The sequence below is a fragment of the Pseudomonas gingeri genome (genome assembly GCF_013386115.1).
Classification (GTDB): domain Bacteria; phylum Pseudomonadota; class Gammaproteobacteria; order Pseudomonadales; family Pseudomonadaceae; genus Aquipseudomonas; species Aquipseudomonas gingeri.
This window is the reverse complement of sequence record NZ_JACAOR010000015.1, coordinates 41,651-99,321: the sequence shown is the minus strand read 5'-3', so window position 1 is coordinate 99,321 and position 57,671 is coordinate 41,651. Positions and strand designations below refer to the sequence as shown.

Sequence of the window (57,671 nt, the reverse complement as noted above, 5' to 3'; positions counted from 1 at the left end):
GGCCATGCTCAACCCGTCCGACTCGATCGTCGACTGGGTCCTCAAGACCGTGCCGACCATGGGTGCCGGCTGGTGCCCACCGGGCATGCTCGGCATCGGCATCGGCGGCACCGCGGAGAAAGCCGCGGTGATGGCCAAGGAAGTGTTGATGGAATCCATCGACATCCACGAGTTGAAGAAACGTGGACCGTCCAGCCGCATCGAAGAAATGCGCCTGGAGCTGTTCGAGAAGGTCAACCAGCTGGGCATCGGTGCCCAGGGCCTGGGCGGCCTGACCACCGTGCTCGACGTGAAGATCATGGACTACCCGACCCACGCCGCTTCCCTGCCGGTGTGCATGATCCCCAACTGCGCTGCCACCCGTCACGCGCACTTCGTGCTCGATGGTTCCGGCCCGGCCTCGCTGGAAGCGCCACCGCTGGACGCCTACCCGGAAATCGTCTGGGAAGCCGGTCCGTCGGCCCGTCGCGTCAACCTCGACACCCTGACCCCGGAAGACGTGCAGAGCTGGAAGCCGGGCGAAACCGTCCTGCTCAACGGCAAGATGCTCACCGGTCGCGATGCTGCGCACAAGCGCATGGTGGAAATGCTGAACAAGGGTGAAACCTTGCCGGTGGACCTCAAGGGTCGCTTCATCTACTACGTCGGCCCGGTTGACCCGGTGCGCGAGGAAGTCGTCGGCCCAGCCGGTCCGACCACCGCCACGCGCATGGACAAGTTCACCCGGCAGATCCTCGACCAGACCGGCCTGCTGGGCATGATCGGCAAGTCCGAGCGCGGCCCGACCGCCATCGAAGCGATCAAGGACCACAAAGCCGTGTACCTGATGGCCGTGGGTGGCGCTGCCTACCTGGTGGCCCAGGCGATCAAGAAATCCAAGGTCGTCGCCTTTGCCGAACTGGGCATGGAAGCGATCTACGAGTTCGAGGTCAAGGACATGCCGGTCACGGTCGCCGTCGATGCCAAGGGCGAATCGGTGCACATCACCGGCCCCGCGATCTGGCAGAAGAAAATCAGCGACAGCCTGGCGGTAGAAGTGCAGTAACGGCTTCTGTTGCAGGAAAAGAGGCGGCCCGGTTGATCCGGGCCGCCTTTTTTATGCCCGGAAAACAGCACCGTGGCGAAATACCAGTTCCTACAAGGGCCGTGCCGGACACAGAACCGGCGTGTGACACCTCACCCTGTGGGAGCCGGCTTGCCGGCGATGGCAAACGATCAAGCGCCGCAAGACTCGCGACCCCGTCACCGGCAATCCAGCGCACCCACAGCCACTACCGCCCGCAGGCGTTCGCGCAGCCAGCCCAGCGCCTGATCGCCATCACGACGCTGGTGCCAGACAAAAATGAAATCGAACGGCGCAATCTCGAAGGGCGGCGGCACTACCACCAGCCGCTCCTGATCGATATGGCGCAAGTTGCGCGAGGCGACGGTCAGGATCAGGTCCGTGCCCGCAATCAACTGCGGCGCCACGCTCCAGTGCGGCAGGCTGAGCGCCACGCGCCGACGCTGGTGCATCGCGCTCAGGGCCCGCTCGATTTCCGCCGTGCCGCTGCCACGCATTTCCAGCAGTACATGGGGCCGCGCCAGATAATCGGACAGATCGAGCCCGCCCCCGGCCGACAGACTGTCCCGATCCACCAGGCAGGCATAGTGCTCGCTGAACAGATGGGCACTGCGCAACTCCGGCGAAAAGTCCGGGAACACCCCGGTGGCCGCATCGATATCGCCATTGAGCAACAGTTCCAGCATCCCCTCGCGACTGGCCTGGGTGATCTGCAGGTCAATGCCCGGCGCCTCCCGCCGCAACACCCGCACCAGCCCCGGCAACAACAGGGCGGCGCCATAGTCGGACATCGCCAGCCGGAACGTGCGTCGGGCCGACGCCGGATCAAAGCCTTGCGGGGCCAGCAGGTCCTGCACCCGACCCAGGGCATCGCGCAACGGCAACGCCAGTTCCAGCGCCCGGGCGGTCGGCACCAGGCCGCCGCCGACACGCACCAGCAAGGGATCACCGAGCAAATCGCGCAAACGGCCCAGGGCATGGCTGACCGCCGGCTGGCTCAGGTGCAGGCGCTCGGCGGCACGGGTCACGTGTTGTTCGGCGAGCAGGGCGTCGAGGATCACCAGCAGGTTGAGATCGATACGACGAAGATCATTCATTCGCTGCATACTCTTGATATTTTCTTCGAATTTAAATTTGCCCGGCGAATACCTTAGAGTCCAGCAAAACCTGTTGGAGAACGATCATGAACACCTTGAATTGGCTCGGGCTGCTGGCCCTGGCGGCGCTAGCCGGCGCGGTGGTGCCGTTCCAGAGCGCGGTCAACGCGAACCTGGGCCGGGGCCTCGGACATCCGCTGTGGGCAACGCTGGTCTCGCTGCTGGTGAGCATGGCCGTACTGCTGCCGACGATGCTCGCCCTGCGCCTGCCCTTCCCCGACCTGGAATTTGCCGCCCGGGCTCCCGCCTGGATCTGGCTCGGCGGCCTGTTCGGTGTGTGTTTCGTCGCCCTGGCGGTACTGCTGGTGCCCAGGCTGGGAACGGGCGGCTTTATCGCCCTGGCCCTCGCCGGGCAAGTGGCGGCCTCGCTGCTGCTGGATCACTTCGGCCTGTTCGGCCTGCAGGCACGCCCTCTCGACACGCCGCGGCTGATCGGCGCGGCCCTGCTGATCGCCGGGGTGGTGACGATCCAGCTCGGCAGCGCTCCCGGCCGGCCCGTCGCCCAACTGCCCACGTCAGCGGCGGGCAATGCTCAGTCGGCCTGATGCCGGTCGAGGCTGCGCAGTTTCTGTGGCAGCCCCCACAACAGCAATCCGGCGGCGATCAGGCTGGTGACGCCGATGACGTAGAGCGCCGGCGTCGTGCTGCCGCTGAGGTCCTTGATCCGTCCGACCATGACCGGGCTGATGATGCCGCCGAACTGCCCCAGGGTATTGATCACCGCGATACCGCCCGCCGCACCGGCACCCGCGCCGGCCAGCAGCTTCGGCGGCAAGGTCCAGAAGGTCGGGATCGACGCGATGATCCCGGCTCCCAGCAGGCTCAGGGCAACGATCAGGAACACCGTGTGATCGGCGAAGATTCCCGCACAGAAGAAGCCGATCGCCCCCAGCACCACCAGCCCGCAGACAAACTTGCGACGCTCGCCACTGGCGTCGGACAGGCGTCCCACCACCACCATGCTGATCGCCCCGCAGATATAGGGGATGGCCGTGAGCAAGCCGATCATCACCGGGCTCTGGGTGCCCGCGCTGCGAATCAGTTGCGGTGCCCAGAAGTTCAGGCCATAGGAAGCGACCTGGATCAGGAAGTAGATCAGCCCCAAGGTCAGGAAACCGGGAATGCGTAGCGCCGCCAGCAGCGAACTGCCTCCCTGGTGCGGCTCATGCTGGGCAATACGGCTCGACAGCAGGGTCTTCTCCGCCGGTGTCAGCCAGTGGGCATCGTCGATACGGTCCTTGAGCAGGGTCAGCACCAACAGGCCGAGACCGATGCAAGGCAGGCCGCCGAGCAGGAACAACCAGTGCCAGCCGCGCATCTGCAACACACCGTCGAGGTGTTCCAGCACCAGCCCGGAGAACGGCGCGCCCACCAGGCCGGCGAACGCCGAGGCGAGAAACAGCATCGAGGTGATACGTCCGCGATAGTGCTGGGGGAACCACAAGGTCAGGTAATACAGCACACCCGGGGCGAAACCGGCCTCCATCGCGCCGATGACAAAACGCAGGGCATAGAACTGCCATTCGCTGTTGACGAAGACCATCGCTGCCGTCGCCAGTCCCCAGGACATCATGATCCGGGCGATCCAGCGGCGCGCGCCGACCTTGTAGAGCATCATGTTGCTCGGCACTTCGAACAGCACATAGCCGACCACGAACAGCCCCGCGCCCAATCCGTAGGCGGTGTCGCTGAGGCTCAGGTCGGCCTGCAACTGGAACTTGGCGAAGCTGATATTGATCCGGTCGAAGAAAGCGAACAGGTAGCAGACCATGATCAGCGGCATCAGTCGCCAGGCGACCTTGCTGACCAGGGCTTTTTCGGCAGTGTGCATAACGGCGGGGCTCGCGCCCGCCTCCAGGACATTGAGGCTCATGGTATTTCTCCAGGCGGACTGCCCGTGGGTGTCCGATTGTTTTTGTTGTCTGGTGATGATTGTCTGAAGCAGGTGCCGCTATGACCCGGCGCCGAAGTCCGGGAGCGGATGCAGGTCGCAATTGCGTCCGGCCTTGGCCACCTGGCCGGGCAGTTCGTGTCCGAGCAACGCCGGCAGGCGACGGGAGATCGCCAGCAGCGCCGGCAGGTCGATCCCGGTGTCGATGCCCATCTCGTCGCACAGGTTGACCAGATCCTCGGTACAGATATTGCCCGAGGCCCCGGGGGCGAAAGGGCAGCCGCCGAGCCCGCCGACCGCGGCGTCGAAACGCCGGGCCCCGGCCTCATACGCGGCCAGCACGTTGCACAGGCCCAGGCCACGGGTATTGTGGAAATGCAGGGTCAGGGCCTTGGCCGGCAGACGGCCGAGCACACGCTTGACCAGCCGCTCGACCTGACGCGGATTGGCCATGCCGGTGGTGTCGGCCAGGGTGATGCCCTGCATGCCCATTTCCAGGTAGGTATCGACGATCCGCACCACGCGGTCTTCGTCGATGGCACCTTCGAACGGACAGCCGAAGCTGGTGGCGATGCTCGCGTTCAGCAGCACCGTCTCGCCGCGAACCCGTTCGATGACCGTCGCGAAGGCCGCCAGCGAGGCCTCGCAACTCATGCGCATATTGGCCCGGTTGTGGCTCTGGCTGGCGGACATCACCAGGTTCAGTTCATCGGCGCCGGCCGCCAGGGCCCGCTCGGCCCCTTTCAGGTTCGGCACCAGCGCCACGTAGATCACGCCCGCCTGGCGACGAATGCCGCGAAAGACGGCTTCGCCATCGCGCAGCGCCGGGATCGCCCTGGGCGAGACAAAGGAACCGCCTTCGATCCGCGAGAAGCCGGCCAGCGACAGTTCGTCGATCAAGGCGATCTTGTCGACGGTTTCGACCCAGCTCGGTTCGATCTGCAAACCGTCGCGGGGCGAGACTTCCTGGACCACCAGGCGTTCGGAAAAATCGCGGATCATTGCACCACCCCTTCGGCTTTCAGGCGTTCGATATCGGCCTCGATCAGGCCCAGGCCCTGGAGAATGTCATGGGTATGCTGGCCCAGGCTCGGCCCCTGCCAATTCACCACGCCCGGTGTCTCGGACAGTTTCGGCACGATGCCTGGCATTTTCACCCGGGTACCGCCAGGCAATTGCGCATCCAGCAGCATGTCGCGGGCCTGGTAATGGGGATCGGCGACGATATCGGCCACGGAATAGATCCGTCCGGCCGGCACCTCGGCGTCCTGCAGGGCCAGCAGCACATCGTCGATCGGCAGGCTGCTGGTCCAGTGGGTGATCGCCGCGTCCAGCAACCCGCTCTGTGCCGCCCGGCCATCGTTGTGGGCGAACTGCGGCGCCTCGGCCAGGTCGGGGCGGCCGATCACGTTCATCAGGCGCTTGTAGATCGGGTCGCTGTTGCCGGCGATCACTACATAGGCGCCATCAGCGGTCAGGTAGGTATTGGACGGAGCGATGCCGGGCAAGGCTCCCCCCGTACGCTCACGGACATGGCCGAGCAGGTCGTATTCCGGCACCAGGCTTTCCATGACATTGAACACGCTTTCGGCCAGGGAGACATCGACCACCTGCCCTTCACCCTGGCCGGTCTTGACCCGCAACAGCGACATCAGCGCGCCGATGACACCGTGCAACGAGGCCAGGGAATCGCCGAGACTGACCCCGACCCGCGCCGGTGGCGAACCGGGCGTGCCGGTGGTGTAGCGGATCCCGCCCATGGCTTCGCCGATGGCGCCGAATCCGGGACGGTCGCGATAGGGGCCGGTCTGGCCATAGCCGGAAATGCGCACCAGGGTCAGCCCGGGATTGAGGGCGTGGAGCACGTCCCAACCGAGACCGAGTTTCTCCAGGGCGCCGGGACGCAGGTTTTCGATCAGCACGTCGGCATCGGTCGCCAGTTGCTTGACCAGTTCGATGCCTTGCGCCGACTTGAGATTCAGCGCCAGGGATTTCTTGTTCCGCGATTGCAGGTACCACCAGAGCGAGGTGCCTTCGTGGAGCTTTCGCCACTTGCGAAGCGGATCGCCCTGGCCGATGGATTCGATCTTGATCACCTCGGCGCCGAACTCGCCGAGCATGCGCGCCGCGAAGGGCGCCGCAATCAGCGTGCCGATCTCGATCACCTTGATTCCGCTCAGGGGAGCAGTCATCACCGGTACCTCACTTTCTTGGAATTTGCAGCCAAGGCTAGTGGAGCACGGGGTGTTGAATCCAACCTTCACTCGGCAAGCTTCGTTCGCGAAACGCGAAAGCTCGGGAGCAGGAACGTTCAGTCCGGCGCCTTCAGGTGCTCGAACAACAAACGGCTCACCGGCGACAACGCCGTCTCATCCCGGGCCACCAGGATCAGGCTGCGCGTGGACCATTCGTCGTTGAGCGGCACGGCGTGCAAGCCCAGGGCCCGACCGAACAGCTCATAGGCCTTCAGCGGCAGGATGCCGATGCCCATGTTCGCCTGGACCATCCGGCACATGGCATCGAAGCCCGGCACATGGATCCGCAGGCGCAGCACCTTGCCCGCCGCGCGGGCCGCCGCATGGGTGCGCATATTGATCGAACTGGCCGAATGCAGGCCGACGTGATCGCTGTCCAGCGTCTCGGCGAACGCCAGTTCCTCGCGGTCCGCCAGCGGATGATCGGGCAGCATCAGCACCACCAGCCGGTCGTGCCGGTAGAGCACGCTGGGCAGGCTGCGCACATCGGTGTCGCAGGAACAGACGCCGAGATCGGCCACGCCGTCGAGCACGCCTTGCACCACGCCATTGCTGGGACGCTCTTCGAGATCGACCTTCACCTGCGGATGGCGCGCGGAGAAGTCCCGCAGGTCTTCCGGCAGGAACTGGATGATCGCCGAAAGATTGGCCAGCATGCGCACATAACCGCGCACACCCTGGGTGTGCTCACCCAGTTCCAGGCCCATTTTCTCGACGTTGAACAACATCTGCCGGGCGTGATGCAGCAAGGTTTCCCCGGCCGGCGTCAGCGCCATGCCCTTGGCCTGGCGCACGAACAGACCGACACCCAGCGCCTCTTCCAGCTCCATCAGGCGCTTGCTCGCCGCCGACACGGCGATGGCCTCGCGGGCCGCCGCGCGGGTCAGGGTGCCTTCTTCGTGCACGGCGACGAACAGTTGCAGGGTGATCAGGTCCAGGCGGCGGATCAGGCTTTTTTGCAGCATGGCAGGCTCGGCGGCGGCTCAATCGAAGTGCCGAGGATATCGCCCTTTCAGCCCCGTGCTGAGAGTTGATTGATCGCCCGGGGATCGAGGATCGCCTGCGGCGCGCCCTGGCGGGCCACCGCCAGCATCGCCCGGCCAACGGTTTCGGTGGTCTGGATGATGTCCGGCCACAAGCGCCGCAGCAGGCTGATCAACGGTCCGGCGACACTGTAGACCGTCTGGTACAGCGGGGTCTTGGAGCGCACGCCGTGCAGCGGCTGGATCGCCCCGGGACGCATCAGGTACACCGCCTTGAACGGCAGGCGCTGCAAGGCGTTCTCGGTGCGCCCCTTGACCCGCGCCCACATGCTGCGGCCCTTTTCACTGCTGTCGGTGCCCGCGCCGGTGACATAGACAAACGTCATGTCCGGGTTGAGCCGCGACAAGGTCGTCGCGGCCGCCATCGTCAGGTCGTAGGTCACCCGGGTGTACTGCGCCTCGTCCAGGCCCAGCGCGGAAACACCGAGGCAGAAGAAGCAGGCATCGAAGCCCTGCAACTCGGCCTCGATGCCGTGGTAGTCGAACAGGTCGGCGTGTACCACCTGGCTGAGCTTGCCATCGACCTGGCTCACCGGCGTACGACCGATGACCCGGACCTGCCGCACATCATCGGCCAGCAGGCATTCACGCAGGACACCCTGGCCGACCATGCCGGTCGCACCGAACAACAGAATCTTCATGGACGACCTCTCAATGGGTTGGAAATGCCGGCAGTTCCACAGGTGCACTGTAGTCGGCGGCGCGACTGACCTCCAGCCAGCGCTCACCCGCCTCGGCGCGCGCGGTCTCGGCCTGCGCGCAGTACTGCAGCGCATCGTTGCCGATCAACAGGTGCAACGGCAGTTGCTCGTGATAGGCCAGCTTGAGCAGGATCTGCGCGATACGATCGGGATCGCTCGGCTCATTGCCGGCATAGGCACCGAGCAACTCCTTGATCGCACCGACGCTCTCGGCGTAGTCGTCGATGATCGACGGCGTACCCTGGCCGGCGCGTACCGCCCAGTTGGTGCGCATGCCACCCGGTTCGATAGCACAGATCCTGATGCCCAGCGGCGCCACTTCCTGCGCAACCACTTCGGTGAAACCGCCCACCGCCCACTTCGCCGCCTGATAGGCGCTGAGGCCGGGCATGCCCAGGCGACCGCCCACGGAGGAGATCTGCAGGATGTGCCCGCTGCGTTGTGCGCGCATCACCGGCAAGGCCGCCCGGGTCATGTTGACCACGCCGAAGAAATTGGTCTCGACCTCGGCGCGGAACGCTTCGGCTTCGGTCTGCTCGAAGGGCGCGAGATGACCGTAGCCGGCATTGTTGACCAGCACATCGAGGCGCCCGAACGTATCGACCGCGACCTGCACCGCGGCCTGCGCCGCTGCCGCGTCCGTGACATCCAGGGCCACCAGCCGCACCTGGTCGCCATAGCGCGCCACCAGGTCGTCCAGGCGCTGTGGATCACGCGCCGTCGCCACCAGGCGTTCCCCTGCCGCCAGCACTGCCTCGGCAATATTGCGACCCAGGCCGCTGGCACTTCCGGTAATCAACCAGACTTTGGACATTATCGTACTCCTGCTTTGCGTTGAGATAATTTATGAGTGAGCACTCACTCATTTTAAATATAAGAAAAAGCCTCGCCTATTCCTTGGCAGTGGCACTCCAGAACGCCTGGAAACCGGTTTCGGCATAACGTTCGGCCTGGTCGGGTTCGCGGCGGATGAAATCGATGGTGGTGTCGGCCAGGGCGCCCATGATCGCCGCGACAAAGGCCGCCGGCTGATCGCGGAACAGACCGCTGGCGATGCTCTCCTGCATCATCGCGTTGACCTCGCAGAAGTCCTGCATGCCGAGCAGCTTGCTCTGCTCGGTGACCTGCGCGGACATCCCGAGCAAGGCCACCACCTTGCGCTTGTGCGGCTCGGCCACGCCCCAGTCGACATAGCTCTGCCAGGCATGGCGGGCACGCTTCTTCACCGTTTCCGTGCGCGGATAGCCGGGCATCATCACGTCACGCAACTCGGCCTTGAGATGCAGGTAGAGTTCGTTGAGCAACACGTCCTTGGAACTGAAGTAGTTGAACAGCGTGCCCTCGGCGACACCGGCGAGCCTGGCGATCTTCAGCGTCGGACAACCCAGGCCCTGCTCGGCGAACACCTCGATGGCGGCGCTGAGGATGGCGTTGCGTTTGTCGGTGCTTTTCGGACGGGCCATGGATCGGGGAGTGCTCGGGCAATAAATGAGTAATTACTCAATTAAACCCGCAAAGGTTTTTATTTGCAAGTGCCAACGAGATGAACGGTGTTTGTACCACGTCACGTGCGCTGGTGAATGCGCTGACGCCTTCGTGGGCAAGCCCACTCCCACAGGGGAACGCGATCAACTGTGGGAGCGGGCTTGCCCGCGAAAGATCCTGAAGGCTGGAACGATCTGCAACTAGAACGCGCTGCGGAAGATCTCTTCGATCTGCCGCTGATCGGCCGCCCGCGGGTTGGTCAGGCCACAGGCGTCCTTCAGGGCATTGGCCGCCAGCACCGGGATATCCTGCAATTTGGCCCCCAGCTCACGCAGGCCGGCCGGAATCTCGACGTCCCCGGACAGGCTGCGGATCGCCACGATGGCCGCCTGGGCGCCCTCTTCCGCGCTCAACCCGGCAACCTCCGCACCCAGCGCTCGCGCCACATCGCTCAGCCGTTGCGGGCATACCGCCGCATTGAAAATCTGCACATGGGGCAACAGCACCGCATTGCACACGCCGTGGGGCAAGTCATAGAAACCGCCCAATTGGTGCGCCATGGCATGGACGAATCCCAGGGAGGCATTGTTGAAGGCCATGCCCGCCAGGAACTGCGCATAGGCCATGTTCTCCCGGGCCTTCAGGTCGCTGCCGTCGCGCACCGCCAGGCGCAAGTTGGCGCTGATCAACTCGATGGCCTTGATCGCGCAGGCATCGGTGATCGGTGTCGCCGCCGTCGAGACATAGGCCTCCACCGCATGGGTCAGGGCATCCATGCCGGTGGCCGCCGTCAGCCCCTTGGGCATGGCGACCATCAGCGCCGGGTCGTTGACCGACAGCAGCGGCGTGACATTGCGGTCGACGATGGCCATTTTCACGTGCCGCGACTCATCGGTGATGATGCAGAAGCGGGTCATTTCGCTGGCGGTACCGGCGGTGGTATTGATCGCGATCAGCGGCAGTTGTGGCCTGGCCGAACGGTCGACACCTTCGTAGTCGCGGATATGCCCGCCGTTGGTGGCGCACAGGGCGATGCCCTTGGCGCAGTCGTGGGGCGAACCGCCGCCCAGGGACACCACGCAATCGCAGCCGGCATCCTTCAGCACGGCCAGTCCTTTCTCGACGTTGTCGATGCTCGGATTGGGCCTGGCGCCGTCGAAGATCAGCGAATCGATGTCCTGCATCGCCAGCAACTCGGCGATCCGCGTCGCCACGCCCGCCCTCGCCAGCCCGGCATCGGTCACGATCAGCGCCTTGCGAAAACCGTAGTTGCGGATGGCATTCATCGCTTCGTCCAGACAGTCGATGCCCATGATATTCACGGCGGGAATGAAAAATGTGCTGCTCATGGCGAGTCCTCTTGGCGTTGACGGGGCTTGCCTGCCCCACGAGGCTCAGAGCATCGACCGGTTATCCGTGGGCGTTGTTGATCTGGCTCAACGCCGGGTCGTGATAAAGTCGCCGCCTGTCCACCTTTTGCCTTGAGACGACGAATAGCGATTATGGAATTCCAGGAATTTGACGCCGAACTTGAAGACTGGAACGCCCTGCGCGCCGAGATCCCCTTCAAGGGGCTGCTGATCGGCAACGGGGCGAGCCTGGCGGTGTGGCCGAAGTTCTCCTACGACTCGTTGTTCGAGAAGGCCCAGAGCACCCGTAACCGCCCGCTGGGGTTGAGTGAGCTGGCGGTGTTCAAGGCCCTGGACACCAGCAACTTCGAACAGGTGCTCAGTGCGCTGAAGAGCACCATCAAGGTCAATGCCGCCCTGACCATCAACTCGTCGTCACCGCGCAATCGCTACTTCGCGATCAAGGAAGCGCTGATCCATGCGGTGCGCTCGGTGCACATCCCGTGGAAGTTCGTCGAACCCGGCAGCCTGGCGCGGATCAACGCCGAACTGGGCAACTACCAGACGCTCTATTCCACCAACTATGACCTGCTCAACTATTGGGCGATCATGCAGGCGCCGCAGTCGTTCAAGGACCTGTTCTGGAACGCCGACGCGACCTTCGACCTGGGCAATACCGCAACCCAGGGCACGCGCATCCTCTACCTGCACGGCGGCCTGCACCTGGTGAAGAATCTCGATGGCAGCACGCGCAAGTTGCTGTCCTCGGAAAGCACCCTGCTCGGCAGCTTCGCCATCAACACCCTCGGCGATGTGCCGCTGTTCGTCAGCGAAGGCAGTGCCGAAGACAAGCTCAAGGCGATCCGCAACTCGGACTACCTGGCGTACTGCTACGGCCAACTGAGCGAGCACCAGGGCGCCCTGTGCGTCTTCGGCCACGACCTCGGCGAACAGGACCAGCACATCGTCCAGGCCCTGCACGACGCCCGCATCCAGACCCTGGCGATCTCGATCCATCCGCGCAGCAAGGCGTTCATCCAGCACCAGAAACGGCGCTTCGCGAAACTGTTCGTCGGCCGCGACGTGACCTTGCGCTTCTTCGATGCCAAGAGCCACCCGCTGGGCAGCCCGCAGCTGCTGGTCACCCCCGAGGACTGAGACTTCCCCGGTCACTCCTCGCGGCTGTGCACCACCACCAGCAACTCGGCCTGCTCTTCGCCCACCGAGCGCAGGCGATGGGGTTTCTGGGCGTTGAAATGCAAGGCATCGCCGCGCTCGAGAATCACCCGTTCGGTCATGAAGTCCACTTCGACGCGGCCTTCATGGACGAACAGGAACTCTTCGCCGAGGTGCTCCTTGAAGCGCTTGTCGGTGAATTCCCTGGGCGGATAGATGATGAACGGCAGCAACGTGCGCTCGCTGACCTGGTGGGCCAGCACCGCATAACCCGGCGCCTGCGCATCAGTGCCCAGGGACTGGCGCTGCCCACGGCGCACCAGGCTGTAGCTGTCGAGGCTGACACTGTCTTCGCTGAACAACTCCTCGACCTTGACGTTCAACGCCTTGGCCAGTTTCAACGCGGCCGCAATCGACGGCGTGTTCAAGCCGCGCTCGACCTTCGACAGGTAACTCTTGGTCATGCCGGATTTCTCGGCCAATGCCTCAAGGGTTACGCCAAGTTTTTTTCTCAATAATTTCAAACGGATAGACATGCGCAGCGATTAATCCAGCAGAAAGCCAGCGAATTCGTCTTGCCAATGACACTTTGTGTCATATAGCCTCTTTAGTGTCATCCGCTTTCCCACCCACGACCTTGCGAGCAACGGAGGGTTGGCAGATCCGACGTCCCTCGACATGACACAGGACCCCGATATGGCCAAGACATTAGCACTGCCCAAGGACCAGTTGGTCAAGCAGGCCCTGAACCAGATGCAGAACACCCTGGCGGATAATACGTGGACTGACCGGCAAAAGCTGGCCCTGACCTGCCGCATCCTCTTCGAGAACGGCCACGACTCGGGCCTGGCCGGGCAGATCACCGCGCGCGGACCGCAGCCCGGCACCTACTACACCCAGCAACTGGGCCTGGGCTTCGATGAGATCAGCGCCAGCAACCTGCTGCTGGTCAACGAAGACCTGGAAGTCCTCGAAGGCCAGGGCATGCCCAACCCGGCCAACCGTTTCCACAGTTGGGTCTACCGCGCCCGGCCGGATGTGAACTGCATCATCCACACCCATCCGACCCACGTCGCCGCGCTGTCGATGCTTGAAGTGCCGCTGGCGGTCTCGCATATGGACCTCTGCCCGCTCTACGAGGACTGCGCGTTTCTCGAAGCCTGGCCCGGCGTGCCGGTGGGCAACGAGGAAGGCGAAATCATCAGCGCCGCCCTCGGTGACAAACGGGCGATCCTGCTCTCCCACCACGGCCAGCTCTCCACCGGCGCGAGTATCGAGGAGGCCTGCGTCATCGCCCAACTGATCGAGCGTGCGGCCAGGTTGCAACTGCTGGCCATGGCTGCCGGCACGATCAAGCCGATCCTGCCGGAACTGGGTCGTGAAGCCCATGACTGGATCTCCCGGCCCAAGCGCCATGCCACGGCCTTCAACTACTACGTTCGGCAGAACCTGCGCCAGCACGCCGATTGCCTGAACTGAGCGTCCCTGCCCGATAACCTGCTCTCAATCCCGGAGACCCACATGACTACCCCTGCTATCCACGGCATCATCGGCTACCCCGTCACGCCCTTCAGCGCCGACGGCGAACACCTCGACCTCGACGCACTGGGACGTGGCATCGACCGCCTGATCGAAGGCGGCGTACACGCCATCGCGCCCCTCGGTAGCGCCGGTGAAGGCGCCTACCTGAGCGATGCCGAATGGGACACCGTGGCCGAATTCAGCCTGGCCCATATCGCCCGGCGCGTACCCACCGTGGTCAGCGTGTCCGACCTGACCACCACCAAGGCCGTGCGCCGCGCCCGCTTCGCCGAGGCCAGGGGCGCCGATGCGGTGATGGTGCTGCCGACGGCCTACTGGAAGCTCGGCGAAGGGGACATCCTCGCCCACTACCAGGCCATCGGCGCCAGCATCGGCGTGCCGATCATGCTCTACAACAACCCGGCCACCAGCGGCACCGACATGTCGGTGGAACTGATCCTGAGGATCGTCCGCGCCGTGGAGAACGTGACCATGGTCAAGGAGAGCACCGGCGATATCCAGCGCATGCACAAGCTGCACCTGCTCGGCGAAGGCCAGGTGCCGTTCTACAACGGTTGCAATCCGCTGGCACTGGAAGCCTTCTGCGCCGGCGCGGTGGGCTGGTGCACGGCGGCGGCGAACCTGATCCCGCAGCTCAACGGCGCGCTGTACCAGGCGGTGCAGGACAACGACCTGCAACGGGCCCGGGCCCTGTTCTACCGGCAACTGCCGCTGCTGGAGTTCATCCTCAAGGGCGGCTTGCCCGCCACGGTCAAGGCCGGACTGCGCCTGACCGGCCTGGAAGCGGGCGAGCCACGCCGGCCGGTGTCGCCACTGAACGAGGCCGGCCGGAAATCATTGCAAGGGATGCTCGACAGCCTGCGCGAAGACTGAGCCGACAGCCGTGCCGGCGGGGCTGCCCGCTCAGGTCCGCCGGGACGCGGCAAAATGGCGATTCTCGACCCGCCGCAGTCCGAGGTTTTCCCTCAGGCTGCGGCCTTCGTATTGCCGCCGGAACAATCCCCGGCGCTGCAACTCCGGCACCACCAGCCCGACAAAATCGTCGATGGCCCCCGGCAGATGGGTAAACAGCACATTGAAGCCATCCGCCGCATCCTCCTCGTACCAGGTGGCCAGTTCGTCGACGATCTGCGCGGGCGTGCCCACCAGTACCTTGTGTCCGCTGGCCGACAGGCTGCGCAGCAATTGCGCCACGGTCGGCCGCTCGCGTCGAATCAGCTCGATCACCAGTTGCTGGCGACTTTTATGCCGCTCGGTCGACGGCACTTCGTCCGGCAACGGCACCCGTGCCTGCAGAGGCAATGACGACAGGTCGAGCCCCAGGTCCAGCAGGTAGGACAGGCCCTTGAGCTGCGCCTGGGGATCGACCAGGCTTTGCAGGTAGTCGTGTTTTTCCTCGGCCTCGCTCAAGGTCCGCCCCACGGTCGGCGAGATCCCCGGGAAGATCTTCAACGCCTCGGCGGTCCGCCCATACCGCGCCAGGCGGCCTTTCAGGTCGGCATGGAATCCCTGCGCTTCCCGCAGGGTCTTCTGCGCGGTAAACACTAACTCCGCGGTACGCGCCGCCAGTTCCCGACCGGCTTCGGAAGAGCCGGCCTGGGCGATCACCGGCCAGCCTTGCAGCGGCCGTGGCGCATTCAGCGGACCACGGACCTGGAAGTGCCGGCCCTGGTGCTCCAGCACATGCATCCGGGTCACATCGAGCCAGGTCCCCGAAGCCTTGTCCCGGACGAAGGCATCGTCCGCCCAGCTGTCCCAGAGCCCGCTGACCACATCGAAAAATTCCTCTGCCCGCTGGTAGCGGTCGGCATGGGCCAGGTGTTCGTCACGATTGAAGTTCTCGCCACCGATCAGCGCCGTCACCAGGTTCCAACCGGCGCGCCCGCCGGACAGATGATCCAGCGAGGCGAAGGTCCGGGCGACGTTGTACGGTGCGTTGTAGCTGGTGTTGGCGGTGGCGACCAGGCCGATATGCCGGGTCGTCATCGCCAATGCCGGCAGCAGCGTCAGCGGGTCCCAGCGCAGGCTGTGGGAGCTGCGCGCCAGCACCTGCGGATCGAGGCTGCCCACGGCAACGTTGTCATTGAGGAACAGGGCATCGAAGCAGCCGCGCTCCAGGGTCTGGGCATAAGCAACGTAGCGCCGCACATCCAGCGAGGCGTCGGCGTCCGCCTGCGGATGCCGCCAGCTGGCGCCATGGGCACCGGAGCCCGACAGAAAGGCGCCGAGGCGAATCTGCCCGGCTCGCCTAGCCACGACCGGAGCCCTCCACCGCCGGCTGCGCCGCCGGCACCCGCAACAGGCCGCTGACCAGCGCCCAGCCGGCCAGCACCACCAGGGCGAGGAACAGCATCACCGCGCGGTAACCGTGGATAAAGGCACCTTGCACGTCGTCCAGCGGTTGCCCGGAAAAGCCGTGGTAGATGCCCACGCCGACCGCCAGGCCGAGGCCGCCGCCGACATTGTGCAGGGTCATCAGCGATCCCATCGCCACCGACGACACGCCTTGCGGTACCGAGGAGATGCCCAGCACCGTGGACGGACCGAGGATACTAGCCCAGCCCAGCCCCATGATGACGAAGGCCGCCAGCAGGTAGGGCAGCGAAGTCTGGCGATCGAAACCGGCCTGCAACAGCGCCGACAGCAGGAACAACAACAGGCCGGACTTGATCAACAGGGCCGGGCCCTTGCGGTCCACCAGCCGCCCCACCAGCGGCGACAGCAACGCCACCCCGAGGGTGGTCGGCAGCAACAGCAGGCCGCTGGCCTGCACGCTTTCACCGCGTACCAGCGCCAGGTACAGCGGCATCACGAAGAACGCCACGCAATAGAACACCGCCAGGGTGAAACTGGCGACCACGCCGGCGACAAAGCGCCGATTGGCGAACAGCTGCAGATCGATGATCGGTGCCGCGACACGTTTCTCCACCCGGACAAAGGCCGTCAGCGCCACAACCGCCAGCCCGATCAGGCCCAGGCTCAACGGCGAGCTCCAGCCCCAGGCGGCCCCCTGGACAATCACCAGTACCAGGCTCGGCAAGCCGACCAGCAGCAGCGCCGCCCCCAGCCAGTCGAGCCGGGTACCCGCCTGCGGCGAGCGCGATTCATTCACGCTGAACGCGCAGATCCCCAGGCTCAGCAGGACAAACGGTACGTTGATCAGGAAGATCCATTGCCAGCCGAAGGCGCTGGTGATCAGCCCGCCCAGCACCGGCCCCACCGCCAGCCCGACGCCGTTGACGCCGAACAGCACGCCAAAGGCCTTGCCCTGTTCGGCACTGTCGAAGGTATTGGCGACAATCGCCCCCGAGGCGGTGTAGAGCACCGCACAGGCCAGCCCCTGGGCGATGCGCGCGGCGATCAGGCCATCGATACCGACCGCTAGCCCGGCGCCGAGGGAGGCCAGGCCGAACACGCTCAGGCCGATAAACAGCACGCGCTTGCGCCCGTGCAGGTCGGCCAGGCGACCGACCAGCACCATGAAGCTCGACAATGCCAGGATAAAACCGTTGATCACCCATTGCAGGCTGTCGACCGACGCCCCGAGGTCGGCCTGCAAGGCCGGCAGCGCGGTGTTGACGATGGTGAAATCGACACAGCCGAGAAAACTGGCAATGCTCACGCCGAGCAATGCCCACCATTTGCGTTGCTGTTGCGCAAAAACGCCCATGGGGAAACTCCTTTTTTTCAATTGAAAATCACTCGTAAGGATCGTTCCCACGCTCCAGCGTGGGTACGCCTCGCTGGACGCTCCGCGTCCGTTTTTGTGCCGCGGAGCGTGGGCACGATCACCCATATCGGGGTGGCCGCACTCGCCTCTTCGCGGGCAAGCCCGCCCCCACAAATTGGCGGTCGTGTGTGGGAGCGGGCTTGCCCGCGAAAGCGATGCGACAGGCAGCACAAAACCTCAGATGGCAATCGCCCCACTGGACCAGTTCGGATGCACGATGCCCGGCAAGGTGAACGGGATCGGGATCCCGCGCTTCTTGAACTTGAGCGGCAACCAGCGCACCCGGTCCGGGCTGTGGGGGGCGATCAGCAGGTCGCGACTGGTGGCCATCGCCGCCGTCATCTGCTGCGGATACAGCACATAGTGATAACCCTCGTCCGCCCACAGCGGCAGGATGATCGGAATCTCTTCCAGGATGTATTCCCGGCACTGGGCCGCGGCCTTTTCGATATCGGCGTGTTCGTCACGCAATCGCAGGCGGTCGGTGAACACCGCGATGGTTTCCTCGATGGCCAGGCGCAGTTCCTCGCGGCTCTGGTAGACCTCGTTCAATTGCTGGCGCAGCTCGGCATAGCGGTCGCTGGCCAGTTCCTGGTTCCAGCGCGTCACGTGGTACGGCACCCGCAAGCCGTCGAGGATGCCCTGGTTGCGCGCCAGCCAGGCATCACCATCGCGGATCGACGCCGACAGCGCTTCTCCCGGCGACTTGCCGTGCTTGTTGTGGCGTTGCAGGGTGTCGGCCACCACCACCTTCACGTGGCTGAAGCCCGACTGGTTGATCAGGTGGATGGTCGAGCGCAGCTTCTGGTCCTCGTGATACTCCTGGCCGACGCTGACCGCCAGTACCACACGCTTGCCATCGAACTCGTGGTCTTCACCACCCTTGTTGAAATACGCCTTGAGGTTGATCTCTTGCACAGTACTCATGGGATTAGCTCCAGTAGGCCAAAGGCTGGTGTTCGCCGTAGTAACCGATAAAAACGCCGAGGGTGACGCGGGTGCTGGTGGGCGAAGGGCGCACCGCGTGGATCAGCCGCGGGTTGAGCAGGATCAGGTCGCCGGGCTCGGGCTTGATCACGAAGTCCGGTGGCGGCAGCAGGTGGCGCTCGATGCCGTAGGCCCGTTCGCCGCGCAGGCGCCGGTACTCGTCTTCGTCGGGCTCGATGCCCCAGATCTCCAGCTCGCCGCCGTCGTCGGGGATCTGCAGGTAGATGTTGGTCGAGAGCTGGCTCAGCAACTGCCGGCCATGACCGGGCGGGGTGTTGCGTTCCAGGTCGTCGGTGTGGGGCGTGAGGTCGACGCCACTGCCCTGGAAACGGGCGATGCCGACAAAGCATTTCTGCCCCTGCACCTGCAACAGATGCGCACCGCTCGGCCAGACCTCGTCCAGCAGCAGGCGCAGTTCGTCGATGGGCGAGGCCAGCGGCCGGAACAGGTTGCGGATCCGGCGGATGTTCGGCAACGCCAGCGCGTGGTACTCGGCGCGGCTCTGCTCGTCCTGGATCTCGATGTAGGCCTTGCCCACTCGGACGAATTCGCGCTGCTCGCTGAAGGCGCTCCGCAGGTCGTGCTGGTAAAGCTTGTCGCGGGCCAGTTGCAAGGTGTCCGGCGGGCAGAAACCCTTGAGCTGGACCCCGTAGGAACGTTTCTCCACGACATCGAGGATATGTCGTGCTTCAAGCTGATCGGCAGTGGTCACGGTAAACATGAAAACTCCTTCAATTCCCTGAAAGTGATGGACTGTGCACAGCAGTGTTGAAGCGTTGATCGAAATGCTCGTCGGCCTTGAATGCGGCCTGGATGACGCCCTCCTCCCGATACAGATCGGCGGTGTGTTGCACGTCGTCGATCACCGTCGGCCCGACATCGATACGATGGGCCTGGGCAAAGCGATTGGAACGTTCGTGGATGGCCAGCGGCAGGCCGCTGTAGCCGGCCTGGATCGCGGAAAAGGCTGGCTGGTGGGCATTGGCCCAGTCATAGGCACGGGCCAGGCGCTGCAGGAAGTCGCCGATCTGCGCCGGCTTGTCGCGGATCGCCGCGTCGTTGGCCACCAGCAACATATGCCCGGCGAACAACCCGGCACCGCTGACCAGCACCCGTGTACCGCCCTCCAGCTGGACCATGCTGGTGTAGGGGTCCCAGGTCGACCAGGCATCGGCCTCGCCGTTGGCGAGCAGGGTTCGCGACTCGCCCGGGGCGAGGAAGACGAACTGCGCGTCGCCCCCGTGCAGCCCCACCGAGCGCAGCGCCGCCAGCGCCAGGAAATGACCGATGGAGCCGCGCGTGGTCGTGATGCGCCGGCCCTTGAGATCGGCGGCTTCCTTGAGCGGCGAGTCGTCCTTGACCACGATGGCCACGGCGGTCGGCGTGACATTGACCTTGATCACCCCGACGGTTTTCAGCGGCGCACCGGCGGCCGCGGCAAACACGAAGGGCGCTTCGCCCAGGCTGCCGATATCCACCGCGCCGGCCGCGAGGGCTTCGGCGGTGGGCGCGGCGGCGGCGAACGAGGCGAACTCGATCGGATACGGCAGGTTGTCCAGTTCACCGGCGGCCTGCAGGAGGATCTTCAGCGACTGCTTCTGGCTGGAGACCCGCAACGGCTCGGCGGCCTCGACGCTCAGGCACAGTAGCAACGCAAGCAAAACACCACACCTGTGCAGGAGCCGGCTTGCCGGCGATGGCGACCGCCCAGACGATACAAGACTCACCGGCCTCATCGCCGGCAAGCCGGCTACCACAGGGACGGGGGTGGCATCGATGCGCGGGCTCATCACTCAAAACGCCAGGCTGATGCGGCTGTAGTAGTACCCGCCACCCAGTCCGTACGGCGAGAACATGCCGTACTCGTAGGTGCCGGCCCAGGCCTTGAGGCCGATCTTGTCCGGGTAGACGTCGAACAGGTTGTTCGCCCCCACCGCCACCGTCAGGTTCTGGGTGACGTCATAGGCCACGTCCAGGTCGGTGATCCACTTGGCACTGTAGGTGCGATCGTCGGCGGGACTGTTCGCGCCCTCGGTGTATTCGCCGAAACGGGTGAACTGCAGGTTGGTGGTCCAGTCGCCGACCTTGTAGTTGCCGGACAGGATCCATTTGTCCTTGGGCGTGGCCTTGGTCAGGTCAAGCTGCTGCTGGCGGTCGAACAGCACGTACTGCGAGCCGAGACTGGCCAGCGCCGCCGGGGTGTCGGCCAGGCTGCGGATGGTGGTCTTGTTGCGGTTGTAGGCCACGCTCCATTTCGCCGAACCGTATTCGCCGAACGACTGGCTGTAGTCCGCCACCAGGTCGACGCCCTTGGTCCGGGTGTCCGCGGCGTTGGCGTAGTACTGCCCGGCCAGGTTCGGCGACAGGCCGTTGTCGACCAGGATCTGCGACACCGCCGGGCCCTTGAGGATGCCGGTCTGGAGGATTCGCTTGTCGATATCGATCAGGTAGAAATCCGCCGTCAGCCGCAGCCGTTGCGCCGGCTCGGCGGTCAAGCCGATGCTGTAGTTGCGCGAGGTCTCCGGTTCCAGGTCCTTGGCGCCCAGGGCGCGGCCTTCAGGGGAGTCCGGGCGCATCTGCTTGGTCCGCACGTTGGTGGTCGTACCGCTGGAAAACTGGGTGACGGTACTGGTGGTGGAGAACACGCTCTGGGCCAGGGATGGCGCGCGGAAACCGTTGCTGACCGCCGCCCGCACCGCATAGCCGGGAAGAAATTCATAGCGGGTGGTGAGCTTGCCGCTGGCGGTCTCGCCCACGCCCAGGTTGTACTTCTCATAACGCGCCGCCGCGCCCACGTACCACTTGGGCGTGACGTTCAGGCCCAGGTCGACATAGGCCGCGTCACTGTGGCGCTGCAACGAATAGGCATCTTCCGGGGTGGTGCCGTTGACCGAGAACAGTCCCGGATCCGGCACCCTGCCGGCAAACGGTCCGGTGCTGGGCACATAACTACCGAAGTTGTAGGAGTTCGGTTCGCCGGCTTCCAGGGCGTATTTCTCCCAGCGGTGCTCGACGCCGAACGAGGTTTCCAGCGGGCTGCTCCAGCCGATATCCAGGGCACGGCTGAAGTCCAGGTTGGTGGTCCACTGGTCGAAGATCAGGTTGCCCAGGTGGAAGTCATGCTGGCCGTAGGGACCGTTGGAAATATTCAGGTTGTTGGCCGTGTCGAGGACCGCGCGATCCTTGCCATAGGTGCTGCTCAGGTCCCAGTCCCAGTTGCCGACCAGGCCCTTGGCGCCACCGGCGAACTGGAAGTCCACCTCGTGGATTTCGCGCCGGGCCTGGCCGCCATTGGGGTACGGCGCGTCCGGCACACCGGCGAGGCTGGTGATGTCGGTGGGCTTGCGATGGCCCAGGTCCTTGTTGCTGTTGCGGTAGCTGAGGGTGGAAAACGAATACAGCTTGAGGTCGTCCTGCAGCGGCAGTTCCAGGTTGTAGGCCAGGCTGCTGGTGCGGTCGCGACCCAGGCCGTATTCGCCGCCCCAGCCATGCCGGTTGCTTTCGCGGGGATCGGGCGAGCCGTCGGGCTGGTTGAAATACAACTGGCCGCTGGCCGCGGCCGCCCGCTCGTAGGGCTCCTGGACCTTGCCGTCGAAGGACAGGTTGAAGAAGCCGCCGCTCTCTCCCAGCTTCGAACCCCAGTTGGCCGCTTCGTGCCCGGTGGTGCCGTCGCCGTCATAGTATTGGCCCAGGCTGGTATCGGAGGTCAGGCCCTCGGCGTTGCGCTTGAGGATGATATTGATCACCCCGGCAATCGCGTCCGAGCCGTACTGCGCCGCCGCGCCATCGCGCAGCACCTCGATGCGCTCGATGGAAGCGGTAGGAATCAGATCGAGGTCCACCGGTACCGAGGCGTTGCCGACCCGCGCACCGTTGTTGATCAGCGCCGAGTTGTGACGGCGCTTGCCGTTGACCAGGATCAGCACCTGGTCGCCGCCCAGGCCGCGCATGCTGACGCCCCGGACCAGGAACGCGGTGCCGCCGCCGTTGATGGTGGGCACGTTGAACGACGGCAGCAGGCGGCCCAGCATTTCCTTCAGGCCGTTCTGGCCGATGGTGCGCAACTGCTCGCTGTTGATCACATCGATCGGGGCCGGGCTGTCGGTGACCGTGCGTTGCTGGCTGCCGCGCACGCCGGTGACCACCACGGTATCGAGGGTTTCGTCGGCGGCGAACAGCGCCTGGGAAGTGGCGAGGCTGAGCAGCGCGGCACTGAACGGGGCCGCGAAGCGGGTATTGCCAAAAGTAGAAGCCATGACTCGGATATCCTTCCTGTGGACCGGCTCAACGCGCCTTGGCGGCAACGGTTTCGACTTCGATCAGGGCGCCGGGCAATACCAGTCCGGCCACCTGCACCGTGGTGCGGGCCGGTTTCAGCGGTTGCTTGTCGGTCCCGAAGAACTCCCGGAAAGCACTCTGCAGACCGTCGAAATCCAGCTTGCCGCCCAGTGCCGGATCGCCCACCAGGTAGATGCGCAGTTGCACCACGTCACCGAGGCCGAGCCCCTGGCTGGCGAGGATGGTCTCGACCTTGCGCAGCACCGCCCGGGCCTGGGTCTCGGTGTTGCCGACGGCATGCACCTGGTCCTTGGCGGCCTTGGGGTCGACGGGATCGGGCAGCAGCCCGGAGAGGTAGGTGACCTCGGCATTGGCCGGCAGGGTCACCGACTGCAGGATCGGCGAATTGGGATAGGTCGACGGCACCCGTTGGATCGAGCCGGCCTGGGCGCTGCCCGCGGCGAAAAGGATCCCCAGACCCAACAAGGTTTTCTTGAAAAACATACGGACACTCCAAGGTTTTTTTAACGCCGGCCTCGGAGGTCCGCTACCCGGCAAATCGATGCTGCTGTTTTAGTGAGAGCGCGGCTTTTTCAGGCCGTTTGCTTGATGGGCGAGCGCTGGGCCCGCTCGAAGAGATGGCGGACCACCCGTCGTGCCGCGCCGGCGGCGGCTTCCTGCCAGATACCGACTCCGCTGTGGGCCAGGCCGTCGCTGGTCAGGTAGACCCGACCCTGGGCCTGGTTGAGCAGGCTGTAGTCCGGGTCAGCCACTTCATGATTGATCCACGGGCCGAGGTTGTAGGGAATCCTGGCCCAGGCGATCGCCAGCGGCTTGCGCAGTTCATGACCGTGGCCGGGATGCAGCAACTCCACCGCCTGGCGTGACAGGGCGATCTGTTCGTCCAGGCTTTTCTCGCCGAAACGGCGGGCGATTTCACCGTTGTTGTAGGCCGCCACCAGCACGCCTTCGGCCTGGTTGAAACCACCGCTGGGATACCACAGGCCCGAGGCTTCCTGGTTGATGAAGGACAGCCCGCCGTAGATCTGGTAATCGCTTTCCCAGAAGCGCCGGGACTGCCAGGCGACCTTGTTGGCATAGCCGAACTGCACGGCGGCAATCGCCTGCCGCACCGGCTGGGTGAGGTTGTTCTCGACCTTGGCCAGCAACGGCAGCGGCAACGCGCTGATCACATAGTCGGCCCGCAGCGAGTGGCTGCGACCGCTGCGTCGGTCGAGGTAGCCGACCTCGACGAAATCCGCCTGGTTGTCAATCGAACGGACCTCGACACCCAGGCGCAGCTCCGCTTTCAGGTGGCGCTCGAACGCCTTGGGAATCCGGTCCATGCCCCCCACCGGCTGGAACATGGTCGGGGAGAATTCCGGGTACTCGTCGATCATCAGCGCCGTGGTCAGCGCCGGATTGAGCAGGGTCTGCAACGGCAACGGATCGCGTTTCTGCGCCAGTTGATCGCCCGCTCCCGGCCAGACCTTGTAGCCGGAGCGCGCCGAACCGAGGTATTCGAGCTTGTCCGAGAGGTCGCCCCAGGTCTTCAGGAAACTCAGCAGGTTGCTGCGGTCCGCCGGGCTCAACTCCTGGTCGAGGGCGTTGCGATTGACCGCCTTGGCCAGCAGCTCGGAAAAATGCCCGCGGCTGTCGTTGACCGCCTGGCGGATCTGGAGGGGCGGTGCGTTAAGGTCGGGGCGAACCAGGGCATTGCGGCTGGTATTGACCAGCACTTCCAGTTCGACCCCCAGCTCGCGGCAGTAACCGAGCATCAGTTGGTGATGGCTGGGCAGGCGACCGGGTCCGGCGTTGAGGTAGAAGCCCTTGTCGAAGTCGGCGACCTGCACGCTGCCATCGGTGTACTCGACACGATCGCCGTGACGTACGGTCCAGTTGCGCCCGCCGACCCGCTCCCGGGCTTCGAGCAGCGTCACCTTGAAACCGGCCTTCTTCAGCTCGAAGGCGCTGACCAGGCCACCGATGCCGGCACCGATCACGATCACGCTGGCACCCTTGCCGACTGCGGCGATGGGCAAGGACGCATAGTTCTCTTCGCCGGCCGTTGCCTGCTGGTCCACCCCGAGCAGGCCCATCACCGCCGTTGCTGCCTGCAGGCCGCCGACGGCAGCCACACGGGCAATCAGTTGTCTTCTGGTCAACGGCATGCAAGCGCTCCCTGCCTGGTGTAGTGGATAGTTCATTCCGTTATAGCCCGATGAAACATTCAGTTACTTCGGTCTATGGACGCCATCCTAGAGAGCGGAACTTAATAAGAGAAATACATTTTAGGCATATGCAAATATTACTTTGTTTCATATTTTATGACGGTGATATTGCGCAAAATGCATAACCTCAAGGGCGCCGGGCACGCTACTGACGCTTTCGCGGGCAAGCCCGCTCCCACACAGGGCGGCTCAAGGTTCAGAGCGGGCCTGGGCCGCGGCCAGCACCCGCAACAGATTGCCACCCCAGATATTCGCCAGGTCCCGTTCGCCGTAACCCGCCGCCAGCAGGCGCTCGGTGATCTTCGGCAGCTGCGAGACGTCCGCCAGCCCCTCGACCCCGCCGCCGCCATCCCAGTCGGCGCCGATGCCGACATGCTCCGGGCCGACCACCGCGAGGATATGCAGCAGGTGCTTCATGTAGTCGTCGAGAGTAGCCCTGGGCTCGGGGAAGCGCGCCTCCACCTCGCGAATCCGCGCTGCCAGGTCCGCCACCTGCTCCGGCGCCATACTCGCGGCCAGACGAAACTCCTTGTATAGCGGCCCGAGGGCCTTGCTGCGTTCCGGGTTGGCTCGCTGCTCGATGAGGTCGCTGGGGAAGCTGTTCACCTGGATCACCCCACCCTTGGCCGCCAGCGCCCGCAGGCGGCGATCGTCGAGATTGCGCGGGTGCGCGGTGATCGCCCGGCTGCCGGAATGGGAAGCGATGATCGGTGCCGTGGACAAGGCCAGCACCTGATCGAAGACCTGGTCGGAGGCATGGGAGACATCCAGCAGGATGCCCAGGCGATTGGCCTCGATCACCAGCTCCCGCCCCCTGGGACTCAGGCCATGCCACTGCGGCAGCGCCGTGGCCGAGTCGGCGAAGTCATTGTTCGCCGCATGCACCAGGCCGAGCATGCGCAGGCCGAGACGCCGGTAGGTCAGCAGGCGGCCGGGGTCGGCCGCCAACGGCTCGGCGTTCTCCATGCTGATGAACACCACCCGCTGGTGCCGCGCGACGATCTTCGGGACATCCTCGGCGCTCAGGGCCAGGGCGAACTGTCGCGGGTGGGCGGCAATCATGTCGCGAATCCGCGTGATCACCGCCAGGCCATGCTCGCTGGCGAGGGTCCGGCCTTCATCGGTCAATGCTCCCTGGGGCGTGAATATCGCCCAGAAACCACCGTCCAGGCCGCCCTCCTCCATGCGCGGCAGATCGACCTGGGACAGGTCGTCCTCATAGCGATGGCGTTGCGTGATATCCCAGCCCGGGCGGGCCAGATGCATGGGTGTGTCGAGATGGCTGTCGAGCACGGTGAGACGTTGGTGCAGCGTGTCCGCGGCCTCGGCCGGTGAGGCGATCAGCAAGGCCAGCGCGAGGGGTTTCCAAAGCATTGAGTCCTCCCTGGGACTTGATCGTTGCGGCACCTAGCCCCAGTTGAAACTGCGATCCCACAACCCCGTGACATCCAGCTTCTGCGGCAGCACCCCGGCCTCGAAGAACAGGTCGGCGACGTCCTGCTGCGAGCGCACCGCCGCATCGTCCACCGGTTGCAGGATGCGTGGTCCGCTCTGGGCCTTGTACTGCGCCAGGAACACTTCGCGTGGCATGCCGAGGATCTGCGCGCTCTTGCTCGCCCACTCCTGCGGATGCGTGGCGATCCACTGCCACGCGCGGTACTCGCGCAGGATGTAGTCGGTGATCGCCGCGTGCTTGAGCGGGTCGGCAATGCTGTTCTGGTTGGCCGCGATCACGTAGTTGCCGGACAGGTAGCCCTGCCCGGTCTTCAGCACCCGCGCGCCGGCCCGCAGTTCCGCCAGCTGGATGAAGTAGCCGAAGCTGACCCAGGCATCCACCGCGCCGTTCTGGAACGCGGCAAAGCCGTCCTGGGGCGTCAACGCCATGGGCACGATGTCGTTGAAGCCCAGTCCCTGCTCCTTCAGGGCCTTGAGCAGAAAGTAGTGGGAACTGGTGGAGCGGATATAGGCGATGCGCTTGCCCTTGAGTTCGGCCACCGACTGCACCGTCGAGCCCCTGGGCACGATAAAGGCCTGGTTGTTGACGTCACCGGTAAGCACCGCGATGAGCTTCACCGGGGCATGGTTCTTGATGCCGAAGATCGGCGGGATTTCGCTCATCGGCGAGATATCCAGGGTGCCGCTGACCAACGCCTCGAAACTCAGGTTGCCGCCGGTGAACTCGGCGTACCTGACCTGATACGGCGCCGGGCCGATACCCGCCTCGGGGAAGAATGTCGGGGCCGCGCCCTTGTAGGTGGCGACATTCAGGGTCACCCCGCTCAGGTCCCGGGCCGCACTCAAGCCGGGCAGGGAAATCCCGAGCCCGGTCAGGGCGCAGAGTTGCAGAAAACCACGACGGTCCATCACGCTGACTCCTGTCACAGAAAGGCATCCGGTTCGCTACGCAGCACCCGGTCCCAATAAGGTTGAAAACTGAACCAGCCACCAAACTCGGTGCCCACCTGGCGCGCGGTGTGGCGCGCCACCTCCGGCGGAATCGGCCGTGGCGTGCCGGCGGCTTCGGCCAGCAGTTGGGCATGGGCGGCGTTGTCCATGGCGATAAAACGCCAGACCGCCGCCTCGACCGTCTCGCCCACCGTCAGCAGGCCATGGTTCTGCAGGATCAGCGCCTTGTGCTGGCCCAGGGTCCGGGCGATCCGCTCGCCTTCGCTGCTCTCCAGCACCACGCCGGAAAAGTTGTCGAACAGCGCATGCTTCTCGTAGAAGGCGCAGGCATCCTGAGTCAGCGGATCGAGCAGGCGGCCCAGGCTCGACCAGGCCTTGCCGTGCAGCGAATGGGCATGGGCCGCCGCCACCACATCCGGCCGGGCTTCGTGCAGGGCCGCGTGAATGGCGAAGGCCGCCAGGTTCAAGGCACCCTCGCCTTCGACGATAGTGCCGTGGGGATCGACCCGCAGCAGGTCGGACACCCGCAAATGGCCGAAATACACGCCCACCGGATTGACCCAGAAATGATCGCGGTGCTCGGGATCGCGCACGGTGATATGCCCGGCGCCGCCCATGTCGAAACCGAGCCAGGCAAACACCCGGAACGCCGCGGCCAGGCTCTTCTTGCGTTGCAGTCGTTCCAGTTCAAGCGTCGGTTGCTGCGGCGGATGTTCCCAGCGGAACACCGTCTGCCCGTCGCGGGGCAAGCCGTAGGCACTCGGTGCAGGTCTCGGCGATTCAATAGCCACGTTCGGCCTCCACGCGGTTTTCCAAGGGCAGGCCGAGGGCATCGCGCTCCAGGTTGCGCAACAGCAACCGGGCGAGTTCCAGGTAGACCTGCGGTGAGTTGGCGCTGGTATGCGGCGACAGGCGGATACGCGGATGCCGATAGAAACCATGGCCCTCGGGCAACGGCTCCGGGTCGCTGACATCGAGACTGGCGAGGCTCAGTTGCCCGCGCTCCAGCGCCTCCAGCAAGGCCTCCTGGTCGAGCAGGGCGCCGCGGGCGATATTGATCAGGTGCAAGCCGGGCCTGGCCGAGCCGAGGACATCGCGGTCGATGATGCGGCGGGTCTGCGCGGTCAGTGGCACCGCCAGCAGCAGATGATCGGCTCGTCCGAACAGCTCATGCAGATCGGCCACCGCCTGCACTCCGGGGACCTCGAAAGGTGTCGCCGAACGGCGCAGGGCCAGGACTTCCATCCCCAGGGCCAGCGCCTTCGGCGCCAGGGCCCGGGCGATACTGCCGAAACCGAACAGCCCCAGGGTACTGCCCGCGACCGAGGCCAGAGGTCGTTGCTGCCAGTGCGCGGCGTCCCCGATCCAGACATCCGGCAACCGCTTGGCCGCGGCAAAGATCGCCGCCAGGGCAAACTCGGCAATGCTCTGGGCAGTGACCCCGCGGGCACTGGCCACCGGCAGGCTGTCGAACAGCCAGCGGGGAAAATAGTCGAGCCCGGACGTCACCAGTTGCACGAACCGCAGACCGAACGGCCAGCCCGGAGGCGCTTGTGGCGCGTCGCGGAACCCGGCATGGGGGGCGGCCAGCAGCACCCGGATATCCGCCGGCAGTTCAGCGGGCAGGCCGCGCGGCAGCTCCAGCACTTGCAGGCCCTGGGCGCGCAGGCGGGCATTGAAATCGGCGTCCAGCTGGCTGGCGATGCGTACGCCGCTCACGCCTGGCCCCCACGGGCCGGCAAGGCAAACGCCGCCCGCCCGACCGCGGCGAGAATCGCATCGTTCTGCGGTGTATGAATCCGGCTGCACAACACATCGCGGTAATGTCGTTCGAGCGGATTGCCCCGCGCCAGGCCGGGATTGCCGATGGCCTCGATGCCCAGCTCCACGGCACTGATGGCGTTGCCGGTGACCAGGTACTTGACCTGGGTCGCTTCGCTCGCGGCGATCCGCCCTTCGGCGGCGGCATCGAGCAGCACGCGGTTGGTCAGCAACAGTGAATCGATCCGGCCGATCAATTCATGGAAACGCGGCAGGCTCGACAGCGGCGCGCCGAGGTTGGCCGGGGTGCGTTCGGCCAGCCAGGTCACCAGCCAGTCCCGCGCCGAGCGCGCCACGCCGTCATAGATCGCCGACAGCAACACCGCCAGCCAGAGCACGCCGCTGCTGTCCAGCTCGGAGGGGCGCGGCACGCTGGCGGGCTGGATATCCACGGCGAACTCGCTGGCGACAAAGACATCCTCGAACACCACGTCATGGCTGCCGGTAGCGCGCATGCCCAGGTGATCCCAGGTCTCCTCGACACGGATTCCCGGGGTATCTCGGTGCACCAGCCAGGTACCGACCCGCGGTTCGGCTTCGTCACTGCGAGCCCAGACCGACAGCCAGGTCAGGCCCGGAATACCGGTGGAATAGATCTTGCGCCCGTCGAGTCGCCAACCGCCCTCGACCCGCCGCGCCACGGTGCCGGGCAAGCCGCCCCGGGCCGGGGTGCCGAGATCCGGCTCGACCCGCAGGGCATTGATCAGCGCCCCCTGCTCCACCGCTTCGCGAGCCACCTGCAGCCGCAGATGCCGGGGCCAGGCCTGGTTGCCTTGCAGACGCGTGTGCTGCAAGTACTGCATCACCAGCACCAGCGCGGTCGAGGGCTCGCCCCGGGCCACCGCGCCGATCACCCGCCGCGCCTGGGCCAGGGTCGCTTCGCTGCCGCCGAGATGGCGCGGCACTGTCAGCGCCAGCAGGCCATGCTCGTGCAGGCGGTGCAGGTTGGCGTGGGGGAACTCGCCGTGCCTGTCGTAATAGGCCGCGGTGCCGGCGAACTCTTCGCTGAGCTGCTCCAGCAGATCGGCGAATGCCGGGGAATCAAGGTCCGGACGCTGCCCGGCGGTAGTGGAAGGCGATTGCACGGTGGTCAGGCTCATCGATGGGCGATCCTGCTGAGAAAATGAAGGCGACCGTCCTCGACGGCCGGAGGTTGTTCAACCCCGAGCAATTCCAGCAAGCGCGCACGCAGCTTCTGGAATGCCGGGCTGGCCACCTGGCGCGGACGCGGCAGGCGGATCGCAATCTGTTCGGCGATACGTCCGTTGGCCAGGACCACCACCCGGTCGGCCAGCAATACCGCCTCGTCGACATCGTGGGTCACCAGCAGCACCGCCGGTTCGTGCACCCGCCACAGGTCGATGATCAACTGATGCATGCGAATCCGCGTCAGCGCATCGAGGGCGGCGAACGGCTCGTCGAGCAACAGCAGTTGCGGCTCGCGGACCAGCGCCCGGGCCAGGGCCACGCGCTGGGCTTCGCCACCGGACAGGGTGTGCGGCCAGGCATCGACCCGATGGGCGAGCCCCACTTCGGCGAGCGCCGCCAGTGCCCGTGACCTGGGTTCGTCACCGCGCAGGCCGAGGGCGACATTGCGCCAGGCGCGTTTCCACGGCATCAGCCGCGGCTCCTGGAACACCGCCGCCAGCGGCTCGGGCACCGTCAGCCGGCCTTCATCGATCCGGTCCAGGCCGGCCAGGGCACGCAGCAACGTGGTCTTGCCCGAGCCACTGCTGCCAAGCAAGGCGACGAATTCACCGGGAGCGATGTCCAGGTCGAGGGCGTCGAGGACCGCCTGGCCGCCGAAACGGCGACTGACCTGGCGGCACTCGACGGCCGGGCGCGGGGAACGGGAAAGCGGCAGAGTCATGGTCAGTTCCTGATAAAGGACGGGCGCCAGGCCAGGGTGAAGCGCTCCAGCAAGCGCACCAGGCTGTCGATGCCCAGGCCCAGCACGCTGTAGATCAGCAGGCAGATCACGATCACATCGGTGCGCATGAAATCCCGGGCGTCATTGACCAGGTAGCCGATACCGGCGCTGGCGTTGATCTGCTCGACCACCACCAGGCCCAGCCAGCTGAGGCCGAAGGCATAGCGCAGGCCGACGAAAAACGACGGCAAGGCTCCGGGCAGGATCACGTGCCAGATCCGCTCCCGCCGGGACAGGCCGAGCAAGGTCGCCGCCTCCAGCAACTTGGGATCGAGGCTGCGGATACCGGAGAACAGCGTGAGGTAGACCGGAAACGTGGTGCCGAGGGCAATCAGGGCGATCTTGGGTGTCTCGCCGACCCCGAACCAGAGGATGAACAGCGGCACGATGGCGAGGAAGGGCAAGGTGCGCAGCATCTGCACGGGCGAGTCGATCACCAGCTCGCCGCGTCGGGACAGCCCGGAAAGCAGGGCCAGCACGGTGCCGATACTGATGCCGATGGCCAGTCCGCCGAGCGCCCGCTGCAAAGACACCCAGAGGTGACGCCCGAGTTCGCCGCTGCCGAGCATCTGCCACAAGGTGCCGCCGATGGTGCTCGGCGCGGCGATGATCCGGGTGGGCAGGAGCCCCGTGCGCGAGGCCAGCTCCCAGAGCAGCAACAGCACCAGCGGGCTGATCAGGCGGACCGCCAGTTCACGCCAGCCATGCCAGCGGGCAACGGCCCGCAGGCCGGATCGTGGGGAGACAAGGTCTTGCGCGGGCATGCTGACGTCCTGTTCTGTAGCGCGTGGAGGACCATGCTAACTACATAAAAAACGTCCGTGAAATTCGCTTTGGTTCTAATCTAATATACAAAAAATGCATTTATCAAAATTATGATTATGCAAAATACAAAAACTGACGAGGTTCTGGCCGCCCCCTTCCACTATTGTCCCGGAACCTTGCCCACCCGCTGCGCCACCATCTCGCCAAAGACACTGACCGGTTCCTGCAGGTTGCCCAGGAAACGCGGATGGATCAGCCACAGATCGATCACCGGCTTGAAGTCCGTCACCGGCACGATCTCCAGCTTGTCCCGATGGCTGCTGTTCTCCAGCAGCGGCGACGGCACCAGGCCGTAACCCAGGCCATTGGCGATCAGCCCCAGTTGCAGCTCGGTGCCAAAGGTCTCCAGGTTGATCTGCAGCGACAGCCCCTGGGCACTCAGGGCCCGTTGCAGGCCGGCGCGGAAACCGCAGCCATCGGGGTTGAGCACCCAGCCGCGTTGATAGAGGTCGGCCAGCTTGTAGGCGCGCCGGGTGACCTCGCCCTTCGCCGCGACCACCACCAGGTTCATGCTGCCCAGCGAACGCCCGACCACCCCTTCGGGAAACACCTTGCCCGCCGGAAACAACGCCGCCACCACATCCAGCTCGCCGTTCTCGACCTTGCCCAGCAAATGGCTGCCCCAGCCGGTGGCGACCGAGGTCTGCAGTTGCGGGTAGCGGTTTTTCAGGTGGCTGAGGGCATCGAGCAGCACCACGTCGCCGATGGTCTGCGGCACGCCGATCCGCAGGGCGCCGCTCGGCGCACCATCGTTGGCCACCAGCTCGCTCAAGGCGTCGATGGTACGCAGCACTTCCAGGCACTGGCCGTACACCCGCAGGCCCATGCTGGTGGGTTTCAACGGCTTGGTGTTGCGATCCAGCAACTCCACCCCCAGCGCTTCCTCGAAGTTCTGCACGCGCCGGGTGATGGCCGGCTGGGTCAGTTGCAGCGAATCGGCGGCCTGGCTGATGGTCTGGCAACGGATTACCGCCACGAATGCGTTGATATCATCTATCTTCATTCTTTATTCGCATAATAAATAACTGGAAAAATGTCTGGAAAGAATAATACCTTTTAGCTCACTCGTGTAGTTCACATCGTGACTGACTGTCCACGGAGGGAGTTCATGCCCCAGCAAGCCCACAGCATCGCTTCAACGCAGCCGACACCGAACCTGGGGCGATTGCGCCGGTTCATCCAGCAACTGGCCGACCTGCTGGCCGATCAACCCGACGAGCCGCACCTGCTCGAACACGGCAGCCGGCTCTTGCAGCAACTGGTCGAGCATGACGACTGGTTGCCCGAGGACTTCGCCCGCCCGGACCCGCAGCGCTACCAGCAGTTCCTGCTGCACGCCGATTCGCGCCAGCAGTTTTCCATCGTCAGCTTTGTCTGGGGACCGGGGCAGCAAACGCCGATCCACGATCATCGGGTCTGGGGCCTGATCGGCATGCTGCGCGGGGCCGAATATTCCCAGGGGTTCGCCCGCGGCATCGATGGCGGCCTGCAGGAAGCGGGCGCGGCGATCCGCCTCGAACCGGGCCAGGTCGAGGCGGTATCGCCACGGATCGGCGATATCCATCGGGTGTCCAACGCGTTCGATGACCGGGTGTCTATCAGTATCCATGTCTACGGCGGCAATATCGGTGCGGTGAAACGCGCGGTGTACAGCCTCGACGGCAGTGAAAAAGCCTTTATCTCCGGCTACTCCAACAGCCTGCTACCTAACCTCTGGGACCTGTCGAAGGAGCCCCCGCAATGACCGAAACCCGCACCCGCCGTTACCAGGATATTCGCCGAGCCTTGCTTGCCCGCGAGGAACTGGCCTTGCTCGATGTCCGTGAAGAGGCGCCGTTTGCCGAGTCCCACCCGCTGTTCGCGGCCAATATCGCCCTGTCGAAACTGGAACTGGAGGCCTACGCGCGGATCCCCCGTCGCGACACGCCGGTGACCCTCTATGACAACGGCGAAGGCCTGGCGTCGCGGGCCGCCGAGGTGCTGCGCGATCTCGGCTACAGCGATGTCGCCCTGCTCGACGGCGGACTGGCCGGCTGGCAGGAGGACGGTGGCGAGCTGTTCAAGGACGTCAATGTGCCGAGCAAGTCGTTCGGCGAACTGGTGGAGTCCGAGCGCCATACACCATCGCTGGCCGCCGAAGAAGTCCAGGCCCTGCTGGATGCCGAGGTCGACCTGGTGGTGCTCGACGCCCGACGCTTCGATGAATACCAGACCATGAGCATTCCCGGCGGCATCAGCGTGCCCGGCGCCGAACTGGTGCTGCGGGTCCGCGAACTGGCACCCGATCCGGGCACGCGGGTCATCGTCAATTGCGCCGGACGCACCCGTAGCATCATCGGCACCCAGTCGCTGGTGAATGCGGGAATTCCCAATCCGGTCGCCGCCCTGCGCAACGGCACCATCGGCTGGACCCTCGCCGGCCAGACACTGGAGCACGGACAGGCGCGGCGCTTTGCCGAGGTCGGCGCGGACAACCACCAGGCCGCCCGGCAATCGGCGCGTGCCGTGGCCGATCGTGCCGATGTCGGCCGGGCCGGCCTGGCCGAGCTGCGCCAATGGCAAGCCGAACGCGGACGCACCACCTACCTGTTCGACGTGCGCACCCCGGAAGAATTCGAGGCGGGCCACCTGCCTGGCGCCCGCTCCACCCCCGGCGGGCAACTGGTACAGGAGACCGATCACTTCGCCAGTGTCCGCGGGGCCCGGCTGGTGCTGGTGGACGACGATGGCGTGCGGGCCAACATGAGCGCCTCGTGGCTGGCACAGATGGGTTGGCAGGTGAAAGTACTGGACGGCCTGGTGCCAACCGACTTCAGTGAGCAAGGCCCCTGGCAGGCACCGTTGCCGCCGGCCCCCGAAGCACAGCCCGTGGATGCCGCCACCCTGGCCGGCTGGTTGCAGGAGCCCGGCACCCAGGTGCTGGACTTCACCGCCAGCGCCAACCATGTACAACGGCATATCCCCGGCGCCTGGTGGGTGTTGCGCAGCCAGCTGGCCGAGGCCCTGGCGCGGATTCCCGCGGCGCAACGCTATGTGCTGACCTGCGGCAGCAGCCTGCTGGCCGGCTACGCCGTCGCCCAGGTCCAGGCGCTGACCGCCCGGCCGGTGTTCCTGCTGACAGGCGGCACGGCGGCCTGGGTCGCGGCCGGATTGCCGGTGGAAGCCGGCGAACAACGACTGGCCTCGCCGCGCATCGACCGCTACCGTCGCCCTTATGAAGGCACCGACAACCCGCGCGAAGCCATGCAGGGTTACCTGGACTGGGAATATGGCCTGGTGGCGCAACTGGGGCGGGACGGGACCCACGGTTTCTTCGTGATCTGACCACCACCACCACCACCACCACCACCACCACCACCACTGATCGTTCCCACGCTCTGCGTGGGAATGCCTCACCGGACGCTCCGCGTCCGCTGCAAGGTGACGCAGAGCGTCACGGGCTGCATGCCCACGCAGGGCGTGGGAACGATCGACAGTGGCTTTATTTCAAACGAGACAAATAGCAATAATTCTCGATATCATTCACAACTTCTCCCGTTACCACCCGAAGTCGTGAAGGATCCCCATGCCTCGTCCCAAGCCCGACCCCCTGTCGGCTGATACCTTTCGCGGGTTCTATGCGGACATCCTGCATTTCCTGCGCAAACGCACGGACAACGCCAGCGACGCGGCGGACATGACCCAGGACGTCTTCACCCAGTGGCTGGACTACGACGACCAGGCCAAGGTCGAGCAGCCACGGGCCTTTCTGTTCCAGATGGCACGCAACCTGCTGCGCGATCACTGGCGCAAGCAGAAGGTCCGGCAGGCGGTGCACAGCGAGCAAAGCGACCCGGAGCAGGAACCCGTGGCCGACGATCGCAATGACCCGCTCGCGGCCGCCCAACGCCTGCAACGACTCGAACAGTTGAAACAGGTACTCGGCGAACTCTCGCCTCGGCGTCGAGAAGCCCTTATGCTTGCCCGTTTCGAGGGCCTGAGCCAGGCCAGGATCGCCGAACGCATGGGAATTTCCGTCAGCATGGTGGAAAAACATATCGCCTTTGCCTTGCTGCACTGCAAGCAGCGTCTGGATCAGGACCATGGCAAGGAGCAGCCAGAATGACCCGCGTCACCGATATCGAGTTCGCCGAGGACAGCATCGACGCCCAGGCCGCCAGCTGGTTTGCGCGTAATCGCAACGCGCAGGACCAGGCCGCCGACAAGGCCTTCGAGGCATGGCGGGCGACGCCTGCCCATGCCCGTGCCTATGCCGAGTTCGAGGCGCTGTGGGCCGATCTCGCCGAACTCCAGCAGTTGAACCGAGCGGTGCCGCTGGCACCGCGCCGCCCCAGCCCCTGGCGCCCGGCCCTGGCCGTGGCGGCCGCGCTGGTCTGTGCCGTATTGACCACCAGCCTGGGCGCGCCGAACACCCCGTACCGGCATCAGGTCGCGGCCCATGCCGAAGGGACCCGCACCCTGAAGTTGCCGGACGGCAGCACCCTGTACGTGAATGCCAACACCCGCCTGCGTATCAACTTCCGGGCCTTGCAGCGGGATATCTACCTGGACCAGGGCCAACTGTACCTGGAGGTCGCCGCCAACAAGGAGCGGCCGCTCTGGGTGCATGCCGGCAACGCCCGGGTACGGGTGGTCGGCACCGCATTCGACGTGCGCCGCGGCCAGAAGCAACTGGTGGTCAGCGTCGCCCATGGCCAGGTCGCCTTCGAGCCTGAAGGCGATCCGAACAACACGACCCTGCTCGAAGCCCGCCAGCGCGGGATCTACGACTATGCCAAGGGCACCGTCCAGCAGCAGGCGCTGAGCGCCGAGGAAATCGCCGATTGGCGCAGCGGCCACCTGACCTTTCGCAACCGCGAACTGGCCAGCCTGATCGACGAACTGAATCTATACCGCGGCAAGCCCGTGCAGCTGGCCGACGGTCCGCTGGCGCACTACAAGGTTTCCGGCAGCCTCGATGCCAAGGACCCCGATGCCCTGCTCGAGGCCCTGCCCGCCCTGATCCCGGTGAAAACCGTGGGCCTGGACGACGGCGAAGTCAGGATCGAAAGCCGCAAATAACCTCATTTGCGAATATTTTTCATTCGCATATGAGGTTTTATTTCACTGCCGCGTCTTCCTCCCCGATTGCGTTCTGAACGAACGCCTTTTTGGCCTTTGGCCACATCGGGGGATTCAATGTTTCGCGCTGCTCATGAGCTGTTCCACACCTGTTCCCGTCCCACACTGATCGCCGCCTGCCTGACCGTCAGCCTCCAGGCCATGGCCGCCGACCCGGTGATGCTGAACCTGCCGGCCCAGTCCCTGGCGACGTCCCTCAGCCAGGTCGCGCAGAAGGCCCGCATCCAGTTGCTGTTCGACGAAGAACAGTTGCGCAGCACCCAGGCCCGTGCGCTGGAGGGCCGGTTCACCGCCCAGGAAGCGATTATCCTGTTGCTCAAGAACGGCGGATTCAAACTGATCCAGGTCGGCAACACCTTCGTCGTGCGCAAGATCGAGCCCGAGCCCGCCCCCAGCAACAGCGCCATCCAGCTGGGCGCGGTGAGCATCCTCGGCGACGGCAAGGAAGTGAACGCCAGCAGCGTCGGCCGCTCGACCCTGACCCAGGACGATATTGAGCGCAACCAGCCCAGCAACATTCCCGCCCTGCTCGGGACCCTGCCCGGCATCAGCATGGGCGGCTCGATGAAACCCGGTGGCCAGACCATCAATATCTGGGGCCTGGGCGATGCCGAAGATGTGCCGCTGACCGTCGATGGCGCCACCAAGAGCAGCTTCGAACGCTATCAGCAAGGCACCATCTTCATCGAACCGGAGCTGATCAAGAGCATCGAGGTGGAGAAAGGCCCGCACTCGCCGGAAACCGGCAACGGCGGCTTCGGCGGTACCGTGCACATGGAAACCAAGGATGCCCCCGACCTGCTGGAAAAGGGTCGCAACAGTGGCGCCATGGTCAAGTACGGTTACGCCAGCAACAACCATGAGCAGACCTACAGCGGCGCCGCCTATGGCCGCACCGATGATGGCAAGGCCGATGCCCTGGTGTTCCTCACCCAGCGCGACGGCGGCGACATGAAACTGGCCGCCACCCCGCCCGATCCCAACAACCAGTATCCGATCAATCCCAAGCGCCTGCCCAACAGCGCCCAGGACCTGGACGCGATGCTGCTCAAGCTGAACCTGAACGTCACCGACGAACAGACCCTCAAGCTTTCCTACTCGCGCTCCCACAGCGAGCGCTGGGCACCGTTTTCCTCACAGAGCTACCCGACGCCGCCCACCGCCTCGAACATCAGGCAATACGGTTACGAAGGTGCCCTCAGGCGCTTCCTCGCCGATCGCGATACCGTCGATACCACCTGGTCGGGCAAGTACGAATACAAGCCTTCGGACAACCCCTGGGTCGACCTGCAGGTGAAATACTCCGAATCCGATACCGACCAGACCGACGAGCGCGACGCCACCGCGTTCTTCCAGCTGGCCACCGGCGGCCGCAGGATGGACACCGAGTACAAGGACCGCGAACTGGAGATCAAGAACACCAGCCTGTTCGACACCGGTGTCCTGCAGCACGCGCTGACCGCCGGCGTGCAGATCCGCAAGCACGCCCGGGAAACCGAGATGTGGATGCCCGGCAACACCTACAACACGCCGAAGTACAACTACGGGCATTTCCAGCCGGCCTTCATGCCCCACGGCAAGGTCGACGCGAACGCCTTCTTTATCGAGGATGCGGTGACCCTCGGGGACTTCACGCTGACGCCTTCCCTGCGTTACGACCACGTGCGCAACCGCGGCGAAGCCAACGATGCGCCCTACTACTCCAACCCCGATCCGGCCATCGGCCACGACTACAGCGACCGCACCTACACCGGCTGGTCGCCACGCCTGGCGGCCTTCTGGCGAGTGACGCCGACCCAGGGCCTGTTCGCCAACTACAGCAAGACCTGGCGCGCCCCGGTGATCGACGAACAATACGAAGTCCAGGGACTGGGCAGCCGCACCGCCACCAGCGTCGACCTCGACCCCGAGCGCATCACCGCGTTGCGCTTCGGCACCATCAGCAACTTCTCCAGGCTGCTTTCGGACAATGACGACCTGATGGTCCGCACCACCTTCCTGCACAACCGGATCGAGGATGAAATCTTCAAGGCCACGGGTGTCGGTTGCGAGAACCAGGCGATCAACGGCGGCACCATCAGCACTGCCTGCCCGTCGGGTGCGATGTCCAACTACCGGAATATCGGAGGCATGACCATCAAGGGCTTCGAGGTCGAAAGCTACTATGACTCGGACTACCTGTTCGGCCAGTTGTCCTACAGCTATCTCACCGGCAAGCGCGACAACCCCTACACCAACCCGTGGGGCTCATCGGTCTGGGCACGGGACATCCCGCCGGCCAAATGGGTAGTGATGCTGGGGACCAAGATTCCGAGCCTGGATGCCCGGGTCGGCTGGCAGGGCATCTATGTGCGCAAGACCGACCGCCTGCCCAGCGACAAGTACAGCAGCGGCCCGGGCAGCAGTGTCGGCGACGCCTTCTACGACCAGTACGCCAACGACAGCTACGTGGTGCAGAGCCTGTTCGCCCAGTGGAAACCCCAGCAGCGCTACCTGAAGGGCACCGAGGTGAACGTCACGGTGGATAACCTGATGAACCGCAACTACCGCCCGGAACTGAGCGGCGACCGCGCCTACAGCGAGGGACGCAACCTCAAGGTCAGCCTGACGCGGTTTTTCTGAGGACCGTCAGTTCCGCTACCTGGGCCCTTCGCTGGCTCAGGTAGCGGGTACAGCTGACCCGCAGGAAGGAGGCGAAATTAACCACCTCCCCGCGATAGTCCATCACTTCTTCGTAGAGCCGGGTGATCATCTGGTTGGTGGTCACGCCTTCCGCGTCGGCGATCTCGCTGAGGATGTCCCAGAACTGGTTTTCCAGGCGCAGGGTGGTGACCACGCCACAGATGCGCAGCGACCGGGAGCGTGATTCGTAGAGAATCGGATCGGCTTTGACGTAGAGCTCGCACATGACCGCAACCTCGCTTACAAGATGATTTTGGTGCCCAGCAGGCCGAGGAAAGCCGCCAGCCAGCTTGGATGCGCCGGCCAGGCCGGGGCGGTGGCGAGATTGCCCTGGACATGGGCCTGGGTCACCTCGATATCGATGTAGCGACCACCGGCCAGGCGTACTTCCGGGGCACAGGCCGGATAGGCACTGCACTCGCGACCGTCGAGGATACCCGCCGCCGCCAGCAATTGCGCGCCATGGCAGACCGCCGCGATCGGTTTGCCGGCCTGGTCGAAGGCCTGCACCAGTTGCAGCACCTTGTCGTTCAGGCGCAGGTACTCGGGGGCGCGACCGCCGGGAATCAGCAGGCCATCGTAGTCGGCGGCATCGACCTGGGCGAAATCGAAGTTCAGGGCAAACAGATGACCGGGCTTCTCGCTGTAGGTCTGGTCGCCCTCGAAGTCGTGGATCGCGGTGCGCACGGTCTGGCCAGCGATCTTGTCCGGGCACACCGCATGCACCTGGTGACCGACCATCAGCAGGGCCTGGAACGGCACCATCACTTCGTAATCTTCGACGTAGTCGCCGACCAGCATCAGAATCTTTTTCGCGGCCATGGGGTGAACTCCTCTGGGTGAACGCTTGGGCAGACAAGAGTAGTCAAGGTAGACCCTGTACACGCCGCCGGGTAATCGCCGGCTACTACGCTGCCTGCGGACAAAAAACTGTACGGACAACTTTCTGCCCAGCTGTAACAGCGCGCCGGCGGACCTTTATGGCTAGATGGCAGACCTTGTTCCCCTGAATTCCCGGCCTACTCTCTATGTCTTCCCGTGAAAACACCGGCATGCTCCTGGGCCTGCTGGGTGTGGTGATCTTCAGTTTGACCCTGCCCTTCACCCGTATCGTGGTGCAGGAAATCAATCCGCTGCTCAACGGCCTCGGCCGGGCCCTGGTCGCGGCGATTCCGGCGGCGGCCCTGCTGCTGTGGCGGCGGGAAAAGTGGCCGACCTGGAGCCAGTTCAAAGGCCTGTGGCTGGTGATCGCCGGGGTGATCCTGGGCTTTCCGGTGCTCTCGGCCTGGGCCATGCAGACCCTGCCGGCCTCCCACGGCGCCCTGGTCAATGGCCTGCAACCCTTGTGCGTGGCGTTGTATGCGGCCTGGCTGTCCCACGAACGCCCCTCGCGGGCCTTCTGGGCCTGCGCCGCCCTGGGCAGCGCGCTGGTGCTGGGCTATGCGTTGATCAGCGGCGCCGGCAGTATCCAGGCCGGCGACCTGTTGATGCTCGGCGCGATCGCCGTCGGCGGCCTCGGCTATGCCGAGGGCGGACGGCTGGCCCGGGAGATGGGCGGCTGGCAGGTGATCTGCTGGGCGCTGGTGCTGTCTGTCCCGGTGTTGATCGGCCCGGTGCTGTACCTGACCTGGCAACACCAGGGGGCGATTTCCAGCAAGACCTGGTGGGCCTTCGGCTACGTGGCGATGTTTTCGCAGTTCCTCGGCTTTTTTGCCTGGTACGCCGGGCTCGCCCTCGGCGGTATCGCCCGGGTCAGCCAGATCCAGCTGCTGCAGATTTTCTTCACCATCGCCTTTTCGGCGCTGTTCTTCGGCGAACACGTCGAGCCCATCACCTGGCTGTTTGCCGGGGGCGTGATCGTCACCGTGATGCTCGGGCGCAGGACCAGCGTCCGCCCGGCACAACCGGGCAGCCTGCCGCCGGGGGTTCAGCTCAAGTAGCCGTCGGCCCGCAGCAGGGTTTCCAGGCAGTGCTCGTGGATGGCGTAGAAACTCTTGAGTTCCTCGATTTTCGCCAGCAGCAAGGCCGGATCCTGCGGTTCGGCCCGCTTGACCGCGAGGATCATCTTGTTCTTGTTGGTGTGCTCCAGGGAGATGAACTCGAAGACCTTGGTCTCGTAGCCGCAAACCTCGAGGAACAGCGCCCGCAGGCTGTCGGTGACCATCTCCGCCTGCTGCCCCAGGTGCAGGCCGTATTGCAGCATCGGCTTGAGCAATGCCGGGCTCTGGATCTGCAGGCGGATCTGCTTGTGGCAGCACGGCGAGCACATGATGATCGCCGCGCCGGAGCGGATGCCGGTGTGGATCGCATAGTCGGTGGCAATATCGCAGGCATGCAGGGCGATCATCACGTCCAGTTCGCTCGGCGCCACGCTGCGGACGTCGCCGCACTTGAACACCAGCCCCGGATGATCCAGCCGCGCCGCGGCGGCATTGCACAGGGTCACCATGTCTTCGCGCAGCTCGACCCCGGTCACCTGCCCCTGGGCCTGCAAGGTATTGCACAGGTAGTCATGGATGGCGAAGGTCAGGTAGCCCTTGCCCGAGCCGAAGTCCGCTACCCGCACCGGCTGGTCCAGCTTGATCGGTGAGCTGCCCAGGGCGTGGGAAAACACTTCGATGAACTTGTTGATCTGCTTCCACTTGCGCGACATGGCCGGGATCAGCTCGTGCTGCCGGTTGGTCACGCCGAGGTCGGTGAGGAACGGCCGGCTGAGCTCCAGGTAGCGGTTCTTTTCCCGGTTGTGCTCGCTGGACGGCACCTCCCGCGCCTGCTGGGTCTTGCCCTTGAACAGGGTGCTCTTGCCTTTCTTGCTGTATTCGAGCTGCACTTCGTCGGTCAGCGACAGCAGATGGGCATTTCTGAACGAGGCCGGCAGCAACCCGGCGATGGCCGCGACGCCGTCGGCCAGGGAAAAATTCTTGGTGATATCGCGGGTCTTGTAGCGGTAGACGAAGGACAGGCACGGCTGCTCCTTGACCGTCAGTTGCTTGACGATCACCCGCTGCAGGTCCGCCTCGGCTCCCACGTACCTGGCCAGCACCAGCTTGATAAAGGCGTTCTGCGCCAGGCTGGTTTCGAGCAACTCGATAAAGCGGGCGTGATGGTCCGGCACGGACTGGGCGGGAGTTGCAGTAGCTGACATGGAAAAAGCGCCTCGGGCGTGCGGAAGTCGGATCGGGGGAATGGCGGGCATTTTAGGCGGGATGGGACGCCGGGGCACGGGGTTATTTCGTCATTCATCCGATTCCCGGGCACAGGCGCCCCGCGACAACTTGACGTTGCGCAGAACCGACTAGAATTAACAGCTTCTGGTCATGGACGCCCGGCGCTTCATGACTTTCGCCCACCGAACCGATAGCGACCTCAGAAGCAGCAAGGGCTACGCAAGTTTCAGACGCGGCATTTTCCCCGGCAGCAAACCTGCTGACTGAGTGGTTTTGAGAAAAAACTGATCAGGTGCCCGTCATGAGCAAAACCGTCCAGCCCCCGGCGTCGTTGAGCAGCAACGCCGCGCGTACCCTGTCGACCACCACCAAATCGATTCCGCAAAGCCAGGAGACCACGACCCGCTGGCTGTTGAACCGGCTGCCCTGGGTCCAGGCGAGCGGGGGTGTCTATCGGGTCACCCGGCGCCGGGTGCTCGCCGATCACGAGGGCCCGACCAACCCGTACGCCGAGGCCCTGATCGAACTGGCCTCCGGAGCCGCCGAAGGCCAGGCGCTGCCCCGGACCTTCGCCGATTACGACCCGACACCGCGCGAGTACGCGCTCAGTTCGACCCAGACCATCCTGCAGATTCCGGTGCGCGTCGCCGACCTCTACAACGACCCGCAGAACCAGACCGAACAACAGTTGCGGCTGGTCATCGAGGCGATCCGTGAACGCCAGGAGCGCGAACTGCTGCACAACCACGAATTCGGCCTGCTGCACAATGTCGCCGAGTCCCAGCGCCTGGCCACCCGCAGCGGACCGCCAACCCCCGATGACCTGGATGAACTGCTGTGCCGGCGGCGGCAGACCCATTTCCTGCTGGCCTCGCCCCAGGCCATCGCCGCCTTCGGTCGCCAATGCAGCCAGCGCGGCCTGTCCCTGGACAGCGTCGAACTCGAAGGCCATCGGGTTCCGGGCTGGCGTGGCGTGCCGCTGCTGCCCTGCACCAAGATGTCGGACGGCGTGAACAAGACCACCTCGATCCTCGCGGTGCGCACCGGGGAAGACAATGGCGGGGTCATCGGCCTGCACCAGACCGGCCTGCCGGACGAGTACCAGCCGAGCCTGTCGGTGCGTTTCATGGGCATCAACGACAGTGCGCAGATCGCCTACCTGGTCACCGCGTATTACTCGGTGGCGGTGCTGCTGCCCGATGCGCTGGGTGTGCTCGAAGGGGTCGAGGTCGGCCACTACGCCGACTGATCCCGGCCCCTCACACCCTCCCGAACAGGAGCCCGCCGATGCAGCCCTTCGCCCTGCCCGAGTTCTACATGCCCTACGGGGCACGGTTCAATCCCCATGCCGCCAGTGCCCAGCGACACACCCGCGCCTGGGCGCGGCAGATGGGCATGCTCGACAGCCCCGCCGTGGCCAACGGGCCGGTCATCTGGGACCTGGCCGCGCTGGACGCCCATGACTATCCGGCGATGTGCGCCTATACCCATCCGGACTGCGACAGCCAGGAACTGGAGCTGATTACCGACTGGTATGTCTGGGTGTTCTTCTTCGACGACCATTTTCTCGAAGCCTACAAACGCAACCGTGACAGTGTGGCGGCCCGCCAGCATCTCGATCGCCTGGCGCAGTTCATGCCCGCCGTCGCCACCGCGTCCCCGCCCCTGCCGGTCAACGGTGTCGAGCGCGGGCTCGCCGACCTCTGGCCGCGCACCCTGCCGGGCATGCCCGAGGACTGGATAAGGCGCTTTCGCGAACACACCCACGACCTGCTGGAAGCCTCGATGTGGGAGTTGATGAACATCAACGAAGGGCGGGTCGCCAATCCCATCGAGTACCTGGAGATGCGCCGCAAGGTCGGCGGCGCGCCCTGGTCGGCCACCCTCGTCGAACACGCCAACCGCACGCCGGTCCCACCACGGATCGCCGAGACCAGAACGATGCAGGTGCTGCGCGACACCTTTGCCGATGGCGTGCACCTGCGCAACGACCTGTTCTCCTACCAGCGCGAGGTCCAGGAGGAAGGCGAACTGTCGAACTGCGTATTGGTGGCGGAACGCTTCCTGGACATCGACACGCAAAAAGCCGCCGGGATCACCAACGATCTGCTGACCTCGCGCCTGCGACACTTCGAGAAAACCGCGGTGCTGGACCTGCCCCGGCTGTTCGACGACCTCGGCCTGGACCAGGCGGAGCGCGCGGATACGCTGGTCTACACCAAGGGCCTGGTGGACTGGCAGTCCGGCGGGCATGCCTGGCACATGCGCTCCAGCCGCTACATGAAGGCGCATCGCTCGGCACTCGTCCCCGGCAAACCGTCAGGCCTGGGCACCAGCGCGACTCGCCTGGCCGGGCATGCCACGGGCGGGGCCAGGCCTCGGCGCAGCCTCGAGGCATTGCACCGGACGGTGATCCCGTGCCAACTGCCGGCGGTCCATATGCCGTTCGAGGTCCGTTGCAGTCCGCATCTGGAAAGCGCGCGCCACGGTTTGCGCGAATGGGCCATGCAGGTCGGCATCATCGATGCGCGCGCCGGGTTCGGCGTCTGGGACGAACGCCGCTTCGAAGCCGCCGACACCGCCCTGTGCGCCGCCCTGATGTGTCCCGATGCCCCGCTTGCGGAAGTCGACATGGCCGGGCGCTGGCTCAACTGGGGCACCTATGCCGACGATTACTTTCCGGCGGTCTTCGGCCGCAACCGCGACCTGCGGGCGGCCACGGCCCAGGTGAGACGCCTGTGCCAGTGCATGCCGCTGCCGGGCATGACGCCCTTGCAGACCGGCAACCCGCTGGAGGCCGGACTGGCCAGCCTGTGGTCGCTCAGCGCGCCGAACATGTCGGCCCGCCTGTTGCGGGAACTGCGCCGCTACGTCGTGGAAATGCTCGAAAGCTGGTTATGGGAACTGGATAACCAGTTCAACCTGCGCCTGCCCGACCCGATCGACTACATCGAGATGCGGCGACGCACCTTCGGCGGTGACCTGACCACCGGGCTGACCTACCTGAGCCTGCTGGCCCGGGGGCCCGAGCTCGACGAGAAGATTTTCCGCAGCAGCCCGCTGCGCCAGTTGATCCATTGCACCGTCGACAGCGTCACCCTGACCAACGACATCGTCTCCTATCGCAAGGAAATCGAGGTCGAAGGCGAGCTGAACAATTTTGTGCTGATCCTCCAGCAGTTCCTCGACCTCGATCTGCAACCGGCCATGGACCGGGTCGGGCAACTCAGGGACGCACGTATCCGCCAGTTCGAGCATATCGTCGCCCTGGAACTGCCGGTGCTGTTCGAAGAGTTCAGCCTGGATGCCGACTGACGCCGGCTGATCCTGGACTACGCGCAACGCCTGCAAGACTATATCGCCGGCGTCATGCAGTGGCATCAGACCGTCAGCCGCTACCGCGACCCACGGCCTTACAACCTGCCGCTGCCAGGCTGGATGCAGGCACGGCTATTTATATAGGTTGAAACCCAGACCCGCCCGGTCCTGACGCCATGCTGTCGTGCAAAAAAACCGGGCGGGACTCTGATCAAGGCTGGTAACACAGGACAAACTGGGTTTCGTTGAAATTGAATGTAGCCGACTCATAAGAATTGAGTCTTACCCCTCGTGCCGGAATAAACCCCGGGCTGACTATATAGTCAGTGATACTGTTGACATCCGCGTCATTGGTCGGCCACCCCGAATATTGCTGAAGTGCCTCAAATCCCCTTCTTGTAAACATATTGATTCTCTCGGCATCGAACCCCTCAAAGGAATTCAGGGCACAGAGATAACACACACGAGGTCCGAGATTTTTCAAGGTCACCACGGGCCCCGCAGGGTCGTCCCCCCACTGTGTCCCGGTAAAGCGCAGCCGGTCACCCGAGGTATAGCCCAGTCCGAGCTCGGTTGTTGTGCTATAGACTTGTGTCGATTTGTCATCACCGACTCTCGCATAGATATTCGTTTGATCGATGGATGTGATACTAAGCGATGCCATTTCAGTAACTCCTTGAGTTTGAGTGTCGTTTCCTCTCTATCGAGCGCTCATCAATACGACTCCAACCAACCACAAGGAAAATAAAGCACTCGCCATAATCAGAATACCCAGTGAGTCATAGTGTGACTACTGTCAGAATTGACAGGTACAGAGTGCAACTCCGCCGAAACACAGACCTCTGATCGGAAACCGTCGATAGACGTCATTCAGTACGCGAGAACTCGAACAAAAGCCCCGATCTGCCAGGCCTGTCCCTGGCATCGACACCACGCCGATCAGCCCAGCAACACCAGGCGGTTGGGCAACTCGTTGCGTACCTGGGTCAGCGGCACGTGGGTCTTGAGCAGTTCACCGCAGGACTGGATGCAGGTGACGAATCCCAGCAGGGTCTGGCCCTGCCTGACCTGCTCGGTGAAGGCCTTGACGATAGGGTCCCAGGCACTGTTGTCCAACCGCCGGGATATGCCTTCGTCCACCAGGATCTCCACATAACGCTCGGCCTCGCTGACAAAGATCAGCACGCCGGTACTGCCGACGGTGTGGTGCAGGTTCTGTTCGAGAAACTGCCGCCGTGCCAGGCCTGACGCCCGCCAGTGGCGTACCGAGCGGGGGATCAGCCGGCTGGTGATCGAAGGGATGCGAAACAGCAGGCACAGCAGGATGAAACTGCTCCACTGCACCGCCAGCAGGGTATGGCTGTTGAGCCAGCCGAAGACGAAGTTGACGATCCCCGGTACCAGCAGCGCCAACAGGCTGGCCCACAGCAGCGGGATATAGGCGTAGTCGTCGGCGCGGCTGGCCAGTACCGTCACCAGTTCCGCATCGGTCTGCTGCTCGACCCGCGTAATCGCTTCGGCGACCTGGCGTTGTTCGTATTCACTGAGTAAGGCCATGGTTGTGCATGCTCTCTCGTTATTATGTTTTTTTACCAACTGCCCGATGATCCGCCGCCACCGAAGCTGCCACCGCCACCGCTGAAACCACCGCCTGGGCGTCCACCACCGCCACCACCGAAACCTCCCGAACCGCCACCCCGCGGTCCGTAGCCCATCAGTTGCATGAAGGCGCAGATCAGCACGAAGAGCACCATCAGGAAACCGATCAGTACCGGGTGCCGCGAGCCGAAATCCCCTTCCGATTCGGTTTTTTCACCGGGCGGACTGCCGAGCACGTCGAGTATCGCGCCGACCCCGGCACTGATGCCGCTGGAAACATGGTCGCGCTTGAACTGCGGCACGATCAGCTGGTTGATGATCAGGGCGGACTGGGCATCGGTCAGGCGATCCTCCAGGCCATAACCCACTTCAATGCGCACCTTGCGCTCGTCCCGGGCGACGATCAGCAGCGCACCGTTGTTGCGGTCTTTCTGACCGATGCCCCAGTGACGTCCCAACTGGTAGCCGTAGTCCTCGATAGTGGTGCCTTGCAGGTTGGGCAAGGTGACCACCACCACCTGCTCGCCCGTGGCCTTTTCATGGGCCTGCAGTTGCTGGTCCAGGGCCTCGCGCACCGGCGCATCGATCATCCGGGCATTGTCCACCACCCGTCCGATCAGTTCGGGAAACTGCAAATCGGCCCGGGCCGTCAGTGCCAGCGTGCAGAGCAACAGCCACAGGGCACCCTTGAAAATACGCATGCCTACCTCGTCCGTGATGACGCTGGGCCGGGCCTGGCCACGCAGCCGCGCGGCAAGGCCCGGCGAGTGATCAGAACTTCACCTGCGGGGCCTTGTCGGCGTCCTGGGCGGTCGCTTCGAAGGTCGGGCGCAGCGGCAGGTCGCTGTACATCAGGCTGTGCCAGAGACGACCGGGAAAGGTGCGGATCTCGGTGTTGTACTTCTCGACGCTGAGGATAAAGTCACGCCGCGCCACGCTGATGCGGTTTTCCGTGCCTTCCAGCTGGGACTGCAGGGCGAGGAAGTTCTGGTTCGACTTGAGGTCCGGGTAACGCTCCGAGACCACCATCAGCCGGCTGAGGGCGCCGGTCAGCTGGCCCTGGGCTTCCTGGTACTGCTTGAGCTTCTCGGGATTGTCCAGGGTGCTGGCATCGACCTGGATCGAAGTGGCCCTGGAGCGCGCCTCGATCACCGCGGTCAGGGTTTCCTGTTCCTGTTTCGCATAGCCCTTGACCGTTTCCACCAGGTTCGGAATCAGGTCCGCCCGGCGCTGGTACTGGTTCTGCACCTGGGCCCAGTTGGCCTTCACCTGCTCGTCGTAGGTGGGAATGTTGTTGATGCCGCAGCCGGCCAGCAAAGTGGCCAGCAAGGCCAGGACGGCGAATCTCCAGCTCGAACGGAAGCCCGGTTGTGCCTGCATGCTCGAAACGCTCCTTGAAACGATAAAAAGGGAGAAATCCTAGGATTTTTCGCACCGGGGGCTCAGGCATAATCCGCCGCTGCCACTGGAATGTATGAAGCCAATCAGCTAAAAGATGCCCAGCGCGAAAAACAGTTCAGAAGTGTGCTGGATTTATTGGCACAACAATAGTCGCTCCCTATAACTAAACAGCCCGGCCGGTGCTCGAACACCTCGCCGTATCGGGCCCCGAGATAATCATTCATGAAGAAGCTGTGTTTGCTGGGCCTCGCTATCGGCCTGGCCAGTCTCCCGGTCGTGGCTGACACAAAGCCTGCACCCATTGCACAAAAGGACGCCTTCATCGCCAACCTGATGAAGCAGATGACCCTCGAGGAAAAGATCGGCCAGTTGCGCCTGATCAGTATCGGCCCGGAAATGCCCCGGGAACTGATCCGCAAGGAAATCGCCGCCGGTAACATCGGCGGCACCTTCAACTCCATCTCCCGCCCGGAAAACCGTCCGATGCAGGACGCGGCCATGCGCAGCCGGCTGAAGATCCCGATGTTCTTCGCTTATGACGTGATCCACGGCCACCGGACCATCTTCCCCATCAGCCTGGGCCTGGCGTCCAGCTGGGACATGGACGCCATCGGCCGCTCCGGACGCATCGCCGCCCGGGAAGCCAGCGCCGACAGCCTCGACATCACCTTCGCGCCCATGGTCGATATTTCCCGCGACCCGCGCTGGGGCCGCACCTCCGAAGGTTTCGGCGAGGACACCTACCTGGTCTCGCGCATTGCCAAGGTGATGGTCCAGGCCTACCAGGGCAAGAGCCCGGGCGAACCGGACAGCATCATGGCCAGCGTCAAGCACTTCGCCCTCTACGGCGCGGTGGAAGGCGGTCGCGACTACAACGTGGTCGACATGAGCCCGGTGAAGATGTACCAGACCTACCTGCCACCCTATCGCGCCGCCATCGATGCCGGCGCGGGCGGGGTGATGGTCGCCCTGAACTCGATCAACGGCGTGCCCGCCACCTCCAACACCTGGCTGATGCAGGACCTGTTGCGCAAGGACTGGGGCTTCAAGGGCCTGGCGGTCAGCGACCACGGGGCGATTTTCGAACTGCTCAAGCACGGTGTCGCCAAGGACGGTCGCGAAGCGGCCAAGCTGGCGATCAAGGCCGGCATCGACATGAGCATGAACGATTCGCTCTATGCCAAGGAACTGCCGGGGCTGGTCAAGTCCGGCGAAGTGCCGCAGAGCGACCTCGACAACGCCGTGCGTGAAGTACTCGGTGCCAAGTACGACATGGGCCTGTTCAAGGACCCGTACCTGCGTATCGGCAAGGCCGAGGACGATCCGGCCGACACCAACGCCGAAAGCCGCCTGCACCGCAGCGATGCCCGGGATATCGCGCGTCGCAGCCTGGTGCTGCTGAAGAACCAGAACCAGACCCTGCCGCTGCAGAAATCGGCGAAGATCGCCCTGGTCGGCCCGCTGGCCAAGGCACCGATCGACATGATGGGCAGTTGGGCCGCCGCCGGCCTGCCGGCGCAATCGGTCACCCTGTATGACGGCATGAGCCGTGCGCTGGGCGACAAGGGCCAGTTGATCTATGCCCGCGGTTCGAACATCACCGCTGACAAGAAGGTCGTCGACTACCTGAACTTCCTCAACTTCGATGCCCCGGAAGTGGTCGACGACCCGCGCCCGGCGCAGCAACTGATCGACGAAGCGGTCAAGGCCGCGCAGCAAGCGGATGTGGTGGTGGCAGCGGTGGGCGAATCGCGGGGCATGTCCCACGAGTCGTCGAGCCGTACCGACCTGAACATCCCCGAAAGCCAGCGCGAGCTGATCAAGGCCCTCAAGGCCACCGGCAAGCCGCTGGTGCTGGTGCTGATGAACGGCCGGCCGCTGACCATCGGCCACGAACAGGACCAGGCCGCCGCCGTGCTGGAAACCTGGTTCAGCGGGACCGAAGGCGGCAACGCCATCGCCGACGTGCTGTTCGGCGACTACAACCCGTCGGGCAAGCTGCCGATCACCTTCCCGCGCTCGGTCGGCCAGGTGCCGATGTACTACAACCACCTGACCATCGGCCGGCCGTTTACCCCGGGCAAGCCGGGCAACTACACCTCGCAGTACTTCGACGAGGAAAATACCCCGCTGTACCCATTCGGCTACGGCCTGAGCTACACCGACTTCAGCCTGAGCAACATGGCCCTGTCCTCGACCACGCTGAACAAGAGCGGCAAGCTCGATGCCAGTGTCACGGTCAAGAACATCGGCAAGCGTGACGGCGAGACCGTGGTGCAGTTGTATATCCAGGACGTCGCCGGCTCCATGATCCGGCCGATCAAGGAGCTGAAGAACTTCCAGAAAGTGATGCTCAAGGCCGGTGAGGAGAAGGTCATTCACTTCACCATCGACGAGAACGACCTGAAGTTCTACAACACCCAGCTGCAGTACGCCGCCGAGCCAGGCAAGTTCAATGTGCAGATCGGCCTGGACTCCCAGGATGTGACGCAGCAGAGCTTCGAGTTGTTGTAAGACCCGCCAACCTGTAGGAGCTGGCTTGCCAGCGATGACGATGCCAGCCGCACCGCCGCTTTCGCGGGCAAGCCCGCTCCCACAGGATGGTGGCTCGCCACGGACTATGGTCCAGCCTGGAACCCTGTAGGAGCTGGCTTGCCAGCGATAACGAGGCCAGCCTCACCGCCACTTTCGCGGGCAAGCCCGCTCCCACAGGATGAGGGCTCACCACGGACTATGGTCCAGCCTGGAACCCTGTAGGAGCTGGCTTGCCAGCGATGACGATGCCAGCCGCACCGCCGCTTTCGCGGGCAAGCCCGCTCCCACAGGATGGGGGCTCGCCACGGACTATCGCCCAGCCTGGAACCCTGTAGGAGCTGGCTTGCCAGCAATGACGATGCCAGCCGCGCCGCCGCTTTCGCGGGCAAGCCCGCTCCCACAGGGCGATGTTTCACCACGGACTATTGCCCAGCCTGGAACCCTGTAGGAGCTGGCTTGCCAGCGATAACGAGGCCAGCCTCACCGCCACTTTCGCGGGCAAGCCCGCTCCCACAGGATGGCGGCTCGCCACGGACTATGGTCCAGCCTGAAACCCTGTAGGAGCTGGCTTGCCAGCGATGACGATGCCAGCCGCGCCGCCGCTTTCGCGGGCAAGCCCGCTCCCACAAGGTCCGTATACACCCTTGGCCGGCGTGTTATCTTTCCGGCCCCTCCCCAGCCTGTCGTTGCCCGCATGCCGCCGATTCCCCGTTCCCTGCGTCTGGCGCTCCATACCCTGCTGATCCTCGCCGGCACCGCGCTGGCCGCCGGCTGGGCCGTGCACCGCGCCGGGCAACAGGCCCTGGTGGACGATGCCGCGCGCGGGAAGGCGCAACTGACGCTGTACGCCAATTCCCTGCATACCCTGATCGAGCGCTACCGTGCCCTGCCCGCCGTCCTGGCCCTGGACTCGGAACTGCGCGAAGCCCTCGACGGTCCGGTCAGCCCGCAACGGCAGGACGCGCTCAACCGCAAGCTTGAACGCATCAACGGCGCCGCACGCTCCTCGACCCTGCAGCTGCTCGATCGCAACGGTCTGTCGGTGGCCGCCAGCAACTGGCGCCTGCCCAGCAGCTATGTCGGCCACTACTACGGCTTCCGCCCCTACTTCAACCAGACCCGCAGCGAAGGCAGCGGGCATTTCTACGCGGTCGGCGTGACCAGCGGGATTCCAGGTTATTTCCTCTCCAGCGCAGTGTTCAACGACCGCGGCGAATTCATCGGGGCCATGGTGGTGAAGCTGGAGTTCCCCGAGATCGAACACGAATGGAGCAAAGGCAACGACACCCTGCTGGTCAGCGATTCTCGTGACATCGTGTTTATCGCCAACCAGCCGGGCTGGCGCTATCGCCTGTTGCGGCCGTTGTCGGACAGTGACCGCAGCGAGATCGGTCGTACCCGCCAATATGACAAGCAGGCCCTGAGTCCCATCGAGCACCAGACCCTGCGGGTCTTCGGCGACAACAGCTACCTGACCCGGGTCGACACCCCCGCCGGTCGCGCCGAACTGCTGTGGGAATCGCTGCCACTGGACACCGAACACTGGACCCTACACCTGCTGCGCAAACCGCAACTGGCCGCCGAGGAACGCCGCAACGCCGGGCTGGCTGGTGCCGGCCTGTGGCTGACCCTGGTGTTTCTCGGCTTGTTCCTCAACCAGCGCTGGCGCCTGGCCCGTTTGCGCCAGCGCAGCCGTGAAGAGCTGGAACGCCTGGTAGAGGAGCGGACCCGCGACCTGCGCACGGCCCAGGACGGCCTGGTGCAATCGGCCAAGCTGGCGGCGCTGGGACAGATGTCCGCGGCCCTGGCCCATGAGATCAACCAGCCGCTGACCGCCCAGCGCATGCAACTGGCGACCTTGCGCCTGCTGCTGGATCACGGGCGGATCGAGGCGGCCTATCAGGCCCTGGAACCCCTCGACCAGATGCTGACCCGCATGGCGGCCTTGACCGGGCACCTGAAGACCTACGCCCGGCAAAGCCCCAGCGGCCTGCGTGAGCCCCTGGACCTGGCCGGCGTGGTCGACCAGTCGCTGCAACTGCTCGACCCGCGCCTGCGCGAGGACAATGTCAGCACGGTGCTGCACCTGACCCGCCCGGCCTGGGTCCGGGGCGATGCGATCCGCCTGGAACAGGTGCTGATCAACCTGCTGCGCAACGCCCTCGACGCCATGCACGACAAACCGCTCAAGCGCCTGGAAATCCGCATCGAGGCCGACCAGCAATTGTGGTTGCTGACCGTCGGTGACAGCGGCGGCGGGATTGCCGAGGAACACCTGGCCAAGGTCTTCGATCCGTTCTTCACCACCAAACCGGTGGGAGAAGGCCTCGGGCTGGGACTGGCGGTATCCTATGCCATCGTCCATGAACTGGGCGGCCGCCTGAGCGTCGACAACCGCCCCGGCGGCGCCCTGTTCACCCTGGCCCTGCCGATCGCCCTGGAGGTACACAGCCCATGTTGAACACGGTGATGGTGGTCGATGACGAAGCCAGCATTCGCAATGCCGTGGAGCAGTGGCTGAGCCTGTCGGGCTTCGCGGTGCAGGTCTTCGGCCGCGCCGAGGAATGCCTGGCGCGGCTGCCGGCGCATTTTCCCGGCGTGATCATCAGCGACGTGCGCATGCCGGGCCTCAGCGGCCTGGAGTTGCTGGAGCGGGTGCGCACCCTCGACGCCGACCTGCCGGTGATCCTGCTGACCGGCCATGGCGATGTGAAGATGGCGGTCGAGGCCATGCGCGACGGCGCCTACGACTTCCTGGAAAAGCCCTTCAGTCCCGAAGCGCTGCTGGGCAGCCTCGGGCGTGCCCTGGAAAAGCGCCGACTGGTCCTGGAAAACCGCCGCCTGCATGAACAGGCCGACAGCCGCTCGCGACTCGAAACCAGCCTGCTCGGGGTGTCCCGCAGCCTGCAGACCCTGCGGCGACAAGTGCTGGAGCTGGCGCCGCTGCCGGTCAACGTGCTGATCCGTGGCGAGACCGGCAGCGGCAAGGAACTGGTCGCCCGCTGCCTGCATGACTTCGGCCCGCGTGCCGCCAAACCCTTCGTGGCGCTCAACTGCGCGGCGATTCCCGAGCCGTTGTTCGAGGCCGAGTTGTTCGGCCATGAAAGCGGTGCCTTTACCGGCGCCCAGGGCAAGCGCATCGGCAAGCTGGAATACGCCGACGGCGGTACGCTGTTTCTCGACGAGATCGAAAGCATGCCGCTGGCCCAGCAGGTAAAACTGCTGCGGGTCCTGCAGGAGCAGAAACTCGAGCGCCTGGGCTCCAACCAGAGCATCCATGTCGACCTGCGCATCGTCGCCGCGACCAAGCCCGACCTGCTGGAGGAAGCCCGCGCCGGGCGTTTTCGCGAAGACCTGGCCTACCGGCTGACAGTGGCCGAACTGCGCCTGCCACCGTTGCGCGAGCGACGCGAGGATATTCCGCTGCTGTTCGAACACTTCGCCCAGGGTGCGGCCGAGCGCCTGGGACGTGCCGCGACCGCCCTGAGCGGGCCACAGTTGAGCCGGCTGCTGAGCCATGACTGGCCGGGAAATGTCCGGGAACTGGCGAATGCCGCCGAACGCTCGGTGCTTGGCCTGGGCGAGCCGGAACCGGAAGGCATCGACCCCGGCCAATCCCTGGCGGCCCAGCAGGAAGCGTTCGAAGCGCAATGCCTGCGTTCGGCGCTGACCCGACACAAGGGCGATGTCAAGGCGGTGCTCGAAGAGCTGCAACTACCCCGCCGGACCTTCAATGAAAAGATGCAGCGCCATGGGCTGGCGCGGGAGATGTTTCTCAAGGAGGAGTAACCCCCCTCTGGAACGCCACCTGACCTGTAGGAGCGGCCAGTCGACGCTGGATTGCCCGTGAGGCTTCTGGCGCTCTCAAGATCGCCTTCGCGGCGATGCGCCGTCCCGACAAGCCCGGCCCCTACAGTCATGTTTCGCCTGACACATCCCGCATCGGCGATTTTCCGCTTACCGATTTATCCATCATGAGCGGATTTCCGCTTATCAGTTCCCGCCAACCCCTCTGGACCGGGCCTTCGGCCCCTGGCACGGCTCCTGCTATAGCCCTGCCAGGCTGCGCTTGCGCGCGCTCCACAAAAACAATGACTTGAAGGTTCCCTGATGGATAACTCCTCTACCCTGCCCCTCGGGTCGGCGGCTGCGCCGGCAAAAGAAAGAACCACTTCCAGCCGTTTGAAATCGATCTTCAGCGGTTCGGTCGGCAACATGGTCGAGTGGTACGACTGGTACGTCTACGCCGCGTTCTCGTTGTACTTCGCCAAGGTCTTCTTCCCCAAGGGCGACACCACCGCACAACTGCTCAACACCGCCGCGATCTTTGCCGTAGGCTTCCTCATGCGTCCGATCGGCGGCTGGCTGATGGGCCTGTATGCCGACCGCAAGGGACGCAAGGCTGCCCTGATGGCCTCGGTCCTGCTGATGTGCTTCGGCTCCCTGATCATCGCCCTGACCCCCGGTTATGAAACCATCGGTGTCGGCGCCCCGATCCTGCTGGTGGTAGCCCGCCTGATGCAGGGCCTGTCGGTCGGTGGCGAATACGGCACCTCGGCCACGTACCTCAGCGAGATGGCGACCAAGGAGCGTCGCGGCTTCTTCTCCAGCTTCCAGTACGTGACCCTGATCTCCGGCCAGCTCATCGCCCTGGCAGTGCTGATCGTGCTGCAACAGACCCTGACCACCGAACAGTTGCAGGACTGGGGCTGGCGGATTCCGTTCGGCATCGGCGCCCTGTGTGCGGTCGTCGCGCTCTACCTGCGTCGCGGCATGGAAGAAACCGAGTCGTTCACCAAGAAGAAGGAAAAACCGAAGGAAAGCCTGATGCGCACACTGATGCGTCATCCCAAGGAACTGATGACCGTGGTCGGCCTGACCATGGGCGGTACCCTGGCCTTCTACACCTACACCACCTATATGCAGAAGTACCTGGTGAACACCGTCGGCATGAGCATCTCCGACTCCACCACCATCTCGGCGGCCACGCTGTTCCTGTTCATGTGCCTGCAACCGGTGGTCGGCGCACTGTCGGACAAGGTCGGCCGGCGGCCGATCCTGATCGCCTTCGGGATTCTCGGCACGCTCTGCACCGTGCCGATCCTCAGCACCCTGCATACCATCCAGACCTGGTGGGGCGCGTTCTTCCTGATCATGGCCGCGCTGATCATCGTCAGCGGCTACACCTCGATCAACGCGGTGGTCAAAGCCGAACTGTTCCCGACGGAAATCCGCGCCCTGGGCGTGGGCCTGCCGTATGCACTGACGGTATCGATCTTCGGTGGCACCGCTGAATACATTGCGCTGTGGTTCAAGAGCATCGGCATGGAAACCGGCTACTACTGGTACGTGACCGCCTGCATCGCGGTTTCGCTGCTGGTGTACATCACCATGAAGGACACCCGCAAGCATTCGCGGATCGAAACCGACTGAGTACCGACGCCCTGAACCTGTAGGAGTCGGCTTGCCGGCGATGAGGCCTTTGAGCCTTGCAGCGTCCATACGGACGTCATCGCCGGCAAGCCGGCTCCTACAAAGGTTCGGTGTTGTTTGCCGGACTGCATCCCGCCACTCACGTCCTTACAGGACGAGCCCGCGCATTTCTGCGCAAGCGCAAAAGAATTTTCGGAATTAATAGTCAGTTAATTCCCTACCTCCATTCTGACCCTACGCCAAATCGACCTGCGCACATGCTCTCGGGCATCACGTGACCGCCGCCTGATTGCATCGCCATAAGCATCGATTTATACGATTGATTTAAGCGTTTTTTTGCGCTTTTTAATCAAATTAACCAGCGTAATATGACTTCCACACCCACTGAACAAAACGACTACCGACTGGAGCAACGACCATGAAAACCAAACTGATCCTCGCCCTGACCCTTTCCGTACTGGCTGCCAACACCTTTGCCGCCGATGGCTACAGCCACACCCCGGGCGCCTACAGCGTTGCTGCCGATGGCTACGACAAGACCCCAG

General features: G+C 64.5%; 50 protein-coding genes (1 of these 50 cut by a window edge). 17 read left to right on the top strand and 33 right to left on the bottom strand.

The genetic code is table 11. The annotated features are described in order from the left end of the window. Positions 1–1,045, top strand: the 3' portion of a protein-coding gene (locus HX881_RS29950) for a fumarate hydratase (protein WP_177088189.1). The gene continues 479 nt to the left of window position 1, outside the view; the window shows 1,045 of its 1,524 coding nt (coding positions 480–1,524); its start codon lies beyond the left edge, outside the window; the stop codon is at positions 1,043–1,045. 197 nt (positions 1,046–1,242) lie between these two features. Here HX881_RS29950 and HX881_RS29945 read toward each other — a convergent pair whose 3' ends face one another. After that, positions 1,243–2,169, bottom strand: a complete 927-nt coding sequence (locus HX881_RS29945) for a LysR family transcriptional regulator (RefSeq protein WP_177088188.1) — start codon at positions 2,167–2,169, stop codon at positions 1,243–1,245. Between the two features lie 77 nt (positions 2,170–2,246). Between HX881_RS29945 and HX881_RS29940 the strand changes: the two genes are divergently transcribed. Then, positions 2,247–2,765 (top strand): DMT family transporter, encoded by a 519-nt coding sequence (locus HX881_RS29940; protein ID WP_177088186.1) that lies wholly within the window; start codon positions 2,247–2,249, stop codon positions 2,763–2,765. Here the strand turns inward: HX881_RS29940 and HX881_RS29935 are convergent. The 8 genes from HX881_RS29935 to yiaY form a co-directional block, all read right to left on the bottom strand. Beyond that, the gene (locus HX881_RS29935; protein ID WP_017126577.1) at positions 2,753–4,093 is read right to left on the bottom strand and encodes an MFS transporter; all 1,341 of its coding nucleotides are present in this window, start codon (positions 4,091–4,093) and stop codon (positions 2,753–2,755) included. The two genes, HX881_RS29940 and HX881_RS29935, sit on opposite strands and share 13 nt — an antisense overlap. Positions 4,094–4,171: 78 nt before the next feature. Further along, positions 4,172–5,113 carry a hydroxymethylglutaryl-CoA lyase gene (locus HX881_RS29930; RefSeq protein ID WP_177088183.1) on the bottom strand — a complete coding sequence of 314 codons (942 nt, stop codon included), beginning with the start codon at positions 5,111–5,113 and terminating at the stop codon, positions 4,172–4,174. Continuing rightward, complete coding sequence (locus HX881_RS29925; RefSeq protein ID WP_177088182.1) at positions 5,110–6,303, bottom strand: CaiB/BaiF CoA transferase family protein; 1,194 nt, start codon at positions 6,301–6,303, stop codon at positions 5,110–5,112. Before HX881_RS29925 ends, HX881_RS29930 begins: the two co-directional genes overlap by 4 nt. Before the next feature lie 119 nt (positions 6,304–6,422). Then, a complete protein-coding gene (locus HX881_RS29920) occupies positions 6,423–7,331 on the bottom strand; it encodes a LysR family transcriptional regulator (RefSeq protein ID WP_177088180.1) in 909 nt (302 codons plus the stop codon). Between the two features lie 47 nt (positions 7,332–7,378). Beyond that, positions 7,379–8,050 (bottom strand): Rossmann-fold NAD(P)-binding domain-containing protein, encoded by a 672-nt coding sequence (locus HX881_RS29915; protein WP_177088178.1) that lies wholly within the window; start codon positions 8,048–8,050, stop codon positions 7,379–7,381. Positions 8,051–8,060: 10 nt separating this feature from the next. Then, positions 8,061–8,924, bottom strand: a complete 864-nt coding sequence (locus HX881_RS29910) for an oxidoreductase (protein WP_017126582.1) — start codon at positions 8,922–8,924, stop codon at positions 8,061–8,063. A 76-nt stretch (positions 8,925–9,000) separates the two neighbouring features. Continuing rightward, the gene (locus HX881_RS29905; RefSeq protein WP_017126583.1) at positions 9,001–9,573 is read right to left on the bottom strand and encodes a TetR/AcrR family transcriptional regulator; all 573 of its coding nucleotides are present in this window, start codon (positions 9,571–9,573) and stop codon (positions 9,001–9,003) included. Positions 9,574–9,795: 222 nt separating this feature from the next. After that, positions 9,796–10,944, bottom strand: coding sequence for an L-threonine dehydrogenase (gene yiaY / locus HX881_RS29900; protein ID WP_177088176.1), 1,149 nt, complete (start codon positions 10,942–10,944; stop codon positions 9,796–9,798). 153 nt (positions 10,945–11,097) lie between these two features. Here yiaY and HX881_RS29895 point away from each other — a divergent pair, with 153 nt between their 5' ends. Beyond that, positions 11,098–12,102: a DUF4917 family protein gene (locus HX881_RS29895; RefSeq protein WP_177088174.1), complete on the top strand. Its 1,005-nt coding sequence runs from the start codon at positions 11,098–11,100 to the stop codon at positions 12,100–12,102. A gap of 11 nt (positions 12,103–12,113) precedes the next feature. Here HX881_RS29895 and HX881_RS29890 read toward each other — a convergent pair whose 3' ends face one another. Next, on the bottom strand, positions 12,114–12,656 hold the full coding sequence (locus HX881_RS29890; protein ID WP_017126586.1) for a helix-turn-helix domain-containing protein: 543 nt from the start codon (positions 12,654–12,656) through the stop codon (positions 12,114–12,116). A 160-nt stretch (positions 12,657–12,816) separates the two neighbouring features. Here HX881_RS29890 and HX881_RS29885 point away from each other — a divergent pair, with 160 nt between their 5' ends. Both HX881_RS29885 and HX881_RS29880 read left to right on the top strand, forming a co-directional pair. Next, positions 12,817–13,599, top strand: a complete 783-nt coding sequence (locus tag HX881_RS29885) for an aldolase (RefSeq protein ID WP_017126587.1) — start codon at positions 12,817–12,819, stop codon at positions 13,597–13,599. A 42-nt stretch (positions 13,600–13,641) separates the two neighbouring features. Next, entirely contained in the window at positions 13,642–14,535 is an 894-nt protein-coding gene (locus HX881_RS29880; RefSeq protein WP_177088172.1) for a dihydrodipicolinate synthase family protein, read from the top strand. Positions 14,536–14,565: 30 nt separating this feature from the next. Here HX881_RS29880 and HX881_RS29875 read toward each other — a convergent pair whose 3' ends face one another. The 16 genes from HX881_RS29875 to HX881_RS29800 all read right to left on the bottom strand — a co-directional run bounded on the left by HX881_RS29875 (position 14,566) and on the right by HX881_RS29800 (position 32,873). Next, positions 14,566–15,918, bottom strand: a complete 1,353-nt coding sequence (locus tag HX881_RS29875) for an NtaA/DmoA family FMN-dependent monooxygenase (RefSeq protein ID WP_177088170.1) — start codon at positions 15,916–15,918, stop codon at positions 14,566–14,568. Further along, positions 15,911–17,332 carry an MFS transporter gene (locus tag HX881_RS29870; protein ID WP_017126590.1) on the bottom strand — a complete coding sequence of 474 codons (1,422 nt, stop codon included), beginning with the start codon at positions 17,330–17,332 and terminating at the stop codon, positions 15,911–15,913. Before HX881_RS29870 ends, HX881_RS29875 begins: the two co-directional genes overlap by 8 nt. Before the next feature lie 237 nt (positions 17,333–17,569). Then, entirely contained in the window at positions 17,570–18,319 is a 750-nt protein-coding gene (locus HX881_RS29865; protein WP_017126591.1) for a tRNA-dependent cyclodipeptide synthase, read from the bottom strand. A 4-nt stretch (positions 18,320–18,323) separates the two neighbouring features. After that, positions 18,324–19,100 carry a 2OG-Fe(II)-dependent halogenase WelO5 family protein gene (locus HX881_RS29860; RefSeq protein WP_177088167.1) on the bottom strand — a complete coding sequence of 259 codons (777 nt, stop codon included), beginning with the start codon at positions 19,098–19,100 and terminating at the stop codon, positions 18,324–18,326. 10 nt (positions 19,101–19,110) lie between these two features. Continuing rightward, positions 19,111–20,115 (bottom strand): aliphatic sulfonate ABC transporter substrate-binding protein, encoded by a 1,005-nt coding sequence (locus tag HX881_RS29855; protein WP_177088232.1) that lies wholly within the window; start codon positions 20,113–20,115, stop codon positions 19,111–19,113. 57 nt (positions 20,116–20,172) lie between these two features. Beyond that, on the bottom strand, positions 20,173–22,635 hold the full coding sequence (locus tag HX881_RS29850) for a TonB-dependent receptor plug domain-containing protein (RefSeq protein ID WP_103032948.1): 2,463 nt from the start codon (positions 22,633–22,635) through the stop codon (positions 20,173–20,175). Positions 22,636–22,663: 28 nt separating this feature from the next. Further along, positions 22,664–23,161 carry a RidA family protein gene (locus HX881_RS29845; protein ID WP_017126595.1) on the bottom strand — a complete coding sequence of 166 codons (498 nt, stop codon included), beginning with the start codon at positions 23,159–23,161 and terminating at the stop codon, positions 22,664–22,666. 89 nt (positions 23,162–23,250) lie between these two features. Continuing rightward, positions 23,251–24,828: a flavin monoamine oxidase family protein gene (locus HX881_RS29840; protein WP_177088165.1), complete on the bottom strand. Its 1,578-nt coding sequence runs from the start codon at positions 24,826–24,828 to the stop codon at positions 23,251–23,253. A gap of 249 nt (positions 24,829–25,077) precedes the next feature. After that, positions 25,078–26,262 (bottom strand): dipeptidase, encoded by a 1,185-nt coding sequence (locus tag HX881_RS29835; protein WP_177088163.1) that lies wholly within the window; start codon positions 26,260–26,262, stop codon positions 25,078–25,080. A gap of 33 nt (positions 26,263–26,295) precedes the next feature. Next, the gene (locus HX881_RS29830) at positions 26,296–27,252 is read right to left on the bottom strand and encodes an ABC transporter substrate-binding protein (protein WP_017126598.1); all 957 of its coding nucleotides are present in this window, start codon (positions 27,250–27,252) and stop codon (positions 26,296–26,298) included. Positions 27,253–27,266: 14 nt separating this feature from the next. Further along, positions 27,267–28,085 (bottom strand): class II aldolase/adducin family protein, encoded by an 819-nt coding sequence (locus HX881_RS29825; protein WP_245223009.1) that lies wholly within the window; start codon positions 28,083–28,085, stop codon positions 27,267–27,269. Then, the gene (locus HX881_RS29820) at positions 28,075–29,013 is read right to left on the bottom strand and encodes an NAD(P)-dependent oxidoreductase (protein WP_177088161.1); all 939 of its coding nucleotides are present in this window, start codon (positions 29,011–29,013) and stop codon (positions 28,075–28,077) included. Before HX881_RS29820 ends, HX881_RS29825 begins: the two co-directional genes overlap by 11 nt. Then, on the bottom strand, positions 29,010–30,215 hold the full coding sequence (locus HX881_RS29815) for an acyl-CoA dehydrogenase family protein (RefSeq protein ID WP_177088159.1): 1,206 nt from the start codon (positions 30,213–30,215) through the stop codon (positions 29,010–29,012). Before HX881_RS29815 ends, HX881_RS29820 begins: the two co-directional genes overlap by 4 nt. Next, positions 30,212–30,985, bottom strand: a complete 774-nt coding sequence (locus tag HX881_RS29810; RefSeq protein WP_177088157.1) for an ABC transporter ATP-binding protein — start codon at positions 30,983–30,985, stop codon at positions 30,212–30,214. The genes HX881_RS29815 and HX881_RS29810 overlap by 4 nt, the downstream gene beginning before the upstream one ends. Before the next feature lie 2 nt (positions 30,986–30,987). Then, positions 30,988–31,809 carry an ABC transporter permease gene (locus tag HX881_RS29805; protein ID WP_177088155.1) on the bottom strand — a complete coding sequence of 274 codons (822 nt, stop codon included), beginning with the start codon at positions 31,807–31,809 and terminating at the stop codon, positions 30,988–30,990. 161 nt (positions 31,810–31,970) lie between these two features. Then, positions 31,971–32,873, bottom strand: a complete 903-nt coding sequence (locus tag HX881_RS29800; RefSeq protein WP_017126603.1) for a LysR family transcriptional regulator — start codon at positions 32,871–32,873, stop codon at positions 31,971–31,973. 105 nt (positions 32,874–32,978) lie between these two features. On the opposite strand from HX881_RS29800, the gene HX881_RS29795 reads away from it, so the two are divergent. The 5 genes from HX881_RS29795 to HX881_RS29775 all read left to right on the top strand — a co-directional run bounded on the left by HX881_RS29795 (position 32,979) and on the right by HX881_RS29775 (position 39,613). Continuing rightward, entirely contained in the window at positions 32,979–33,614 is a 636-nt protein-coding gene (locus HX881_RS29795; protein WP_017126604.1) for a cysteine dioxygenase family protein, read from the top strand. Continuing rightward, positions 33,611–35,194, top strand: coding sequence for a rhodanese-related sulfurtransferase (locus HX881_RS29790; protein ID WP_177088154.1), 1,584 nt, complete (start codon positions 33,611–33,613; stop codon positions 35,192–35,194). Before HX881_RS29795 ends, HX881_RS29790 begins: the two co-directional genes overlap by 4 nt. Before the next feature lie 241 nt (positions 35,195–35,435). Continuing rightward, positions 35,436–35,975: an RNA polymerase sigma factor gene (locus HX881_RS29785; RefSeq protein WP_177088153.1), complete on the top strand. Its 540-nt coding sequence runs from the start codon at positions 35,436–35,438 to the stop codon at positions 35,973–35,975. Then, positions 35,972–36,931 (top strand): FecR family protein, encoded by a 960-nt coding sequence (locus HX881_RS29780; RefSeq protein WP_177088152.1) that lies wholly within the window; start codon positions 35,972–35,974, stop codon positions 36,929–36,931. The genes HX881_RS29785 and HX881_RS29780 overlap by 4 nt, the downstream gene beginning before the upstream one ends. Before the next feature lie 117 nt (positions 36,932–37,048). Next, entirely contained in the window at positions 37,049–39,613 is a 2,565-nt protein-coding gene (locus HX881_RS29775) for a TonB-dependent receptor (RefSeq protein ID WP_177088151.1), read from the top strand. Here HX881_RS29775 and HX881_RS29770 read toward each other — a convergent pair. Next, complete coding sequence (locus HX881_RS29770; RefSeq protein WP_017126608.1) at positions 39,591–39,899, bottom strand: ribbon-helix-helix domain-containing protein; 309 nt, start codon at positions 39,897–39,899, stop codon at positions 39,591–39,593. The genes HX881_RS29775 and HX881_RS29770 overlap by 23 nt on opposite strands. A 14-nt stretch (positions 39,900–39,913) precedes the next feature. Then, positions 39,914–40,495 (bottom strand): DJ-1/PfpI family protein, encoded by a 582-nt coding sequence (locus tag HX881_RS29765; protein ID WP_017126609.1) that lies wholly within the window; start codon positions 40,493–40,495, stop codon positions 39,914–39,916. 206 nt (positions 40,496–40,701) lie between these two features. Between HX881_RS29765 and HX881_RS29760 the strand changes: the two genes are divergently transcribed. Then, positions 40,702–41,613: a DMT family transporter gene (locus HX881_RS29760; RefSeq protein WP_042935479.1), complete on the top strand. Its 912-nt coding sequence runs from the start codon at positions 40,702–40,704 to the stop codon at positions 41,611–41,613. Here HX881_RS29760 and HX881_RS29755 read toward each other — a convergent pair. Beyond that, positions 41,601–42,818, bottom strand: a complete 1,218-nt coding sequence (locus HX881_RS29755; RefSeq protein WP_177088150.1) for a class I SAM-dependent methyltransferase — start codon at positions 42,816–42,818, stop codon at positions 41,601–41,603. The genes HX881_RS29760 and HX881_RS29755 overlap by 13 nt on opposite strands. Before the next feature lie 323 nt (positions 42,819–43,141). Between HX881_RS29755 and HX881_RS29750 the strand changes: the two genes are divergently transcribed. Both HX881_RS29750 and HX881_RS29745 read left to right on the top strand, forming a co-directional pair. Next, complete coding sequence (locus HX881_RS29750) at positions 43,142–44,089, top strand: family 2B encapsulin nanocompartment shell protein (protein WP_177057274.1); 948 nt, start codon at positions 43,142–43,144, stop codon at positions 44,087–44,089. A 38-nt stretch (positions 44,090–44,127) separates the two neighbouring features. Further along, positions 44,128–46,155 carry a terpene synthase family protein gene (locus HX881_RS29745; RefSeq protein WP_177088149.1) on the top strand — a complete coding sequence of 676 codons (2,028 nt, stop codon included), beginning with the start codon at positions 44,128–44,130 and terminating at the stop codon, positions 46,153–46,155. Between the two features lie 214 nt (positions 46,156–46,369). On the opposite strand, the gene HX881_RS29740 is transcribed toward HX881_RS29745, so the two are convergent. The 4 genes from HX881_RS29740 to HX881_RS29725 form a co-directional block, all read right to left on the bottom strand. After that, the gene (locus HX881_RS29740; protein ID WP_017126614.1) at positions 46,370–46,822 is read right to left on the bottom strand and encodes a hypothetical protein; all 453 of its coding nucleotides are present in this window, start codon (positions 46,820–46,822) and stop codon (positions 46,370–46,372) included. Positions 46,823–47,097: 275 nt separating this feature from the next. After that, positions 47,098–47,715 carry a TPM domain-containing protein gene (locus HX881_RS29735; protein WP_177088147.1) on the bottom strand — a complete coding sequence of 206 codons (618 nt, stop codon included), beginning with the start codon at positions 47,713–47,715 and terminating at the stop codon, positions 47,098–47,100. Between the two features lie 32 nt (positions 47,716–47,747). Continuing rightward, on the bottom strand, positions 47,748–48,458 hold the full coding sequence (locus HX881_RS29730) for a TPM domain-containing protein (protein ID WP_017126616.1): 711 nt from the start codon (positions 48,456–48,458) through the stop codon (positions 47,748–47,750). A gap of 70 nt (positions 48,459–48,528) precedes the next feature. Next, complete coding sequence (locus HX881_RS29725) at positions 48,529–49,137, bottom strand: LemA family protein (protein WP_017126617.1); 609 nt, start codon at positions 49,135–49,137, stop codon at positions 48,529–48,531. Positions 49,138–49,380: 243 nt separating this feature from the next. On the opposite strand from HX881_RS29725, the gene bglX reads away from it, so the two are divergent. The 4 genes from bglX to HX881_RS29705 all read left to right on the top strand — a co-directional run bounded on the left by bglX (position 49,381) and on the right by HX881_RS29705 (position 57,126). Further along, on the top strand, positions 49,381–51,672 hold the full coding sequence (gene bglX, locus HX881_RS29720) for a beta-glucosidase BglX (RefSeq protein ID WP_177088146.1): 2,292 nt from the start codon (positions 49,381–49,383) through the stop codon (positions 51,670–51,672). Positions 51,673–52,387: 715 nt separating this feature from the next. Next, positions 52,388–54,154: a sensor histidine kinase gene (locus tag HX881_RS29715; protein WP_177088145.1), complete on the top strand. Its 1,767-nt coding sequence runs from the start codon at positions 52,388–52,390 to the stop codon at positions 54,152–54,154. After that, the gene (locus tag HX881_RS29710) at positions 54,148–55,482 is read left to right on the top strand and encodes a sigma-54-dependent transcriptional regulator (RefSeq protein ID WP_177088144.1); all 1,335 of its coding nucleotides are present in this window, start codon (positions 54,148–54,150) and stop codon (positions 55,480–55,482) included. Before HX881_RS29715 ends, HX881_RS29710 begins: the two co-directional genes overlap by 7 nt. Before the next feature lie 321 nt (positions 55,483–55,803). Further along, entirely contained in the window at positions 55,804–57,126 is a 1,323-nt protein-coding gene (locus HX881_RS29705; RefSeq protein ID WP_042934147.1) for an MFS transporter, read from the top strand. Positions 57,127–57,671: the final 545 nt, after the last annotated feature.

Bases quoted from the DNA above. Each gene is read 5' to 3' on its own strand.
- HX881_RS29815 (WP_177088159.1), bottom strand. From the start codon at position 30,215: ATGAGCCTGACCACCGTGCAATCGCCTTCCACTACCGCCGGGCAGCGT.
- HX881_RS29940 (WP_177088186.1), top strand. From the start codon at position 2,247: ATGAACACCTTGAATTGGCTCGGGCTGCTGGCCCTGGCGGCGCTAGCC.
- HX881_RS29800 (WP_017126603.1), bottom strand. From the start codon at position 32,873: ATGAAGATAGATGATATCAACGCATTCGTGGCGGTAATCCGTTGCCAG.
- HX881_RS29830 (WP_017126598.1), bottom strand. From the start codon at position 27,252: ATGGACCGTCGTGGTTTTCTGCAACTCTGCGCCCTGACCGGGCTCGGG.
- bglX (WP_177088146.1), top strand. From the start codon at position 49,381: ATGAAGAAGCTGTGTTTGCTGGGCCTCGCTATCGGCCTGGCCAGTCTC.
- HX881_RS29735 (WP_177088147.1), bottom strand. From the start codon at position 47,715: ATGGCCTTACTCAGTGAATACGAACAACGCCAGGTCGCCGAAGCGATT.
- HX881_RS29890 (WP_017126586.1), bottom strand. From the start codon at position 12,656: ATGTCTATCCGTTTGAAATTATTGAGAAAAAAACTTGGCGTAACCCTT.
- HX881_RS29920 (WP_177088180.1), bottom strand. From the start codon at position 7,331: ATGCTGCAAAAAAGCCTGATCCGCCGCCTGGACCTGATCACCCTGCAA.
- HX881_RS29715 (WP_177088145.1), top strand. From the start codon at position 52,388: ATGCCGCCGATTCCCCGTTCCCTGCGTCTGGCGCTCCATACCCTGCTG.
- HX881_RS29845 (WP_017126595.1), bottom strand. From the start codon at position 23,161: ATGTTTTTCAAGAAAACCTTGTTGGGTCTGGGGATCCTTTTCGCCGCG.
- HX881_RS29785 (WP_177088153.1), top strand. From the start codon at position 35,436: ATGCCTCGTCCCAAGCCCGACCCCCTGTCGGCTGATACCTTTCGCGGG.
- HX881_RS29750 (WP_177057274.1), top strand. From the start codon at position 43,142: ATGAGCAAAACCGTCCAGCCCCCGGCGTCGTTGAGCAGCAACGCCGCG.
- HX881_RS29895 (WP_177088174.1), top strand. From the start codon at position 11,098: ATGGAATTCCAGGAATTTGACGCCGAACTTGAAGACTGGAACGCCCTG.
- HX881_RS29805 (WP_177088155.1), bottom strand. From the start codon at position 31,809: ATGCCCGCGCAAGACCTTGTCTCCCCACGATCCGGCCTGCGGGCCGTT.
- HX881_RS29865 (WP_017126591.1), bottom strand. From the start codon at position 18,319: ATGAGTACTGTGCAAGAGATCAACCTCAAGGCGTATTTCAACAAGGGT.
- HX881_RS29855 (WP_177088232.1), bottom strand. From the start codon at position 20,115: ATGAGGCCGGTGAGTCTTGTATCGTCTGGGCGGTCGCCATCGCCGGCA.
- HX881_RS29905 (WP_017126583.1), bottom strand. From the start codon at position 9,573: ATGGCCCGTCCGAAAAGCACCGACAAACGCAACGCCATCCTCAGCGCC.
- HX881_RS29945 (WP_177088188.1), bottom strand. From the start codon at position 2,169: ATGCAGCGAATGAATGATCTTCGTCGTATCGATCTCAACCTGCTGGTG.
- HX881_RS29885 (WP_017126587.1), top strand. From the start codon at position 12,817: ATGGCCAAGACATTAGCACTGCCCAAGGACCAGTTGGTCAAGCAGGCC.
- HX881_RS29935 (WP_017126577.1), bottom strand. From the start codon at position 4,093: ATGAGCCTCAATGTCCTGGAGGCGGGCGCGAGCCCCGCCGTTATGCAC.
- HX881_RS29810 (WP_177088157.1), bottom strand. From the start codon at position 30,985: ATGACTCTGCCGCTTTCCCGTTCCCCGCGCCCGGCCGTCGAGTGCCGC.
- HX881_RS29740 (WP_017126614.1), bottom strand. From the start codon at position 46,822: ATGGCATCGCTTAGTATCACATCCATCGATCAAACGAATATCTATGCG.
- HX881_RS29925 (WP_177088182.1), bottom strand. From the start codon at position 6,303: ATGACTGCTCCCCTGAGCGGAATCAAGGTGATCGAGATCGGCACGCTG.
- HX881_RS29930 (WP_177088183.1), bottom strand. From the start codon at position 5,113: ATGATCCGCGATTTTTCCGAACGCCTGGTGGTCCAGGAAGTCTCGCCC.
- HX881_RS29730 (WP_017126616.1), bottom strand. From the start codon at position 48,458: ATGCGTATTTTCAAGGGTGCCCTGTGGCTGTTGCTCTGCACGCTGGCA.
- HX881_RS29850 (WP_103032948.1), bottom strand. From the start codon at position 22,635: ATGGCTTCTACTTTTGGCAATACCCGCTTCGCGGCCCCGTTCAGTGCC.
- HX881_RS29710 (WP_177088144.1), top strand. From the start codon at position 54,148: ATGTTGAACACGGTGATGGTGGTCGATGACGAAGCCAGCATTCGCAAT.
- HX881_RS29725 (WP_017126617.1), bottom strand. From the start codon at position 49,137: ATGCAGGCACAACCGGGCTTCCGTTCGAGCTGGAGATTCGCCGTCCTG.
- HX881_RS29870 (WP_017126590.1), bottom strand. From the start codon at position 17,332: ATGGGCGTTTTTGCGCAACAGCAACGCAAATGGTGGGCATTGCTCGGC.
- HX881_RS29795 (WP_017126604.1), top strand. From the start codon at position 32,979: ATGCCCCAGCAAGCCCACAGCATCGCTTCAACGCAGCCGACACCGAAC.
- HX881_RS29755 (WP_177088150.1), bottom strand. From the start codon at position 42,818: ATGTCAGCTACTGCAACTCCCGCCCAGTCCGTGCCGGACCATCACGCC.
- HX881_RS29880 (WP_177088172.1), top strand. From the start codon at position 13,642: ATGACTACCCCTGCTATCCACGGCATCATCGGCTACCCCGTCACGCCC.
- HX881_RS29770 (WP_017126608.1), bottom strand. From the start codon at position 39,899: ATGTGCGAGCTCTACGTCAAAGCCGATCCGATTCTCTACGAATCACGC.
- HX881_RS29915 (WP_177088178.1), bottom strand. From the start codon at position 8,050: ATGAAGATTCTGTTGTTCGGTGCGACCGGCATGGTCGGCCAGGGTGTC.
- yiaY (WP_177088176.1), bottom strand. From the start codon at position 10,944: ATGAGCAGCACATTTTTCATTCCCGCCGTGAATATCATGGGCATCGAC.
- HX881_RS29760 (WP_042935479.1), top strand. From the start codon at position 40,702: ATGTCTTCCCGTGAAAACACCGGCATGCTCCTGGGCCTGCTGGGTGTG.
- HX881_RS29840 (WP_177088165.1), bottom strand. From the start codon at position 24,828: ATGCCGTTGACCAGAAGACAACTGATTGCCCGTGTGGCTGCCGTCGGC.
- HX881_RS29910 (WP_017126582.1), bottom strand. From the start codon at position 8,924: ATGTCCAAAGTCTGGTTGATTACCGGAAGTGCCAGCGGCCTGGGTCGC.
- HX881_RS29775 (WP_177088151.1), top strand. From the start codon at position 37,049: ATGTTTCGCGCTGCTCATGAGCTGTTCCACACCTGTTCCCGTCCCACA.
- HX881_RS29835 (WP_177088163.1), bottom strand. From the start codon at position 26,262: ATGCTTTGGAAACCCCTCGCGCTGGCCTTGCTGATCGCCTCACCGGCC.
- HX881_RS29765 (WP_017126609.1), bottom strand. From the start codon at position 40,495: ATGGCCGCGAAAAAGATTCTGATGCTGGTCGGCGACTACGTCGAAGAT.
- HX881_RS29745 (WP_177088149.1), top strand. From the start codon at position 44,128: ATGCAGCCCTTCGCCCTGCCCGAGTTCTACATGCCCTACGGGGCACGG.
- HX881_RS29790 (WP_177088154.1), top strand. From the start codon at position 33,611: ATGACCGAAACCCGCACCCGCCGTTACCAGGATATTCGCCGAGCCTTG.
- HX881_RS29705 (WP_042934147.1), top strand. From the start codon at position 55,804: ATGGATAACTCCTCTACCCTGCCCCTCGGGTCGGCGGCTGCGCCGGCA.
- HX881_RS29780 (WP_177088152.1), top strand. From the start codon at position 35,972: ATGACCCGCGTCACCGATATCGAGTTCGCCGAGGACAGCATCGACGCC.
- HX881_RS29860 (WP_177088167.1), bottom strand. From the start codon at position 19,100: ATGTTTACCGTGACCACTGCCGATCAGCTTGAAGCACGACATATCCTC.